Source organism: Mucilaginibacter psychrotolerans (genome assembly GCF_004519315.1).
Lineage (GTDB): Bacteria > Bacteroidota > Bacteroidia > Sphingobacteriales > Sphingobacteriaceae > Mucilaginibacter > Mucilaginibacter psychrotolerans.
Genome location: NZ_SOZE01000001.1, coordinates 1 through 57,351, shown reverse-complemented (window position 1 = coordinate 57,351; position 57,351 = coordinate 1). Strand labels below are relative to the sequence as shown.

The 57,351-nt window shown below is 45.6% G+C and carries 56 protein-coding genes (1 of these 56 only partly in view); 26 read left to right on the top strand and 30 right to left on the bottom strand.

Annotated features, from left to right (window positions below):
* From E2R66_RS00280 to acs, 7 genes are all read right to left on the bottom strand, one after another.
* A protein-coding gene (locus tag E2R66_RS00280) for a Txe/YoeB family addiction module toxin (RefSeq protein ID WP_317130755.1) crosses the window boundary here: on the bottom strand, positions 1–74 show its 5' portion. Its footprint begins 151 nt before the window's first position; the window shows 74 of its 225 coding nt (coding positions 1–74); it begins with the start codon at positions 72–74; the stop codon falls past the left edge of the window.
* Between the two features lie 62 nt (positions 75–136).
* On the bottom strand, positions 137–349 hold the full coding sequence (locus tag E2R66_RS00275; protein ID WP_133230230.1) for a type II toxin-antitoxin system Phd/YefM family antitoxin: 213 nt from the start codon (positions 347–349) through the stop codon (positions 137–139).
* A 67-nt stretch (positions 350–416) separates the two neighbouring features.
* Complete coding sequence (locus E2R66_RS00270; protein ID WP_133230228.1) at positions 417–962, bottom strand: alpha/beta fold hydrolase; 546 nt, start codon at positions 960–962, stop codon at positions 417–419.
* Positions 963–1,004: 42 nt separating this feature from the next.
* Entirely contained in the window at positions 1,005–1,358 is a 354-nt protein-coding gene (locus E2R66_RS00265) for an alpha/beta fold hydrolase (protein WP_133230226.1), read from the bottom strand.
* A 5-nt stretch (positions 1,359–1,363) separates the two neighbouring features.
* On the bottom strand, positions 1,364–1,636 hold the full coding sequence (locus E2R66_RS00260) for a type II toxin-antitoxin system RelE family toxin (protein ID WP_133230224.1): 273 nt from the start codon (positions 1,634–1,636) through the stop codon (positions 1,364–1,366).
* The gene (locus E2R66_RS00255) at positions 1,636–1,833 is read right to left on the bottom strand and encodes a hypothetical protein (RefSeq protein ID WP_133230218.1); all 198 of its coding nucleotides are present in this window, start codon (positions 1,831–1,833) and stop codon (positions 1,636–1,638) included. The genes E2R66_RS00260 and E2R66_RS00255 overlap by 1 nt, the downstream gene beginning before the upstream one ends.
* Before the next feature lie 91 nt (positions 1,834–1,924).
* Entirely contained in the window at positions 1,925–3,826 is a 1,902-nt protein-coding gene (gene acs / locus E2R66_RS00250) for an acetate--CoA ligase (RefSeq protein ID WP_133230216.1), read from the bottom strand.
* A gap of 451 nt (positions 3,827–4,277) precedes the next feature.
* Between acs and rpmB the strand changes: the two genes are divergently transcribed.
* From rpmB to E2R66_RS00205, 9 genes are all read left to right on the top strand, one after another.
* A complete protein-coding gene (rpmB, locus tag E2R66_RS00245; protein ID WP_067187494.1) occupies positions 4,278–4,511 on the top strand; it encodes a 50S ribosomal protein L28 in 234 nt (77 codons plus the stop codon).
* A gap of 105 nt (positions 4,512–4,616) precedes the next feature.
* Positions 4,617–4,799: a 50S ribosomal protein L33 gene (gene rpmG / locus E2R66_RS00240; protein ID WP_022830075.1), complete on the top strand. Its 183-nt coding sequence runs from the start codon at positions 4,617–4,619 to the stop codon at positions 4,797–4,799.
* 85 nt (positions 4,800–4,884) lie between these two features.
* The gene (locus E2R66_RS00235; protein ID WP_078348017.1) at positions 4,885–5,043 is read left to right on the top strand and encodes a DUF4295 domain-containing protein; all 159 of its coding nucleotides are present in this window, start codon (positions 4,885–4,887) and stop codon (positions 5,041–5,043) included.
* 182 nt (positions 5,044–5,225) lie between these two features.
* Positions 5,226–6,191: a signal recognition particle-docking protein FtsY gene (gene ftsY, locus E2R66_RS00230; RefSeq protein WP_133230214.1), complete on the top strand. Its 966-nt coding sequence runs from the start codon at positions 5,226–5,228 to the stop codon at positions 6,189–6,191.
* 135 nt (positions 6,192–6,326) lie between these two features.
* Positions 6,327–7,661 carry a 30S ribosomal protein S12 methylthiotransferase RimO gene (gene rimO, locus E2R66_RS00225; protein WP_133230212.1) on the top strand — a complete coding sequence of 445 codons (1,335 nt, stop codon included), beginning with the start codon at positions 6,327–6,329 and terminating at the stop codon, positions 7,659–7,661.
* Positions 7,662–7,881: 220 nt separating this feature from the next.
* On the top strand, positions 7,882–9,492 hold the full coding sequence (gene bshC, locus E2R66_RS00220; protein ID WP_133230210.1) for a bacillithiol biosynthesis cysteine-adding enzyme BshC: 1,611 nt from the start codon (positions 7,882–7,884) through the stop codon (positions 9,490–9,492).
* Between the two features lie 122 nt (positions 9,493–9,614).
* Entirely contained in the window at positions 9,615–10,382 is a 768-nt protein-coding gene (locus tag E2R66_RS00215) for a hypothetical protein (protein WP_134737895.1), read from the top strand.
* A gap of 43 nt (positions 10,383–10,425) precedes the next feature.
* Positions 10,426–10,698 carry a hypothetical protein gene (locus E2R66_RS00210; protein WP_133230208.1) on the top strand — a complete coding sequence of 91 codons (273 nt, stop codon included), beginning with the start codon at positions 10,426–10,428 and terminating at the stop codon, positions 10,696–10,698.
* 152 nt (positions 10,699–10,850) lie between these two features.
* Positions 10,851–11,849 (top strand): hypothetical protein, encoded by a 999-nt coding sequence (locus tag E2R66_RS00205; RefSeq protein ID WP_133230206.1) that lies wholly within the window; start codon positions 10,851–10,853, stop codon positions 11,847–11,849.
* A 188-nt stretch (positions 11,850–12,037) separates the two neighbouring features.
* On the opposite strand, the gene E2R66_RS00200 is transcribed toward E2R66_RS00205, so the two are convergent.
* Positions 12,038–13,018, bottom strand: coding sequence for a HEPN domain-containing protein (locus tag E2R66_RS00200; protein ID WP_133230204.1), 981 nt, complete (start codon positions 13,016–13,018; stop codon positions 12,038–12,040).
* Between the two features lie 58 nt (positions 13,019–13,076).
* Complete coding sequence (locus tag E2R66_RS00195) at positions 13,077–14,258, bottom strand: DmpA family aminopeptidase (protein ID WP_133230202.1); 1,182 nt, start codon at positions 14,256–14,258, stop codon at positions 13,077–13,079.
* 220 nt (positions 14,259–14,478) lie between these two features.
* Between E2R66_RS00195 and E2R66_RS00190 the strand changes: the two genes are divergently transcribed.
* Entirely contained in the window at positions 14,479–15,558 is a 1,080-nt protein-coding gene (locus E2R66_RS00190) for an Ldh family oxidoreductase (RefSeq protein ID WP_133230464.1), read from the top strand.
* Positions 15,559–15,712: 154 nt separating this feature from the next.
* Here the strand turns inward: E2R66_RS00190 and galB are convergent, their stop codons facing one another.
* Together galB and E2R66_RS00180 are read right to left on the bottom strand one after the other, a co-directional pair.
* Positions 15,713–18,151, bottom strand: coding sequence for a beta-galactosidase GalB (gene galB / locus E2R66_RS00185; RefSeq protein ID WP_192901931.1), 2,439 nt, complete (start codon positions 18,149–18,151; stop codon positions 15,713–15,715).
* 117 nt (positions 18,152–18,268) lie between these two features.
* A complete protein-coding gene (locus E2R66_RS00180) occupies positions 18,269–18,661 on the bottom strand; it encodes a winged helix-turn-helix transcriptional regulator (RefSeq protein ID WP_133230200.1) in 393 nt (130 codons plus the stop codon).
* 123 nt (positions 18,662–18,784) lie between these two features.
* Here E2R66_RS00180 and E2R66_RS00175 point away from each other — a divergent pair, with 123 nt between their 5' ends.
* Positions 18,785–19,423, top strand: coding sequence for a cupin domain-containing protein (locus E2R66_RS00175; RefSeq protein WP_133230198.1), 639 nt, complete (start codon positions 18,785–18,787; stop codon positions 19,421–19,423).
* 240 nt (positions 19,424–19,663) lie between these two features.
* Here the strand turns inward: E2R66_RS00175 and E2R66_RS00170 are convergent, their stop codons facing one another.
* Positions 19,664–22,486: an outer membrane beta-barrel protein gene (locus E2R66_RS00170; RefSeq protein WP_133230196.1), complete on the bottom strand. Its 2,823-nt coding sequence runs from the start codon at positions 22,484–22,486 to the stop codon at positions 19,664–19,666.
* Between the two features lie 258 nt (positions 22,487–22,744).
* Between E2R66_RS00170 and E2R66_RS00165 the strand changes: the two genes are divergently transcribed.
* Positions 22,745–23,818, top strand: coding sequence for a sensor histidine kinase (locus E2R66_RS00165; protein WP_133230194.1), 1,074 nt, complete (start codon positions 22,745–22,747; stop codon positions 23,816–23,818).
* A gap of 3 nt (positions 23,819–23,821) precedes the next feature.
* Entirely contained in the window at positions 23,822–24,595 is a 774-nt protein-coding gene (locus tag E2R66_RS00160) for a LytR/AlgR family response regulator transcription factor (protein ID WP_133230192.1), read from the top strand.
* 9 nt (positions 24,596–24,604) lie between these two features.
* On the opposite strand, the gene E2R66_RS00155 is transcribed toward E2R66_RS00160, so the two are convergent.
* Both E2R66_RS00155 and E2R66_RS00150 read right to left on the bottom strand, forming a co-directional pair.
* Positions 24,605–25,417, bottom strand: a complete 813-nt coding sequence (locus E2R66_RS00155; protein ID WP_133230190.1) for a hypothetical protein — start codon at positions 25,415–25,417, stop codon at positions 24,605–24,607.
* Positions 25,418–25,426: 9 nt separating this feature from the next.
* The gene (locus E2R66_RS00150) at positions 25,427–25,699 is read right to left on the bottom strand and encodes a hypothetical protein (RefSeq protein ID WP_133230188.1); all 273 of its coding nucleotides are present in this window, start codon (positions 25,697–25,699) and stop codon (positions 25,427–25,429) included.
* Positions 25,700–25,907: 208 nt separating this feature from the next.
* On the opposite strand from E2R66_RS00150, the gene E2R66_RS00145 reads away from it, so the two are divergent.
* Both E2R66_RS00145 and E2R66_RS00140 read left to right on the top strand, forming a co-directional pair.
* Positions 25,908–26,300 (top strand): hypothetical protein, encoded by a 393-nt coding sequence (locus tag E2R66_RS00145; RefSeq protein ID WP_133230186.1) that lies wholly within the window; start codon positions 25,908–25,910, stop codon positions 26,298–26,300.
* Positions 26,301–26,346: 46 nt separating this feature from the next.
* Positions 26,347–27,477 (top strand): tetratricopeptide repeat protein, encoded by a 1,131-nt coding sequence (locus E2R66_RS00140; protein ID WP_133230184.1) that lies wholly within the window; start codon positions 26,347–26,349, stop codon positions 27,475–27,477.
* 166 nt (positions 27,478–27,643) lie between these two features.
* Here E2R66_RS00140 and E2R66_RS00135 read toward each other — a convergent pair whose 3' ends face one another.
* From E2R66_RS00135 to E2R66_RS00120, 4 genes are all read right to left on the bottom strand, one after another.
* Positions 27,644–28,519, bottom strand: coding sequence for an alpha/beta fold hydrolase (locus E2R66_RS00135; protein ID WP_133230182.1), 876 nt, complete (start codon positions 28,517–28,519; stop codon positions 27,644–27,646).
* Between the two features lie 134 nt (positions 28,520–28,653).
* Entirely contained in the window at positions 28,654–29,406 is a 753-nt protein-coding gene (locus E2R66_RS00130; RefSeq protein ID WP_133230180.1) for a hypothetical protein, read from the bottom strand.
* Between the two features lie 350 nt (positions 29,407–29,756).
* Positions 29,757–30,335, bottom strand: coding sequence for a hypothetical protein (locus E2R66_RS00125; RefSeq protein WP_133230178.1), 579 nt, complete (start codon positions 30,333–30,335; stop codon positions 29,757–29,759).
* A gap of 42 nt (positions 30,336–30,377) precedes the next feature.
* Positions 30,378–30,581, bottom strand: coding sequence for a hypothetical protein (locus E2R66_RS00120; protein WP_192901930.1), 204 nt, complete (start codon positions 30,579–30,581; stop codon positions 30,378–30,380).
* Between the two features lie 731 nt (positions 30,582–31,312).
* Here E2R66_RS00120 and E2R66_RS00115 point away from each other — a divergent pair.
* The 4 genes from E2R66_RS00115 (at position 31,313) to E2R66_RS00100 (ending at position 35,978) form a co-directional block, all read left to right on the top strand.
* Positions 31,313–32,128, top strand: coding sequence for a 5'-nucleotidase, lipoprotein e(P4) family (locus E2R66_RS00115; protein WP_133230176.1), 816 nt, complete (start codon positions 31,313–31,315; stop codon positions 32,126–32,128).
* Positions 32,129–32,175: 47 nt separating this feature from the next.
* The gene (locus E2R66_RS00110; RefSeq protein WP_133230174.1) at positions 32,176–34,653 is read left to right on the top strand and encodes a bifunctional YncE family protein/alkaline phosphatase family protein; all 2,478 of its coding nucleotides are present in this window, start codon (positions 32,176–32,178) and stop codon (positions 34,651–34,653) included.
* Between the two features lie 37 nt (positions 34,654–34,690).
* On the top strand, positions 34,691–35,557 hold the full coding sequence (locus E2R66_RS00105) for an aldose 1-epimerase family protein (RefSeq protein WP_133230172.1): 867 nt from the start codon (positions 34,691–34,693) through the stop codon (positions 35,555–35,557).
* A gap of 82 nt (positions 35,558–35,639) precedes the next feature.
* Positions 35,640–35,978: a hypothetical protein gene (locus E2R66_RS00100; RefSeq protein WP_133230170.1), complete on the top strand. Its 339-nt coding sequence runs from the start codon at positions 35,640–35,642 to the stop codon at positions 35,976–35,978.
* Between the two features lie 94 nt (positions 35,979–36,072).
* Here the strand turns inward: E2R66_RS00100 and E2R66_RS00095 are convergent, their stop codons facing one another.
* From E2R66_RS00095 to E2R66_RS00060, 8 genes are all read right to left on the bottom strand, one after another.
* On the bottom strand, positions 36,073–37,245 hold the full coding sequence (locus tag E2R66_RS00095; protein WP_133230168.1) for an ATP-binding protein: 1,173 nt from the start codon (positions 37,243–37,245) through the stop codon (positions 36,073–36,075).
* A gap of 86 nt (positions 37,246–37,331) precedes the next feature.
* On the bottom strand, positions 37,332–38,084 hold the full coding sequence (locus E2R66_RS00090) for a hypothetical protein (protein ID WP_240049192.1): 753 nt from the start codon (positions 38,082–38,084) through the stop codon (positions 37,332–37,334).
* A 60-nt stretch (positions 38,085–38,144) separates the two neighbouring features.
* Entirely contained in the window at positions 38,145–39,980 is a 1,836-nt protein-coding gene (locus tag E2R66_RS00085) for a glycoside hydrolase family 35 protein (RefSeq protein ID WP_133230166.1), read from the bottom strand.
* Between the two features lie 12 nt (positions 39,981–39,992).
* Positions 39,993–42,791, bottom strand: a complete 2,799-nt coding sequence (locus E2R66_RS00080; RefSeq protein WP_133230164.1) for a DNA gyrase/topoisomerase IV subunit A — start codon at positions 42,789–42,791, stop codon at positions 39,993–39,995.
* A 38-nt stretch (positions 42,792–42,829) separates the two neighbouring features.
* Positions 42,830–43,207 carry a GxxExxY protein gene (locus E2R66_RS00075; protein WP_133230162.1) on the bottom strand — a complete coding sequence of 126 codons (378 nt, stop codon included), beginning with the start codon at positions 43,205–43,207 and terminating at the stop codon, positions 42,830–42,832.
* A gap of 113 nt (positions 43,208–43,320) precedes the next feature.
* Complete coding sequence (locus E2R66_RS00070; RefSeq protein WP_133230160.1) at positions 43,321–43,920, bottom strand: TlpA family protein disulfide reductase; 600 nt, start codon at positions 43,918–43,920, stop codon at positions 43,321–43,323.
* A 178-nt stretch (positions 43,921–44,098) separates the two neighbouring features.
* On the bottom strand, positions 44,099–45,451 hold the full coding sequence (locus tag E2R66_RS00065) for an NHL repeat-containing protein (protein ID WP_158288295.1): 1,353 nt from the start codon (positions 45,449–45,451) through the stop codon (positions 44,099–44,101).
* A 121-nt stretch (positions 45,452–45,572) separates the two neighbouring features.
* Positions 45,573–47,030, bottom strand: a complete 1,458-nt coding sequence (locus E2R66_RS00060) for an aminotransferase-like domain-containing protein (protein ID WP_133230143.1) — start codon at positions 47,028–47,030, stop codon at positions 45,573–45,575.
* Between the two features lie 92 nt (positions 47,031–47,122).
* Between E2R66_RS00060 and E2R66_RS00055 the strand changes: the two genes are divergently transcribed.
* The 3 genes from E2R66_RS00055 (at position 47,123) to E2R66_RS00045 (ending at position 49,624) form a co-directional block, all read left to right on the top strand.
* Positions 47,123–47,587, top strand: coding sequence for a GNAT family N-acetyltransferase (locus E2R66_RS00055; RefSeq protein ID WP_133230141.1), 465 nt, complete (start codon positions 47,123–47,125; stop codon positions 47,585–47,587).
* A gap of 14 nt (positions 47,588–47,601) precedes the next feature.
* Positions 47,602–48,810 (top strand): aminotransferase class V-fold PLP-dependent enzyme, encoded by a 1,209-nt coding sequence (locus E2R66_RS00050; protein ID WP_133230139.1) that lies wholly within the window; start codon positions 47,602–47,604, stop codon positions 48,808–48,810.
* A gap of 88 nt (positions 48,811–48,898) precedes the next feature.
* Positions 48,899–49,624, top strand: coding sequence for a RipA family octameric membrane protein (locus E2R66_RS00045; RefSeq protein ID WP_133230137.1), 726 nt, complete (start codon positions 48,899–48,901; stop codon positions 49,622–49,624).
* A gap of 51 nt (positions 49,625–49,675) precedes the next feature.
* Here E2R66_RS00045 and E2R66_RS00040 read toward each other — a convergent pair whose 3' ends face one another.
* Together E2R66_RS00040 and E2R66_RS00035 are read right to left on the bottom strand one after the other, a co-directional pair.
* A complete protein-coding gene (locus E2R66_RS00040; RefSeq protein WP_133230135.1) occupies positions 49,676–50,146 on the bottom strand; it encodes a GNAT family N-acetyltransferase in 471 nt (156 codons plus the stop codon).
* A gap of 2 nt (positions 50,147–50,148) precedes the next feature.
* Positions 50,149–51,036, bottom strand: coding sequence for a LysR family transcriptional regulator (locus E2R66_RS00035; protein ID WP_133230133.1), 888 nt, complete (start codon positions 51,034–51,036; stop codon positions 50,149–50,151).
* A gap of 124 nt (positions 51,037–51,160) precedes the next feature.
* Here E2R66_RS00035 and E2R66_RS00030 point away from each other — a divergent pair, with 124 nt between their 5' ends.
* The 4 genes from E2R66_RS00030 to E2R66_RS00015 all read left to right on the top strand — a co-directional run bounded on the left by E2R66_RS00030 (position 51,161) and on the right by E2R66_RS00015 (position 54,325).
* A complete protein-coding gene (locus tag E2R66_RS00030) occupies positions 51,161–51,550 on the top strand; it encodes a rhodanese-like domain-containing protein (RefSeq protein ID WP_133230131.1) in 390 nt (129 codons plus the stop codon).
* Between the two features lie 78 nt (positions 51,551–51,628).
* Positions 51,629–53,494: an LTA synthase family protein gene (locus E2R66_RS00025; RefSeq protein ID WP_133230129.1), complete on the top strand. Its 1,866-nt coding sequence runs from the start codon at positions 51,629–51,631 to the stop codon at positions 53,492–53,494.
* Between the two features lie 45 nt (positions 53,495–53,539).
* Entirely contained in the window at positions 53,540–53,872 is a 333-nt protein-coding gene (locus E2R66_RS00020; protein ID WP_133230127.1) for a type II toxin-antitoxin system HigB family toxin, read from the top strand.
* Positions 53,873–54,325, top strand: coding sequence for a helix-turn-helix domain-containing protein (locus tag E2R66_RS00015; protein WP_133230125.1), 453 nt, complete (start codon positions 53,873–53,875; stop codon positions 54,323–54,325). It abuts the gene before it with no gap.
* A 73-nt stretch (positions 54,326–54,398) separates the two neighbouring features.
* Here E2R66_RS00015 and E2R66_RS00010 read toward each other — a convergent pair whose 3' ends face one another.
* The gene (locus E2R66_RS00010) at positions 54,399–55,625 is read right to left on the bottom strand and encodes a glycoside hydrolase family 76 protein (protein WP_240049191.1); all 1,227 of its coding nucleotides are present in this window, start codon (positions 55,623–55,625) and stop codon (positions 54,399–54,401) included.
* Between the two features lie 17 nt (positions 55,626–55,642).
* The gene (locus E2R66_RS00005) at positions 55,643–57,055 is read right to left on the bottom strand and encodes a glycoside hydrolase family 125 protein (protein ID WP_133230123.1); all 1,413 of its coding nucleotides are present in this window, start codon (positions 57,053–57,055) and stop codon (positions 55,643–55,645) included.
* Positions 57,056–57,351 lie beyond the last annotated feature (296 nt).

Here is a 57,351-nt window from a genome sequence, read left to right as displayed (position 1 = left end):
AGTGGCTCTGGTTTACCAATACCTTCGAAAGGAGTAATTTGTATATCAGCCAGCAACAAGCTTATCTTTTCCATAATTTGCTTATTCCCACTCTTCTTCCAGTATTGCAAATGGGCTTGAGCTTTTGGCGAAAAAGTTACTTCCATAAATCTTCCAGAGAGATTTTCACCCCTTTTCCGGCTTCCAATTCCTGGATACTTTCATCAAGTTCTTTTTCGTTGGCTTTAGTCGACATCAAATATTCTGTCTCATCAAGTTCCTTTTCGTACACAACATCAAAAGCATCGAAAATAGTTTTCAAAGCCTTTTCCTGTTCTTCATTCTTGGGGCGGACGGTAAGTACTGACATATTTTCAAAAACTAACTATAACAAATTTAAGGTATTCTAACTGAAGATAAAAACGATAATTGCCTTGCTAAGCTCCCAAAATATCTTTTCTGACTATCCTTTCAAATTCCTCAAAGCACTCCGTATGTGGAAAATGCGCAGCATCCGGAAAGGTATAGTATTGCTTTTTGGGGGCATTCAGCTTTTCGAAGTAATCCTTTGCGCCCTGATAATACGTATGATGGTCATGCTCGCCGTGGAAGAAGTAAACCGGCATTTTATATTCGGTTACCACCTCATTGATATTGGTATTGATGATTGCATCCCACAGCTGGTTAAAACTAAGCGAGGAGCCTTTCATGTAGTTAAGCTTATCTTTAAAGGCATATTCTTTGCAGGTGAGCAGTTTCCAAATCGCAAATAAAAAGATATTCTTTTGCCGCATGCTGCCCCTATACCGCGCCACCTGCCAACGCTGAAAGTTAAAATACCTGAACCAGGCCTTTGCACCCGCATCCCGGGAGGGCACGGGCCACTTTTTCAATTTACGGAGTACGCTACTATCTTTGCGGATTGTGGCCTGCTGTTTCACGAAATCGTAAGATTCCAGTTCAGACAAGTATTGATTCGTCACCTGCCCTACGCTTAGGTAAGCATGGAAAAGTTCGGGATGCCGCTATACCAGTAACGAACCTAAAAAGGTACCCCATGATTGCCCGAGCACGTATATCTGTTTTTGCTTGAGCTTCCAAATGAGGAGTTCGGCAATCTCCTTAGCACTTGCAATCATCCGTTCTACCGTTATCGCGCTCTTATCCTCAGGCCGGGTGTAAGACCTGCCTGCGCCAGGCTGTTCCCAATAACAAATGGTAAATATCTTTTCCAGCGGTTTCAGCACATCTGCTGTAAAACAAAAATCCGGTGTGCCCGGCCCGCCATGCAGGTACAGCAACACCGGATTATCGCGTTGGTTCTCGCCGCGAATGGAAATATATTGCTTATTGTCGGTGGTGATAGGGGTATCGGTCATAAAGCTTAGGGGAACACTTTATAAACATCTTTTCGTGGCAGTACCCGAACCAACTCAACAACCTCGTTTTGGAAGAAAAAGCAAATACGATGGTCTTTAAGACGCATGCGATAAGCATTTACTGCTTTTTTGCCACCTTTTAATGATTTAACATTTGGAATATCCGACAACTTTTCTGCGCTGAGAATTACAGCGATTGCATCAGCAAGGCTTTCCTTCAGCGTATCCGACAGCTTTTTACTGTCCTTTGTAAAAGTTGCCCGGATATCTAATTGCATTATTTAGATTTCAGCGACGAAATAAAATCCAATTTTTCCTGCTCGTTCAAAAGCGGAGACTTTCGTCCCTCTTCCATTGCCGCTAAATAATATTTGTCATCTTCGGCAGGCTCCGATAATTCTATTTTAAGCGTTTTAGCTAACTCTGCAATTAGAGGCAAATGCTTTTTTTGAACGTTTTTCAACACAAGTTCCATAATCAAATTTAAGATATTCTTGTGTAAGAAAAAAGCCCCTAACAAACAGATTTGTCAAGGGCTTTTTCTCCAGCAAACTTTTTTATCTAAGCTACAATGCTCCCGCCTTTATCTCCTCCACTACAGCAGGATCCAACAAAGTCGATGTATCGCCCAGGTTACTGGTATCGCCTTCGGCAATCTTGCGCAATATCCTGCGCATGATTTTGCCCGAACGCGTTTTTGGCAAGCCGGGTACGAATTGAATTTTATCGGGTTTGGCAATAGCGCCAATAATGCGGGCTACGGTCATCATAATATCCTTGCGGGTAAGTTCCTGGTCGCCATGCTGATTAGGACATACCACAAAGGCGTACACGCCCTGCCCTTTTATATCGTGCGGATAGCCAACCACAGCACTCTCTACCACGGTGGCGTGCATGTTAATGGCATTCTCTACCTCGGCCGTACCAATACGGTGGCCCGATACGTTCAGCACATCATCTACGCGACCGGTTATACGGTAGTAACCGTCTTCATCGCGCAGGCAGCCATCGCCGGTAAAATACAGGTTTTCGTAAGTAGCAAAATAGGTGGTGCGGCAGCGCTCATGGTCGCCATAGGTAGTGCGCAGCATGCCCGGCCATGGGAATTTGATGCACAAGTTCCCGCTTACGCCGTTGCCATGTATTTCCTTGCCGTTCTCGTCGACCAGTATAGGCTGCACGCCCGGCAAAGGCAGGGTTGCATAACCCGGTTTTAGCGGGGTAACGTTGGCAATCGGCGATATCATGAAACCACCGGTTTCGGTTTGCCACCAGGTATCCACAATAGGGCATTTGCCCTGGCCAATCTTCTCGTCGAACCAGTGCCAGGCCTCCTCATTCAGCGGCTCGCCTACCGAACCCAGCTTTTTCAGCGAACTGAAATCGCGGCCCTTTACCACATCATCGCCAAAACTCATCAGCGAGCGGATGGCGGTTGGGGCCGTATATAAAATATTTACTTTGAATTTCTCTACGATATCCCAAAGCCTGCCCGCATCAGGCCAGGTAGGTACACCCTCAAACATTACCGACGTTGCCCCTTGCGTAAGCGGACCGTAAGCGATATAAGAGTGGCCGGTTATCCAGCCGATATCTGCGGTACAAAAATACACTTCACCCGGCTGGTACTGGAATGCGTTGCTAAAGGTATATCCCGTATAAACCATGTAGCCGCCACAAGTGTGTACAACGCCCTTCGGCTTGCCGGTAGAACCCGATGTGTAAAGGATAAACAACATATCCTCGGCATCCATTTCTTCGGCGGGGCAATCCGGGTTGCCCTGGGTTTCCACCTTTTTTATTTCATCTTCCCACCATACGTCGCGGCCTTTAATCATGGATACCGGCGTGCGGCTACGGGTTAATACGATCACTTTTTTAATCGATGGGCACTGCACCAGCGCATCGTCGATAATATTTTTCAAAGGCACTTCCTTGGTTCCGCGGAAACCACCATCGGCTGTGATCACGATATTGCATTCGGCATCTTTTATCCTATCGGCTATAGATTGCGCCGAGAAACCGCCGAACACTACCGAATGGATAGCACCTATACGGGCACAAGCTAAAACAGCAATAGCCAGCTCGGGCACCATGGGCATGTATATACAAATCCGGTCGCCTTTTTTAGCGCCGTTGTTTTTAAGCACGTTGGCAAACTGGCAAACTTTATCGTGCAGTTGTTTATAGGTAATAATGCGGTGGTCTTCTGTCGGGTCGTTTGGTTCCCAAATAATGGCTGTGGTATCGCCATTTTTTTCCAGGTGGCGGTCCAGGCAGTTCTCGGTAATGTTCAGCTTGGCACCCTCAAACCATTTTATTTTGGGTTCTTTAAAGTTCCAATCTAAAACCTTATCCCACTTCTTTTTCCATAAAAAATTATTGGCAATGCCTGCCCAGAATTGTTCAGGCTGTTCAACACTCAGGCTATAGGCCTGCTGGTATTCTTCAAACGACTTTACTTGCATAGCGATATATAAATGGTGGCGTAAATTAGTAATTTTTGTGTTAAGCGGATAATAAATTTAAGGCTTTTTAAAATATTTTAAAAAGTAAGGCTTGATTGGATTAACCGATTTAGCATCGAGGTGAATTTAACCGCAGAGGGCGCGGAGATTTGCGGTAGCTATCCGCAGAGAGGCGCGGAGCTTAGATAGTTTATATAGAGCGTTTTTCTCGCAAAGGCGGGAAGGTGCAAAGTTTTAATTTTGTCTCTGTGTTGCTCTGTGCCTTCTCTGCGCACTCTGTGGTAAAAAATAGTCAGCTAACGGTTTCAAAATCACCTACTATTAACCCCATCCCACACCCCTAAATTCTTTTTAAAATATTTTGCAAAACACTATTGCTTATGTGTTTGAAAAACCTGATATTTGCAAACTCTTTTTAGGAGAAGAGCGAGAATTAAAAAAAATATTTGTCATGTCAAGAATTTGTGATCTAACAGGAAAAGGCTACATGAACGGTAACAGCGTATCAAACTCGAACGCTAAAACCAAACGTAAGTTCTATCCAAACTTACAGTTGAAAAAGTTTTACATCCCTGAAGAAGATAAATGGATTACTTTAAAAGTATCTACTTCTGCTGTTAAAACTATCAGCAAACTCGGTATTACTGCTTGTATCAACAAGTTCGTAAAAAAAGGTTCTATTTAGTAGTTTGTACGTTTAACGGCATACGTTTAGCGCTTCCACTATAATAATCATCAAGCAATAATCAACGTAAAACGTACCACGTATTACGTTTAACAAGATAAGAAAATGGCTAAGAAAGGCAACAGGGTTCAGGTAATTTTAGAATGCACAGAGCATAAAACCAGCGGCATGCCGGGTATGTCTCGCTACATTACCACCAAAAACAAAAAGAACACAACCGAGCGTTTGGAATTGAAAAAATTCAACCCGGTTTTACGTAAAGTAACCGTTCACAAAGAGATTAAGTAATTGGTTGATTAAGTTGATTGGTTGATTAGGTTCAGGCGGTCGGCTCACTCATTCACTAATTTAATAATTCAATAATTAAAAAGACATGGCAAAGAAAGTAGTTGCAACACTGAAAGTAGCAGGTAAAGGCAAAGAATATTCAAAAGTTATTACAATGGTTAAGTCGCCACGCACTGGTGCTTACTCATTCAAAGAGCAAATTGTACCTAACGATAACGTTAAGGATGCAATTGCCGGTAAATAATACCCGGTAAAACTTTTGCTAAAATATTAAAAGCCGTCTTGTATATAACGAGAGGGCTTTTTTTGTTGATTGTCTGAATCAGAATTAACAGGATTGAAGAATTAACAGAATGCAAATTTCTTTTACCTTGTTATTCTGTGAAGCAAAAGAACATTCTGAAAATTCTAAAATTCTGATCATCTATGGGATTATTTGATTTTTTTAAGAAAAAGGAAAGCACGCAGCAGGAACAGCAGGCGCTTGATACCGGGCTGGAAAAAACCAAGGATAATTTCTTCTCCAAATTAACCAAGGTTGTTGCCGGTAAATCTACCGTTGATGATGACGTGCTGGATGATCTGGAAGAAGTGCTGGTAACCTCTGATGTTGGCGTAAGCACCACCCTCAAAATTATCGACCGCATACAAGCCCGTGTTGCCCGCGATAAATACGTTGGCACCAATGAGCTAAACGGCATATTGAAGGATGAGATACAAAAGCTCCTTGCCGAAAATAACAGCAACGATTTCCAAAATTTTGAATACGGCAACCATAAGCCCTATGTAATTATGGTGGTTGGCGTAAATGGCGTGGGTAAAACCACCACCATAGGCAAGCTGGCCCATAAACTAAAACAGGCCGGCAACCAGGTAGTACTTGGCGCTGCCGATACCTTCCGCGCGGCAGCAGTAGACCAGATAAAGCTTTGGGGCGAGCGTGTTGGGGTAAAGGTTGTAGCACAAGCCATGGGCAGCGATCCGGCTTCTGTAGCCTACGACACCCTCCGTTCGGCAGTAGCTAATGGCGACGATGTGGCCATAATTGATACCGCCGGCCGTTTACATAATAAGGTAGGCCTGATGAATGAGCTCACCAAGATCAAAAATGTAATGCAAAAGGTTATCCCCGGTGCGCCGCACGAGATATTGCTGGTGCTGGATGCATCGACCGGGCAAAATGCCATTGAGCAATGCAAGCAATTTACCGAGGCTACCAACGTAAACGCCCTGGCCCTAACCAAGTTGGACGGCACCGCAAAAGGCGGTGTAGTGATAGGGATATCCGATCAGTTTAAGATACCGGTAAAATATATAGGCGTAGGCGAGGGGGTTGAACATCTGCAGTTGTTTGACAGGACATCCTTTGTTAATAGCCTGTTTAAATCATAATGATAAGCTGCGTAGCAGCGCTAATAATAAAAAAAAACGTCATTGCGAGGAACGAAGCAATCTCTCGATTAGCATGTCCATTATGCATAGTTCAGAGATTGCTTCGTTCCTCGCAATGACGGGTTGGGAAATGCAATGAGGACGAAAACAATAAGCAAGCCGATACTAACCGCTAAACCCCGTGTAAACGTGGTTACCCTCGGCTGTTCAAAAAATATTTACGATAGCGAAGTACTGATGGGCCAGCTAAAGGGCAATGCCTATGATGTAGTGCACGAAGCCGAAAAGCTGCGTAGCAACGATATTATCGTTATCAATACCTGTGGCTTTATCGATAATGCCAAGCAGGAATCTATCGATACCATCCTGCAATACAGCGAATTGAAGGAACAAGGCAAGGTTGGCAAAGTAATCGTTACCGGTTGCCTTAGCGAACGCTACAAACCTGAGCTGGAAGCCGAGATCACCAACGTTGATGCCTACTTCGGCACCAACGATCTACAGAATATATTGACCAACATCGGTGCCGATTACCGCCACGAACTGATTGGCGAGCGCCTGTTGACCACCCCTTCGCATTTTGCCTATTTTAAAATTGCCGAAGGCTGTAACCGCCCATGTTCCTTCTGCGCCATCCCTTTGATGCGCGGCAAGCACGTGAGCACGCCGATAGACCAACTGGTAAAGAACGCCGAAAGCCTGGTAAAGAATGGCACCAAAGAATTGATACTGATTGCCCAGGACCTTACTTACTACGGCCTGGATATATACGGCAAACGCAACCTCGACGAACTGTTGCGCCGCTTGAGCGATGTGAACGGCGTGGAGTGGATACGCATGCAATATGCCTACCCGGCAGGCTTCCCGATGGAAGTTTTAGACGTAATGAACGAGCGCGACAATATCTGTAAATACCTGGATATGCCGCTGCAGCACATTACCGATAACATGCTAAAATCCATGCGTCGCGGTTTAACCAAACAGAAAACCATCGATGTGGTGAACGAGATTCGCGACCGTGTACCCAACATCGCCATGCGTACCACACTCATCACCGGTTACCCCGGCGAAACCGAGCGCGATTTTGAAGAAATGCAGCAATGGGTTGCCGAGACAAAGTTCGACCGCCTGGGTTGCTTCACCTATTCGCACGAAGAAAAAACACACGCGCATTCTTTGATAGACGATGTGCCCGAAGAAGTAAAACAGGAACGCGCCGATGCCATTATGGAAATTCAGCAGGGCATCAGCTGGGAAAAAAATCAGGAAAAAATTGGCAATACCTATAAAGTACTGATCGACAAGAAAGACGGCGGCTATTTCGTTGGCCGTACCGAATACGATTCGCCCGAGGTGGATAACGAGGTGCTGATAGATGCCAGCATTGATTATGCAGCCGTTGGCAGCTTTGTTAACGTAAAAATCAATACCGCTGAGGACTTTGACCTTTATGGACAAATTGTAAAATAAGACCATTTTTGCAGCACGATGTTTGAATTAGAATTTTAAAATCTAAATTCGACGACAATATATTTACGCTCAATTAGGTACATACCGAAGTTTTCGCGCAAAGACGCAAAGGCGCAAAGAAATTAAGCGGCTAACCTTTGCGATCTTAGCGCCTTTGCGAGACACCAATCTCCACAAGCGGTATCAAATCTAAAATCGTAAATCTAAAATCGTAAATCAAATGGACGCTGCCTGTATTGACTATAAAGAAACCGGATACTTTTCCCAAACCGTTATCGACTACCTCGACGATTTGCCGGAGTTAAGATCATTTTACAGTCACCGCCCCACGCTGAAAGGCTTCGCCGAACTATTCGAACACAAAAAAGTTATTGCCGACCGCCAGCTCTTGGTGGAAGTTTTAACCGAACAGTATTTTAAAAACGCCCAAAACGGCGCGCCTGAATTAGAAGCCGTAGAGATCGTGCGTAAAAAGATTGAATCGCTTGCTGCTCCTAACACTTATACCATCACCACCGGGCATCAGCTCAATATTTTTACCGGTCCGCTTTATTTTATTTATAAGATAGTAACCGCCATTAAGCTTTGCAGCGAACTGAAAGAAGCGCATCCCGATAAAGACTTCGTACCGGTTTACTGGATGGCATCAGAAGATCATGATTTTGCGGAGATCAACTACACCAATATTGGCGGCAAGAAAGTGCATTGGTGGTACGAGGCATCCGGCGCAACTGGCCGCATCAACCCCGATACCATGCGCCAGGCACTCAACCAATATAAAGGCGTATTGGGTATAGACGGGCATTCCGCAGAACTGGGCGAAATGGTAGAAACGGCCTATACGGCCTTCGATAAACTGGCCGATGCTACCCGTTATTTGGTAAACGCCCTGTTTGGCCGTTACGGGTTGGTTATCATCGATGCCGACGATCATCGCCTCAAACAATCTTTCGCCCCTGTCATCGAGCGGGATGTCATCGAACAGAATAGTTTTAAGAACATCAGCGCCGTAAACGAAAAGTTGCAGGCACTTGGCGTGCACATACAGGTAAACCCGCGCGAAATCAATTTCTTTTACCTGAAGGAGCAGCTGCGCGAACGCCTTGTATTTGAAGATGGGCTTTATAAGGTAAACAACACCGACATCAGCTTTACTGAAGAAGAACTAAAAAAGGAAATAGCCTCCGCGCCCGAACGCTTTAGCCCCAATGTGGTGATGCGCCCGCTTTACCAGGAGTGCATTTTGCCCAACATCGCCTACATTGGCGGTGGTGCCGAGGTAGTTTACTGGCTGGAACTGAAATCGAATTTTGATTATTACGGTGTCGATTTCCCCATCCTTATCCTCCGCAATTCGGCACTGGTTATCCCGAAGGACACCGCAACCAAAATAAAGAGCATGGAGCTTGCACCTGCCGAACTATTCAAAAGCACCGACGAGATAAAGAACGGCTGGGTAAAAAAGCACAGCAATCACGACCTTACCCTTACCGAAGAATGGCGCGAAATTGAACGCACCTTCGAAAAGATCAAACTCCGCTCGCACAAGATCGACCCTACCCTTGCCCCTTCTGCCGCCGCCGTACAGGCCCGGCTGAAACATGCGATGGATAGCTTCCAAAAGAAACTGGTAAAGGCCGAGAAACGCAACTACCAAACCCGGCTGGAACAGATAGAACACATCAAAATCGATCTCTTCCCCAAAAACAGTCTGCAGGAACGGCAGGAGAACTTCGGCTTATCCTACGTAAAATGGGGGCAGCTATTCATTGATGAACTCATCCGTAATTTTGAGCCGTTGGATTTTAAGTTTACGGTGTTGACGGAGTAGGATAATATTTTACAACAATTGTTCTTGAATAATTATAATGCGTGTTCTTTTGTAAAAGAATACCAATAATATTATATGATTTATTTGTAATTCTTCTGATATTTAGGTGTAACCTAATCACAATGAATAAAGAAGATAATCAGGATGATATAACTTCAAAAATTATAGGATTGCTGCCTTTAATCACAATAATAGTATTGGGTTCCGGTACGCTTAACATCTTCATTTATTATAGGCTTTTCGGGATTAATATACTGGCACATTTAGATATAGGTGAACTATTGCCTTTATCGCTTTCTGACACTATTGATGTTTTATTAGAATTGCTAATTATTCTCTTTATTATATTTATTCTTAAACTCACTCGGCCGAAACCGCGCGAGCGGAAGAAACCTTGTAAAATACTTAAGTACAAAGACCGTTTTTTTTATCATTCAACGCGAGAGTTAATTATTGGGTTTGTCATAATTTGTGTGTCTTTGACTATAATTTATTTTAGCTCTTTCGATTTAATTTATTTCATGAATTATTATTTCTCGGCAATAGTTTGTGTAATGTCGGTGTTTATTTGCCTTATTGTTTCATGGCTAATTAAGACGATTTACCCGACCATTTCAGATAAGTTTAGAGTGCTATTTTTTGTCTCAACTATTTTATTCTTCAATAATGGATATATGGGATTGAAGAAAAACGTTGATGTTAGATTTGGCGACGCATATACTGGCACGTATGTAGCTACAGCTTCAGATACTATCAAGTCGACACAGAGTTATTACTATATAGGCAGAACTAAAAGTGATATCCTATTTTATAATAATTCAAAAAAAAGAAGTTCGGTAGATTTTTATAGCATAGAATCATTAAAGAAAATATCAATAACTAATTGGTAATCAAATAATAGAGGAAGAATTAACCCCGCATCCGGCAGCGCGTATGTCATCTATACCCGATAGGAGTTTTTGGATGTATTGGGCCTTGTGCCTGGCCCTCTACATTTATAACTACTTCGCACCTCAACACCATGCCGGCAAACTTGGGGCCGCAACAGTAGGCGCAGGTATAGTGACGGGCGTTTTTTGCGCACTGTTCCTGTTGCTTATCGGGCAGTTTATTACAGGTGTACGAATGGGTAAGATATTCACCAGGTTCTGCTACCTGTTTCAGGCGATTACTTTGTTGGGGATTATTTACGGTGTGTTTTTTTGAAATAAACGCCCCACTCCTCTTCATGTACGGGCTCTCATCCTTTCGCGTCCCCCCCCCCAAATAATGGAGCAGGTTGGGATGTTCAGAGATTAATTCATCCGTAACTTTGAGCCGTTGGAGTTTAAGTTTACTGTATTGACGGAAGAAGAAATATGACATATACGAGAGAGGAACTTTTAAAAGCACATAGCTTACCAAAGGGAAGATTCCAGGAAATAACCCAAACGCTTATCAATAAACTTGTTGCAAAAGAAGTTTTGACACTAGCCGAATCCAAATTTATTTGCTTGGGGCTTAGAGGCTTGCACGCTTATGATCCAAATGCCCCCAAATTGACTGCTGAGGGTTTTGATCAATGTTCTGACTTTTTATTTTGGCAAAAATATTTGCTTTATTGGCAGGATCACGACGGTTGGGGTGTAATCCGGGAAGCGAACACTATAATACCACCCTCCCAAAAACGCATCGATTCCGATTTTTTACATACACATTTTGAGCAATGGTTAAATATAATAGAAGGGCAAAAATTTGCTTCCGAAATTTTACAAACAATCTCAAGCGAAACAAACCGACTGATTAAAGAACTTGTAAAATATTCAAGAGATTCAGGCGAAGGTTCAAATAGACATAAATACATTAAAAAAGCACTCGTTTTACATAGTAAATATCTTTATCTCCAAATTAAAGAATATTACGAGGAGGGCAACGCTTTAGAAGAAAGGTTAAATCTTTGTGGTAATTTGGTTGTAATCGACAGCTTCGTTTACATACACACCCTCTTCGGACATTTTGCAGAATCTGTTAAATTCAACCGCCCCGGAAAAACATACCATAGAAACACGGCCGTTGATTTTAGAAACATTCCAAAGGAAGTTTTCTTTATTCTTGAAACTTATTCAAAATCGATTGATTGTCAATATTTTAATAAACAATTTATCTTTTTAAACTTAAAGGGAATCGACTACGCAATTTGGTTTCGCTCATTAAATAAATCGCTAAAAGGCGGCGGAGTGCAAAACTACTTAAGAGTGCAAACATATTATCCAGTTGAACTTTTGGATGATCGCTCAAAAATAAATACGTTGATTTTAACAAAAGTAAATGACGAGTTGGGGTTTTACACAGCGCCAAGTTCCCAAACTTCGGTATAGCACTCTTCCCGATTTTAACCTATGGCTAGCATCATTACCATCCCAAATCTTGCTTCACCACTCAATACTTCTTCAACAACCTCTTCACCGCATCGTGCGGCAAGGCATATGAGGTATTGCCGTAGATGCCTTCCATGGTGTCGGCAGCAACCATGGCGAATTTACTCTCAAAAATCACAATAAGCCTATCAGGAAAAAATCAACTCCTCAAAATATGGTTCCAAATCTTTTCTTAAAAAAACTGATGAATCTTCAATGATTATCTTTGTTAAAACAATCCTTGTAAGATTGTCAAGCCGCTGCAAAAGGTCTGGAGTGCTCGTAAATGTTGTCTTCTTTTCAAGTTCTTTACCATGAAAGTATCTCGACCTAATTTTATACGCGTCTTTAATTAGGCGAAAAGTAAGCAGTCTCTCCGATTTATCCTTAGTGTAATAACAAGCGACTCTTTCAGCCATCTTATGTACTATCTCCGTAGCATCTGTGGTGAATAAACACTCATAAATATTCATATACAATGAAATCTTCATGAGAATGAAGCTTGAGCTTCTCGCCGACTTCAGAAATAAAAACGCGCGTTCGATTCTGTTTCTCAGGTTGTAGTCCACCTGATTCATTATGCCCAAATGAATTCCATTTTTTGGTATACTTACTATTGCATCTGTATAGATTGACTTATTGAATGTATCATTTTCTGCAATGTTCAGTAATTTTTGAACTATTTCGACTGTCCTGTTTAGTTCTTCGTCAGTAAACTTTGTTTCTACGTGGGAACCTATACAAGTGGTATATAAAGAATGTGAATTAAGGAAGCTATACACTCCGCTTTCTAGCACGTAGGAAAACAAATTCGGTGCATTGCAGCTATTGTCTTTTACAAACCATAAGCAAGTTAAAAATATGTCAATTTTATCAAAAGCCGGAATTGATAAGAGCATCGGGTTTTCGCAAATTTCATCTGGGCATCCAATCGCTGCATAAAAACAGATTGAATCGACTAAAATATTAAACTCGTGAAGTCCCAAATATTTAACCAGTATGGGAAATCCGAATTCTCGTTGTAAGAATACAGGATTTTTGATTATATCGAAATCATTAAATGTAAACGGTTGGGTTAATTCATCGATATTAAATCCATTCAACGGAATAGCTGTTCGTATTATTTTCATTTTGGCCTATATCATTTAAAGGGCTAGTTTTTCCACGTACAATCCTCTCACTATTTTTTTACTTCACCGCTCCATACTTCTTCAACAACCGCATCACCGCATCATGCGGCAGTGCGTAGGATGTATTCCCATTAATGCCTTCCATGGTATCGGCGGCAACCATGGCGTTCAGTACGGCCTCCTGTACGGCTTCAACGGTGGCCTCATATAAAGGGTTTATCTGATCGTTAGATAACATCTCTACTTGTGCATTCCCCTCACGCTTAAAAGCCGCTGGGTTGGCGGTAGAAAACGCCAGGAAGATATCGCCCGAGCTGTTTTCGCCACGGCCGCCAACAATGCCCACGCCCAATGCTACGCGCTCCGCTATCCGTTTCAGCTGGTGCGGCAACAAAGGCGCATCGGTAGCTACCACAACGATGATAGAGCCCTGCCCCTCCTGGTATTTAAAATCGGGCGATGCCATGAATTTAGCTTTCAGCGTATCCTTCAGTTCGCGGCCTACGGGTACACCGGCAATGGTGAGATTTTTGCGCGCGCCAAAATTACTTTGCACCAACACGCCCAAAGTATATTTCTGCTTGCCGATAGTGAATACGCGCGATGAAGTTCCCGTGCCGCCTTTAAAGCCCAGGCACATCATGCCCGTACCGCCGCCAACGTTTCCTTCCTGCAAAGGCCCGCTTTTCGCGGTATTTAATGCCTCAAAAGCGTTGCTTTCTTTAACATGGAAACCGTATATATCGTTCAAAAAGCCGTCGTAGGTTTCAGCCACTACGGGATAGGTGTACCAAAAATCGTCGTGGTACCAGCCGGTTTGCACAAACCATTTCAGCACCGCATCGCGCACCACGCCTACGCTGTTGGTATTGGTAATCATGATGGGTGTCTCCAAAAAACCCGACTCGGTAACCCAGGTGGTGCCCGTCATTTCACCGTTGCCGTTAAGGCTGTACCAGTTGGCAAACACCGGGCTGTTGTTGCGGCCCCGCGGCAGTATGGCCGTAACACCCGTACGCACCGGCCCCTTGCCCCTAATGTTTTTTCCGCTTCCGCTGATAATGGTAGAGTAACCCACCTCCACGCCCTTTACATCCGTAATAGCGTTAAACGGCCCGGGCATGCCTTCAAAGGGAATGCCGATATCACGGGCGCGAGGCTTTTGGGCATAGGTGGAAACATTTAATAGTGAAGAAGCCGCTATAATGGCGTAGACGATAAGGGAGTTGCGCGATTTCATTGGGTATCACTTTGATGTACTGCAATATAGGCATATAATAGTTAGTAAAGCACTACCTTTACTGCTATCGGCGGGTAGCCCCGTCCTCCGCTTATACTGCGCAGGCCTTAACCACAATGGCCAGTATTCGCTGCTACCGGGTGTAGTTTACGCGGGGCAACAAAATAATAAAGTCTCCCCTGCCGGGGGAGATTTAGAGGGGGCCGCTTATCTTTGCCCCATGCTCATCTCCGAACCCCAACTCCGCCTCTTCACCCAAAATATCTTCCTCGCCATGGGCTGCAGCGAAGTACACGCCTCACTGGCTGCGGACGTATTGCTTAAATCCGACCTGAGGGGAATAGATTCCCACGGCGTAGCCCGCCTTAGCGGCTATATACGCCTTTGGGAGAAGCAACGCATCAACCCCACGCCCAACATCCGCATTATCCATGAAACGGCCACCACAGCCACAATTGATGGCGACGCCGGGCTTGGTCTGGTGATTGCCCCATTTGCCATGCAGGTGGCTATAGACAAAGCAAAAGTTTATGGTTCGGGCTGGGTTTCGGTGCGCAATTCCAACCATTTCGGTATTGCGGGTTATCATGCCTTGATGGCCGTGGAGCAGGATATGATCGGCTTCGCCATGACCAATGCCAGTCCGCTGGTTGCACCCACCTTTTCGGGCGAGCGGTTGCTGGGCACCAACCCCATGTGTTACGCCTTCCCGGCAGGCAAATACCCGCCGGTAATCGTAGATATGGCCACCTCTGCTGCGGCCAATGGCAAGTTGGAAATAGCCCAGCGCAGCGGCAAGCAGGTACCCGAAGGATGGATACAGGACCAACAGGGCAACCCTACTACCGACCCGCACGCCCTTAAAGCAGGCGGTGCGCTGCTCCCCCTCGGCAGCGACCGCGAACACGGAAGCCACAAAGGCTTCGGACTGAGCGCTACGGTGGATATTTTGTCGGGCGTGTTATCTGGCGCAGGCTTCGGGCCGTGGGTACCACCCTTTGTATCGTTCCTGGAGTCGCCGGTAAACCCGCCCGGCCAGGGCATAGGACATTTTTTGGGTGCAATGCGGGTTGACGGTTTCCGGCCTGCGGATGCGTTCAAGTCCGATATGGATATCTGGATCGAACGCTTTAAATCAGCCTCCACTATAGACCCCAACCAAAAGGTCATCATCCCCGGCGAACCCGAACTGGAAGCCGAACTGGACCGAATGCAAAACGGCATCCCACTGGTGGATGCCGTTGCCAAAGATTTAAATGAGCTGGCGGTAAAGATGGGGTTGAAACCGCTGACTGAGTAGGAAAAAGAACATTGTCATTCCGAGTAAGCGATAAGGAGGGAGAAATCTTGTTAATCATGCAAAGTTCGTGACCTTGCTCGTGATGTAGAGCCTGCTACCTTTCGCTCTAACAAGATTTCTCCCTCGTTCCTCGGTTCGAAATGACAAGGTTGTATTATTTCGCTTTTATCACCACCGTTGCCGGTGCCAACCCTGCCGATGTTGCCGTTAAGGTTATCGTACCTCTCAACTCTTTGCCCTGCACTATCGCCAATGCCAACCCGTGGAAGGCTTTGCGGTAATGGGCTTTAAATGGGTCGTGGCTTACCGGGTCGCCGTTATCAACGCTGGCTATAGTGCCCACACCTGTTAGTTTAAAGTTTACCAGGTTATCGGCATCGGGTACTACGTTGCCGTCTTTATCCAATATCCTTACGGTAACAAACGATAAGTCTTTGCCATCAGCTTTGATATTGCTCCTGTCGGCAGTCAGCTCAATTTTTGCGGGGGTGCCTGCTGTATGTATTTCTTTGGTTAAAACTACCTTGCCGTTCTTACGCGATACTGCCTTTAGCGTACCCGGCTCGTATTTCAGCCGCCACATTACGTGCAGGTCGTCGCCGGTTTTCTTTTTGATGCCTACCGATTTGCCATTGAGGTAAAGCTCTACCTCATCGGCATTGTTGTAATAGGCCCAAACATCAACGGTTTTGCCTGCTTCCCAGTTCCAATGCGGGAAGATGTGCAGCACCGTTTTATTGGTCCACTCGCTTTGGTACATGTAGTAAATATCCTTAGGAAAGCCCGCCAGATCTACAATACCAAAATACGAACTGCGCGATGGCCAGCTGTACGGCGTTGGTTCGCCCAGGTAATCAAAGCCGGTCCACACGAACATGCCCGATAGCATATCGTACTTTTTCATCACCTTCCAGGTAGCTTCGTGGGTAGAGCCCCATGGTGGTCGCACGTTATCATAAGCCGAAACGTTGTTGCCTTCGCGTACAAACGGCTTATCCCATTGTGAGGGCCATATCCGGATGCTGTCTGACGGCATATCGTAGTAGCCCCGTGTTTCAAGGCCCGAGGTAGTTTCTGTAGCGATGAACTTTTTACCGGGATAGCGTTTATGGAAACCGGCATACTCGTTTTCGTGATAGTTATAACCAATCAGATCCAGCGCACCGGAAGCAATGATATTACTGGTTACGCTCGGGTCGTTATTGGCAGAGGTAATAGGCCGGGTTTTATCCAGCGACCTAACTATACCGGCCAGTTCGCGGGCTATTACACGGCCAACGGTATCGGTTTTGCTGTATTGCTCGCCAATTTCATTACCGATGCTCCAGATGAATACCGATGGGTGGTTGCGGTCGCGCAGGATCTGGTCTTCCAGATCTTTTCTATGCCATTCGTCCCAAAAGAGGTGATAATCGTATTTGGTTTTTTCCTGCTTCCACATATCGAAGGCCTCGTCCATCACAATGAAGCCCATCTTGTCGCAAAGGTCCAGCAGTTCAGGCGCAGGCGGGTTATGCGAGGTACGGATACCGTTTACGCCCATGCCTTTCAGTATCTGCAATTGCCTTTCGAGAGCGCGGGTATTGATGGCGGAGCCGAGGCTACCGAGGTCGTGATGATCGCAAACGCCTAATATTTTCATGGGTTTGCCATTTAATATAAAGCCTTTATCCGCATCAAATTCGAAGGTTCGGATGCCTAGCGGGGTGGTGTAGGTGTCTATATAAGCTAAAGGCTCGTTCGCAAGCATACTTATACGGTATAATTTCGAAACCGCTTTATAGAGGTACGGCGTAGTAACCGACCATAATTTAGGATTTGCTATCAGCAACTTTTGATTGACAGAAACTGTGCTGTCCTTCGTAAACTTAACATCGGCCGAGGCTGTTTTTACCGGCTTTCCCTGTGCATCATATAAAGTGGTAATCAATTTATAGTAGCGGGGGTCGGGTTCGCCCTTAACTTTTATATCGATATTAACCACTGCACTTTTAGTGCTCACATTCGGCGTAGTTACATAAGTACCCCAATGGTCAATTGCTACCGGGTTCGTGGTTACCAGCCAAACATTGCGGTATATCCCACTGCCCGAATACCAGCGCGAGTTGGGTTGCTGCGAATTATCTACCTTTACGGCAATAACGTTTACGCCGCCGTAGTTAAGGTATTTGGTCAGCTCGTACCAGAAAGAAATATACCCGTTGGGCCTGAAACCCAGGTGATGTCCGTTTACCCAAACATCGCTATGCTGATAAACACCGTCGAAATCGATATAAACTTGTTTACCTTTCGATGCCAGCGGAACCGTAAAAGTTTTACGGTACCAGCCTATGCCGCCTGGCAGTGCGCCACCCTCGGGCGTTGCCGGGTTATCTTTGTTGAAAGTGCCCTCTATGCTCCAATCGTGCGGCAGGTTCAGGCTGCGCCAATCTTTATCGGCGGCTGAAGCCTGATCGGCGTCCTTTACATCCCCTAAATGGAATTTCCATCCTTTATCAAAATCGGCCACAGTACGGGCAGATTGTGCCTGCGCATAACCCATGGCGGCAACAAAAAATAAGAGCAGGGCAAGGCCCTTCTGGTGAGGTTTCATGAAAGTGGCGTTTAGATATTTAGTGTCAAATATACAATTATACCGCAGGCTGAAAAGCAAAGAGGCCTTTATAATTTTTGCGGTATGCCACCAACAGAAAAAGGCCGGGCATAATGTTCAGGCATTATTTATGGCTTCAAGTTCGGTGATAATACTAACCGGAGTTGAACGCATCGAACGGTTCGCCTTCTCCTCCTGCAAATGAGAATATCCCCATTGAATAATATTTTGTATCACCGGGATAAGGGTTAAGCCTTGCGATGTCAACCGGTATTCTACCTTGGGCGGAATACAGGTATAAACTTCTTTTTCGATAATACCGCTTGCTTCAAAAAATCGCAATTCTTGTGTCAATACCTTTTCACTTATCCCCGGCAAAATGTTTTTCAATTCCACAAACCTCGACGGTTGCTTTTTCAAATACCAAAGGATGGGAATTTGCCATTTTCCGCTTATATATTTTCGGGCATGCTGTACAGGGCAACCGGTGTAAAGATCTTTTTGAGACATGCTATTTTTTTTATTACCTAAAGGTAAGCTAATTACCTTCAGGTAACGCCCTTGTTTGCTGTTTTTGTTAACTGTATTTTTATTTTCTGATTAACGCAACAAGCACCTAAATGATCAAAAAAAATGAAAAGTAATTCTACTATTTCGCGGCGTACCCTCGTTCAGAATCTGGCATTGGCCACAGTGGGTATTGGGTTGTCGCAGTTGGCATCCGGCAAGGAAAATGAACATAAGGTGATGAAACCGCTTTTACCTTTTTACGTTCCGCCGCAAAAACCTTTGCAACCCGGGCCAGGCGGAATTGATATCCGTACCCTGGTAAGAAGTTCTAAAACCAACCTGCAATTTTCCTGTGTTGAAACTGCAGTTGCAGCCCGTACAATGGGGCCCGCACCACATTTACACAAAAACCTCGATGAACTTATGTTGGTGCTGGAAGGGACGGCTACAGTGATGGTAGATGGCAAGGTAGAGGAAATTGAAGCAGGCGGCTGGCATTTCAGACCTAGAAAACTTGAGCATACTTTTTGGAATAATTCTGAAAAGCCACTCCGGTTTATCGACATGTACTTTAATCAAAACTTTGAAGATTTCCTGGAAGAACTCTTCCATCAGATTTTCCCGGATATGATGAAGAACCAGCTGACGCCGAAAGACCCACAAATTGCTCAGCGGCTGAAAAGCCTTGATAAGCGCTTTGGAGTAACCACCTTCCCTGAAAAAAGGCAGCCAATAATTGACAAATATGGGTTAAAAGGATAGCATTTTTGGCCGGTAATAATCTCGGGAGCCATGGCCCCTTACCTGGCTTGACACAGTTTATTTTACAGATCCTATCTTTTCAAACTGAGACGAATTTCACGAACTAAAAAAGAGCCACGTCGCTAGGCATTCGTGACATTCGTCTCCATTCGAATAATTCGTGTTAAATGCGAAAGGCACCCCTCACAGGTGCCTCCTCGAATTTTTGAATATAGAAACAGATCAGTAAAAAGCTTTAGATTAAAACGGTGGCGGGCCGCCCATGCCTGGTCCACCCATACCCGGGCCGCCAGGGCCACCCGGACCAGATGGTTTGGCACCGGCGAATTTCTGCAGCCTAAGCGTAAACGTCATCAGGAAATAACGGCCCAATTTATTGGAATTGGTTTGCGTAATGTTACTACCGCTGCTGGTGGTGCTGTAGCCGGTGTTCTGGTTAAACACATCGTTTACCGCAAAGCGCAGGGTACCTACGTTGCCTTTTAAAAAGCGGCGTTCTACATAAGTATTCAGGATATTGGGGTTGGTTGAGCCCGTGTAGCCGTAATATATCTGCTTGCTGAAATCGTAGCTCAGTGTCCAATCCTTAAAGAAGTAGTTCTTGCCGTTCAATCCCAGTGTAAGGGTACTGAATTTGGTGTTCACGTTGGCCGCGCTTAGTGTGTTAGTGGTGCGGTTAACAGCGTAGGTGGTATTGGCTTCCGCATCAATAATATCCGTAACGTTCACCCTAAACCTTACCCCTTGTGATAGTACAAGGTTTTTGGCGATGTTCTTTTCCAGCGATAAACCATCGGAACCGAAACCGCCTATGTACGATATATTGTTGTTGTAGTTGGCATTACCCTGAAAAAACAGGTTGTACTTGCGTTTGGCCCATGGCTTGGCAAACACATAGAACGCGTTGCCGGCGTAGTAACCATCAGCATTTTGGTAGGTGGTTAAGATAGTACCTGCCAGGTTAGGATCTGATGCGTTTACCGGGTAGTTGATGGTGGTAGATACAATTTTGTTGTTACTCTGCGTAAAGCTCAGGTTACTGAAAAACACGTTGCCAGAGGCAAAATCGAACTTATTATACCGTATCGAAAGCACGTTGTTAAACTCCGGCTTCAGATCGGGGTTACCCTTCACGGGGTATGATGCCGTAGAATAATCGGTAACGGGTTGTAGCTGCGTGTAAGAAGGTTGCTGACTGCTGCCGTTATAGTTGATACTAACCGATTGGCTGCGCGAGAAATTGTAGATGAACCTGCCGGTTGGTGCTACGTTGAACTCCTCCTTACGGTTTACCGCATAGCCCGGCGAATTGCCCTGCAGCACCGATGGCTGCGCTACCACACCTAAAGTGTAGTTGTACTTTTTATCTACAAAGCGAAAGTTAAGCCCAAAGCGGTTGGTGGTAAAATTATACTCGTAGTTATTGGTAAGCAGCGCATAGTTGTTGCGCACACCGGCATCGGTAAGGGTATCGGTGTTCCTGTCGGCAGTGGTGTTTTGGTATTTATAACCGTAGGTAAACTCCAGGTACGACTTTTTGGCCAATGGCTCCAGGTACGATACGTTTACGCCCACGCTATCGGTGCGGCTTTCGGTATTGATCAACTGGTTGGCCGGCGCATTGCGTCTACCAGCAATGTAGGTGTAAACAGGGTTTTGGTACTGATCGATATTGTAGGAGCCTGCCCCCAAATTCAGGCTAAAGTTACGCCCCTTTTTGGCGAACCGGTGGTTGTACAGCACATTAGCGCCGTAGTTTGGCGCGGTAGAATGCAGGTACGAACTGAAGGTATAATCGGATATGGTTTGCGTGGCATTGATCAGCTGGTTGGCCGCAGTTTGATCGGTAGTGATACCGGCAAAGGCAAAGCTGGGCGATATCTTCAGGTAGTTAACCGTATCGGGCTTGTACTCTATGTTAAAGTTGAAACGGTGGTTAAGGTTGCTGGTTTCCTGTACGCTGCTTTGATTGTTGGTGCTTGGGTTATTAATAGATATGTTGTTCTGTATGGTAGTGCTGGTAGTATTCACCGTGTTGTTGGCAAAACTATAGCTGCCGTATGCGGTTGTTTTTTTGCTCCAGCTATCGCGATAATTGAAACCTATGCTGCGCGCGGTGGTGATACCATTGCCGCTACTGGCATTGCCGCCCGGAGGGCCTCCGCCACGCGCGCCGCCACCACCTCCGGGAGCCCCCCCGAAACTGAACAGGTTGGTATTGGTATTGTTAAGGTTACCCAAAACGGCCAGTTGCCTGTCGCCATCAAACCTGAAGAGATTGCCCGATGCTACATAGCGGCCTTTCTCATCTGCATTGGGTAACATATCCTGCCCGCCGCCAACGCTGGCCTGGCCAAAGTAGCCATAGTTTTTACTGGGTTTAATGTTAATGTTCAATACCTTATCCGGCTCGCCGGTTTTTACGCCGGTAATGTTGGCCTGGTCGCCGTAGTCATCAATCACCTGTATGCTTTGTATGATATCTGCGGGTAGGTTGCGCGTGGCGGTTTTCACGTCGCCCCCAAAAAAATCCTTGCCATTTACGCGTACTTTGGTAACGCTTTTGCCTTGTGCGGTTACGTTACCGTCTTTATCCACATCCAGGCCAGGCATTTTTTTGATCATATCCTCTACCGGCGCACCGTCGCGTACCTTATAGGCGGCGGCGTTGTATTCAACCGTATCCTCTTTAAGTTTTACGGCGTTAACATCGGTAACGGTTACTACACCCAGCATGCGCGTGTCTGATTTCAATATGATGGGCAGCAGCGTAAAAGGGGTTGTTTTATCATCGAGCGTAAAACGGCGTTTTACAGGCTGATAGCCCAAAGACAGCACTACCAGGCTAAACTCCTTCACGGTAACGTTATGGAAAACAAAGGTGCCGTTAGCATCGGTAATGATAGCGCTGCTATCTTTGCCCGTTAACATTTTGATGGTGGTACCGGGCAAGGTAACACCGGCGGTATCTTTCACCACCCCCTTTACATCCCTGCCTGCCTGGGCAAATACCTTTACATTGAGCAGTAAGAAAAGGACTACGAATAAGTATTTTTGTTTCATATATTTTTTGATGATACACAAAACAATAGTTTTGGATGCGGCTGAAAAAACGGGATAGACCGATAAGGGCAATGTGTAGACGGATAACCCATTTTAACCGATAAAAAGCCCGCAATAGCCAAAAGGCATATAAGCGGACTTTCGGCGGTTTGTTTTACGTGTTCATCGGTAAAAACGCCCTCCCCGCAGATTGTGGTTGGGGATATGGACCGGGGATATGTAATATTGTAACATCCTGTTTACAAACCTGTTAATTAAATGATACTTCAACGGTTTAAAAGTTCTTTTGGCAGCATCCTTATCCAGGCGCTGATATGGATAGTGTTGGGTAACATACTGCTGTTTTACCAGCCCTTTTTGCGCGATATAGAGGTGCCCTACCAGTTTTGGGTAAAGCAAACCTTTATATTTGCTTTGCTCATCGGCGCGTACTATTTAAACGCGCACGTTTTGGTACCTATGTTTTTGCTGAAAAAGCGCAACGGTATTTACTTTCTGCTGCTTGCGGCCATTATTATAGCCATTGTGTATTTAACCGGATTTGCCGACAAGTTTTTTAACATCCGCGAATTGCTGGAAGAAGCTTTTCATAAACGCGGCCCTATCAGGCGCGGCTTTGGCAAGCACGGCAACTTCGATACGTTTACCATCACTATTACTTCCCTTGTGCTGGGTATCAGTACCAGCGTGGCTACTATACAAAGCTGGCAAAAGAATAAAGAACTGCAGCAGCAGATGGAGGCCGATAAAATAAGCTCCGAACTTTCCTTTTTAAAAGCGCAGATAAACCCGCATTTCTTCTTCAATACACTCAATAACATATACGCACTTACTTTGGTAAACGTAGAAACCTCGCGCACAGCGCTGCACCAGCTTTCGCGCATGATGCGGTATGTGTTGTACGATACCCAAAACAGCACCGCCCTGCTAAGCCAGGAAATTGCCTTCATCAAAGACTATATCAGCCTGATGCAGCTGCGCCTTACCGATAAGGTAACGGTAAACTACACCTCGCCGGGCGCGCTAAAAGAGTACCCTGTAGCACCTATGCTGTTTTTGCCCTTTGTGGAGAATGCCTTTAAGCATGGCGTAAGCGATACCCTACCCAGCACCATAGCAGTGCGTATTACCCAGGACGAAAACCAGGTAAAGCTGCACGTGCAGAACACCAATTACAAAAAACAGGGTGCGGATCTGGAGGACAACAAAGGCATCGGACTGGCCAATACCATCCGCCGGTTAGATTTGCTGTACCCCGGCAAGCATATACTGGAGGTAGATAACAATTTGGAAACGAATGTTTATACCGTTAACTTAACGCTTTCATTATAAACCATGACCATAAACTGCATTGCTGTTGACGATGAGCCGCTGGCCCTTGGGCTGGTATGCGCCTTTATTGAACAAACCCCCTTCCTTACCCTGGTGGGCAAATACGGCAGCGCGGTAGAGGCCTTGGGTGGCTTGCAGCAGCACAAGGTAGACCTCATTTTTTTGGATATACAGATGCCCAACCTCAACGGCATCGAACTGGCCCGGGTGCTGGATGCCCGCGGACCAAGCAAACCCCGCATCATCTTCACCACCGCCTATAACCAGTTTGCGCTGGAAGGCTACCGCGTAGATGCGCTGGATTACCTGCTGAAACCATTCAATTACGAAGAGTTCCTGCACGCGGCCAACAAGGCCCTGGCCTACGCCGAACTGCTCCACAAATCCAACAATCCCGCAACCACAGTTGCAGTGGCAGCAGCAGAGGCAGCGCCGCCTGTTTCAGAACGGGTGGAAGACGATTACCTCTTCGTAAAGGTAGAGTACCAATTGGTGCGCATTGCGCTGAGCGATATCCTGTACCTCGAGAGCCTGAAAGACTACGTCAAGATTTTCCTGAAGAACACCGATAAAGCCATCCTCACCCTCAGCAGCCTGAAGGCCCTGGAAGAAAAACTACCCGCCAAACGCTTCATGCGCGTGCACCGCTCCTACATCGTATCGCTGGATAAAATCAACTCCATCACCCGCAACGCCATGCAAATCGGCAAAATCAACATTACGGTTGGGGATCAGTATAAGGATGCTTTCGGGGCGTTTTTGAGTAGGTGGGTGTAGGGGGGAGATTCAATTTATTGATTCCACCTTCCAAATACCCGCAGCATGAGTTCGGTTCTTCTCCCCTGGAGGCGTAATTGCCAAACACGTTGTTGTAATCTTTATACTGTTTGAAAAAAAATGTTTATCCTCGTTCCTTATTTTATATTCTTCCTGAAACCTTTTCAATCCCCATGTCCCCGTTGGCATTGATTGATTAATTGTAAACTCGATTGTTTTACTTTCTCCAATCTTAAAACCAAACCAATCTTTATACAGTCCATCTGGTTTCCATGGGTCATCAAGTATCTGTTGAGCTAAATTTTCTTGCTTTGCCTTTCTACGAACCGGCACAATGTTTTTACCAGCTTCATTTTTCATTACCCTTTCCTGCCCGACAAAATAAGTTTTAAACTCCTCGTATCTACCGCACATCAAAAAATAACACTCCTTCTTACCCCATTTATTATAATATCCTAGCCTCACTACATCGTCGAATATCCGTTGATGCTCATCGCTTTGCTCTTTAGCCATGTCGCTTTTTGCAAGTTTAAACTCATATACCTCCTTTAATTTTGTGTCATCATTTTCCGTTGCAGGTTCATCAACGGTTTCATCAAATATAACTAAGTCTATTTTTTTACTTTTAAATAAAGGATGAAGTTTTTCAAGAATTATTCGGTTAACTGATATTCCCTTAGCTGTAATTGTATCAGCTATCGGATACCTAAGACTTGCTTCGTGTATTAATTGCTCACGCCCTATCTTAAATTGATATCCTAACCAATAACCTACTGCGTCTATTATTGAGGTGTACTTATCCTCTACTACTCTGTTTGACATGCCGTGCTGTTATTGCTTGACTAATTTGTGCGTATCAAGATCAAAGCTTGCTTGTCTCATATCATTGATATCGCTCATAACAACTCGCATCCATGGGTTATCCAAATTTGCATCAATTAGCTCATGATATCCGTTGCTTTCAACATACTCTCTGACTGCGTAATCCAATACTTTTGCTGGATCGCCGTCGCCCGAAAAAATGAATACAGCAATTGTTCCTTTCTTGTTATCAGCCAAATCGTAGTGTGATTCATTGATTGTTAGTCCCGGAATTGTTTTCATTGTTGTTTTTTAAATTTGCCTTAACGAAGTTCTAAGTTAACAAAATATCGCCGCCACCGCAAGCGGCATTGCTTACCTTAACCCAAATGCTAAACCCACATGCTTGGACGCTTGCCAAATTTTTTCGTCAAGTGCGGACACTTGCCGAGGCGGGGATTTTTTTTGCTACTTTGGTTTAAACTTAAACCCTCAACCTCATCAACAAAATATGAGCCTTAAATACAAATTATATTTAATTGGATGCTTCACTATTGGTGCATTTGATGCTTTAACAGCAATAGCTTCCCGTCAGCTTAATTTTAACTCCGCCTATTTCGCGGTGGGTTCATTCATCATCTATTGCTTCTTCGGTTTTTGGGCTACAAAAAAAATAAACCTCAAAGCGGGGGTACTAACCGCAGCAGTTATTGGATTTTTCGACTCGACAGTCGGCTGGAAAATCTCGATGTTATTAAAAGCGAATACAGGGCACATTAAGAACGACCCAACCGTGGTTGCCTGGATATTAACGATAATAATAGTGACCGCATTTGCCGCTCTATGCGGTTTAATTGGTGCCGCAATCGCAAAGTATTCAACAAGAAAAAAGGTTGGCGGTTAATAATTTAACCAGCTTACAAACCATCTAAAATCTTTAATTTAGGGTCATGAAACATCTTTTAGCAACTATCATCCTGTTTCTTTTTAGCCTGTCCATTTTTGCTCAGGACAATGTGACAGCCGAACTAAAAGCATTGACCGACAGCAACAAATACGACAAAATAATTGAGCGGTATGGATCTAAGGCTAACAACTATTCAGCAAAATCCTTGTACTACATTGGGATGGCCTATTACATGAAGGAAGACGATGCCAATTGCCTTAAGCTGATGAACCTCTCCTTAGCAAAAGACGCAACAGACCCGGCACCCTACTACATCAAGGCATCTACCTTAAATTATATGCAGAAGTACCCGGAAGCCGTTACAAATTTCCGGCTGGCCATTAAGTTAAAAACAACTGATGCCGTATTCTATAGCGGGCTTGGCGACTCGTACTACAACCTGGAAAAACCAGATTCGGCCTTGCTGGCGTATAAAACGGCAACAGGGCTTACGCCTTGCCCCGATAGGCCCTATTCAATGATTGCGCAAATTTATTCGGATCAAAAAAAAGTCGACAAAGCTTTAGAAGCTTTTTATATCGCTAAGCAAAAAATAAATAAACGCAGCAGCTCCTACACCAATGCACTATTTAATATCGGGCTCTTTGAAGCGCAAAACGGCAATTATGATAAAGCGGAACCTGCCTACCTGGAGTTGCTGACCTTAGACCCCAATGATTACCATAGCTATGCAAAGCTCATTCAGATTTACTATCATCAAAAAGATTATGCCAAGGCAAAGCCTTACCGTGATAAATTGTACGAGGCCCATAAAAACGGACTTTTAAAAGATAACATGAAAGATATGTTCTGTTTCGACCAATTTAAATGGAACGGTAAATTAATCCAGGCATTTGAACGATACGAGGATACATCGACCGATGTCTTCAACAAACACCTTTTTTATGTGGTGGGCGAGGGTAATAACATAGAAGATAGGGTACAAACAGAGTATTCGCCTATATCGGTTGAACTGGGCAGCACCAAATATTTATTATGCCGCACTAAGGGAGATACCCATTTTACTTATAATATCGGCTTTAACGACAATTTTAAATACGAGGACCTAAAGAAAAGCGTATTAGACATCCTCGATGGAAAAGTTAAACCCGGTGCAAGTTCGACGCGAAATTAGGGGAAGCTTCGTTATCCCATGACCGCCCCCCGCTGCCGCAAGTATCCTCACTTGTGGCCACCTGGCAGAGCAGCATCGCTTTTCAACCCTGCCAATTACATAATGGCTACCTTGCATACGGGCCACAAGCCGGGAGGCTTGCGGCAGCGGCGATAGTAATGATGCTTTACTTCAAAAACCCATCCAAATAACCCAATATCATCTTCGTCTGCATCATGAGGCTGACGTGGCCCTGCGATGGTACAATGGCCAGGTGCGATTTGGGCATCGGTACCATATCGGCAACTACACCGCCGCCCAGTAACTGGTAGGTTTTCATCAGCTCCACTTTATCCAGGCCGTCATTGTCGCCCGAGATGAGCAATACCGGCGCGGTGATTTTGGCGATGTTACTGTCGCCTACGTCGAAGGATTCGCCGGAAAAAATAATCATCTGTTCCACAAATTTCCGCCATTTTGTTTTATCGGGTGCTACCGCATCGTAGCCGGTGTGCAGTGGGGTATTATCAAAAAATTCAGGCTTAAAACCTTCAAACGCCTTGTTTATTACCGGCAACCAGCCACTGCTTTTATAGGTAGAAGAAATGATGATCAATTTATTTAACTTTTTGGGGAATTGCACGGCAAACTGGTAAGCTATAGAGCCACCCATGCTATATCCGGCAACATCGGCACTGTCAACCTTTAAATAATCCATCACACCCGCCACATCGCTTGCCAGGGAAACGATGTCTAATTTCCTATCCGAGTATGGTGAGTGCCCGTGGCCCTGCATTTCGAGGGCAATTACTTTCCGTGTTTTGGATAGTTCGGGAATCAGCTCCGCCCAGTTCATCTCAATGGTATAAAAAGCACCATGCAGCAAAACGATGGGCTTGCCCTGGCCGTAAACCTCGTAATAAACCTTAATGCCATTAACCGGCGCATAGCCGCTGGCGGCAGGTTTCAACTTTTGCCCTGCGGACTGAAATATGGTAAAAAACAGCATAGCAATTACTAATATGGGTTTGAGGGCTGTAGATGCTTTAAAGACCTTTTTCATGATGTGTGCGTTAATTTGTGCTGAGTGTGTTGACCATACGAATATAGGCAGCTGATATAGATTTCGCGCTGTGTAAAACCGACTTAAGAGGGGTATTATGCGACATTTATCTTACCCCGCTGCCGCAGGAGCAGCTACCTATTCATCATTCTTTGCATTTCATCGGTTTTGTTTTTCACCCATTCATTTACCGTCTGCGGCCGCTTGTCAAAAGCAAGATTAGCGGTTAAAATATCATATTGTTCTTGCGTTAAGAACATCATATATTCATTTTCATTGGTCATTAAATATAGCCTTTCAGAAGAATGCTGATCTTGTAATTCGAAGTTTACCATTTCAACAAATTGAGCCATAGTTTCGCCCCACATTAACAAGCTGCCTTTGGCCATAACATATGTTCTGCCATTTATCTTAATGCTATGAAAATCATTAATGTAATTGTCATCTGAGTAATGTAGTTTGACTCGATTTTTATCAAAAAACGGTTGCATTTCTTTTAATAAATCAATCACCCCTCCTTCTTCATACAACTCTTCACCATCTCCACAATCATAAAACCTTAGATCATAAGATTTAAACGGAGGTTTGCTATTAAACTCCGTTATGAATACTTTATCGGTTTCAAAATGTTTGATTATAGAATCCTGAACAAATGCTAATTTGTCGTTGTCTGTGTATTTGAAATATCCTGCCTTTTCAAGGTTGTACACCAATTCTTTACCCGTCATTTTATGATTGATTGTTTTTGGGGTTGTATCGGGGAGCTGTGTAGGCGCTGTTTTTTTTAAGTTATTGTTACAAGAGCTGATAAATAATACAAGAAAGAGGAGCAGCATTTGGCTATTACAGTTAGGCCTAAAACAGTTTTTAACAATGCCATTATTCATTCTTTAATATTACAAAAAACAAGGCATTTTTAATACAGTAAAAGACCCGTACTCCGCTGCCGCATGCCCACTTGCGGCTATCTGGCAGAGCAGCGTCGCTTTTCAACCCTAACAATCCCCGCCGCACCATGTGTCCGCACTTGGTGCAATAACGTCGGTAAGCGTCCACGCTTACGTTTGCCCAAACGCTAAACCCGCAGGCGCGTTGCATAGCGTTTTTTCGTCAAATTCAGCTACTTGCCGAAGCAGAGCTATAGCCACAACAACCTGGTAAAACCCGGGAGTGGCGCGGTGAAAACACCGGCCACAGGCTAAATTTTTCCCGGGTAATATGCCGTCTGAAAGGAATACTAATTCATATCACCTTTTATTTTTCTTGCTGTTGAACTACCCGGAAGATATATCTGTAAACCGAACGAAAAATTCAGATTGCTCTGATAAGCCTGGCTGCCAAAGCCAACAAGTCCGTTGTATTTCAATAGTGCTTCCAGGCCTATATTGGGCGTTATAAAGTAGGCAAAACCTGGCCCAGCACTAAGGTTTAGTCCGTTAGTGTTTCCGCCACCATTACTTACATTAACACCGCCGATACCTACCGTAGCTTCGGCAAAAATGCGCCCGTGTTTCAGTACCGAAACATCCGAACCGGTATAATATCTGCCCAAAGCGCCGGCACCGTAACTGGTGGTGGTGTTAGAACCTTTGGCCGTTTGGATGCCTAAATTTACATATCCGCCTAATGCAACATTATCCTGAATAAACCAGGCGGCTTTGGGGGTAATGTCAAGGCTAAATATTTTCGGATCGTTGAGGCCGAGATTAATATTGGCGAAATTGCCGCCAACCATTACATTACCTTTTTGAATTTGTGCACTTGCTAAAAGGCCCGTGCTTAGGATAGTCACTAAAGTGATGAAGATTTTTTTCATTTTAAATAGATTGTAGATGTGAATTATTTGTGTGGATATTTATTAATGCCGCTCGGCATCATTTGCCGGCGTCATCGGTGTAATTTGTGATGTGATACCATTAACCGTAGTGCCGGCTTGAGAAAGATTGATGGTATTACCAAGGAAATCGTAGGGGAAATTGAGCGTTGGTTTTGAGATCTCATCCAGACGCTTGATGGCATGAAGACCCGAACGACCGAGCGTTACAAATGAATTTAGTGGCATGTTATTTCTGTTTTATAGATAACTAATGATCGCTTGTTTTAAGATTTGACTGCCGCCGTGAATGCTTCCTGCTATAAAGATTTAAGCACGCGGAATTATTCTGCTATGGAGACTACAATCTCATCGATGCAAAACTGCCTACTTTTAACAGATGGGGTATTATGTAATTCTTTGCATTAATTACATCATTCACACATCAAAAGGATAAAATAATGCGTGATAAAAGCTGTAAACGGGTTTGTGCATTGACCGCGGAACCACAATGGCCAATTTTACAGTTAGTTAGCGTCAGCTTGTTGTGGTTATATAAGTGGCCTTTGGGCAAGTGCACAGGGCACGATATCTTTCAGGGTCGAAAGAGTACAGGAAATTGTTCGATATAAATACCAGACAATTGCGGCAATTGCTCAAGCGGGGTGTTCCAAAGTGTTCCACATAAAACACAAATAATTGATAATCAGCATAAATTAAAAAGAGTAATGTTCCACATTCAAAGCGGAACACCATGAGAAATATGGGTTTAAGGGCTGCAAACGCTAATATATCTTCTCATCATGTGTGCGTCAACTTGTGCTTAGACGTTAAAACACCACTATAAAGTGCGTTTTGATAAGGAAAAACAGGCAAAAAAAGGCAGATTATCGGGCAGAAAACAACAAAAATGATGCGGTTTACTAAAAAAACGGAAAGAATTTCGCGGCGCTCACACCGGCATAATCGTATATTGCGGTATGAAAAAAGCCCTCGCCACATTGCTGGCAGGCGCTATGCTAATAGCTGCCTGTTCTGTTCCAAAGAAAACGCAACCCCTTTCTATGGCCAATGGCGGCAAGGTATGGAGTTCGCTATGGCAGCAACGCTCGGCAGAGTATAAAGCGTTGTGTTTCCAGGCGTATAACCTGGCCAAACTGCGCCTCAACGAGGCTATACGCACAGCGGGAAATAAACCCTTTGCCGTAGTTACGGATATTGACGAAACCCTGCTGGATAACAGCCCCTACGATACCATGCGGGCGGATTCGAACCTGGAATATAGCAAAGAAACCTGGAAAGCCTGGACCGACAAAGCCATTGCCGATACCGTGCCCGGCGCACCGGCCTTCTTCAAATACGCGGCCTCTAAAGGCGTAGCGGTATTCTACATCACCAACCGCGGCGAAGACGAAAAAGCCGCCACCATCAAAAACCTGCAACTCTACGGCCTCCCAAATACCGACGACGAGCATGTGCTGATGAAACAAGGCAAGCTATCGAGCAAAGAGGGCCGCCGCCAAAGCGTACTATCCACCTATAATATCGTGCTGCTTTGCGGTGATAACCTGCCCGATTTTGATGCCCTGTACGATAATACCGAAGATAAACCCCAAACAGAGCAAACCCGTGCCGCTGTTACCGATAGGTTGAAAAAGGAGTTCGGCAACAGGTATATCATTATCCCTAATCCGGCTTATGGCGATTGGGAGAGTGTATTGTTCGATAATAAAAAGCTAAAGAACCAGCAGCGCGATTCAACCATGCGGGCCAAACTGAAGGTGAGCAAGCCATAACACGTGTCTATTAAGTTTTTGTTAAGAAGAGCACATCCATCAATACAATGTGTAGTTTTGGGCATACTGCTCATCTCATGAAACAAAAACTGATCATCTGTATTGCCGCAACTATTGCCTTTGCCTATTCTGCTTCGGCGCAAACGCCAGGTAAAATAGCCAAAACCGGGCAGGTACTGCTGCCCAATGGCTGGAAGCTGAGTCCCGCCGGTCGGTCGCTGCCCCTGGGCGATTTGCCGCTGAATATGCAATTATCCTCTTCGGGCAAATACCTGGCGGTAACCAACAATGGCCAAAGCACCCAATCGCTGCAATTGATTGACCCGCGCAGCGAGAAACTATTGGATGAGCAAGTGCTGGGGAAATCCTGGTACGGCATCGCTTTCAGCCGCGACGAGAAAAAGCTATACGCCTCTGGCGGCAACGACAACGTCATCCTCACCTTCTCTATCACTAATAACAAACTCGGCAATCCCGACACCATCAAGCTGGGCGCACCCTGGCCAAAAAACAAGATATGCCCCACCGGCATCGCCGTAAACAAAGCCAATACCCGCCTCTATACGGTTACCAAAGAGGATAGTACGCTGTACGTCATTAACCCTGTACAGGGTAACATCCTCAGTAAAGTAAAGTTAAGTGCAGAGGCCTACAGCTGCATCCTCTCGCCTGATGAAAAGACGCTTTACATATCCCTCTGGGGCGGCGACAGGCTGGCATTTTATGATATCGCTACCCAAAAACTAAGCACTACCCCGGCAGGCAGCCACCCCAACGAATTGTTGCTGAACAAAAAAGGCAGCCTGCTTTTCGTGGCGAACGCCAACGATAACTCGGTATCCATCATCAACACAGCTACCCATAAAACCATCGAAACGGTATCAACCGCTTTATATCCTACCAAGCTAACCGGCTCTACAACCAATGGCTTTGCGCTATCGGCCAACGAAAAAACGCTTTACATTGCCAACGCCGATAACAACTGCCTTGCCGTTTTCGATGTATCTAAGCCGGGCAGCAGCCAAAGCCGCGGCTTTATCCCCGTAGGCTGGTATCCTACCAACGTAAAAATGCTGGGCAATAAAATATTGGTGAGCAATGGCAAGGGCTTTACTTCTATGGCTAACCCTAACGGGCCCCAACCGGTAAAAAAGGTGGATAATAGCGGCTATCAAAAGGGAGCCACCAACACCAAAGACCAATATATCGGCGGCTTGTTTAAAGGCACCTTATCATTTATCGACGTACCTAACGAACTTAAAATGAAGGCTTACACCAAACAGGTTTATGCCAACACGCCTTTTACCGATAAAATAGCCGCGACGGCCAAGGGCCAGGCAGGCAACCCCATCCCCCGCAAACCCGGCGATAAATCGCCAATAAAATATGTGTTCTACATCATCAAAGAAAACCGCACTTACGACCAGGTGCTGGGCGATATGCCCGCCGGCAACGGTGATACATCGCTGTGCATCTTCGGCCAAAAAATAACACCTAACCTGCATGCCATAGCCAGTCAGTATGCCCTGATGGATAATTTTTACGTGGATGCCGAAGTGAGCGCCGATGGGCACAACTGGAGCACAGCCGCCTACGGTACCGATTTTGTGGAGAAAACCTGGCCCACCAGCTACGGCGGCCGCGGCGGCAACTACGATTTTGAAGGATCTCGCAAAGCCGCCTACCCGCGTGATGGATTTATATGGGATTACTGCAAACGTGCTGGCGTTAGCTACCGCACCTATGGCGAATTTGCCGAGGGCGGCGACAAGCCAAAGGCTAACCTCAAAGCACTGGAGGGCCATTTCTGCCTGAAGTTTCCCGATTTCGACCTGAGCATACAAGATGTTACCCGTGAAGTGATATGGGAGCACGATTTCGACTCCTTGCTTACGATTAATAAGGTACCGCAATTTAATAGCGTAAGATTTGGCAACGACCATACCAGCGGGCAACGCAAGGGTGCCTACAGTCCGCTTGCTGCAGTTGCTGATAATGACCAGGCCGTCGGTCGCTTTCTGGAGCATCTGTCGCAAAGCGCTATCTGGAAAGAATCGGTAGTGTTTATTTTGGAGGATGATGCGCAAAACGGGCCCGACCATATTGATGCGCACCGTTCACCAGTGTTTATGGTAAGCCCCTACGCAAAGCGGAACGCCGTAATACACAATATGTACTCCACTTCGGGCGTGTTGCGTACTATGGAGCTTATTCTGGGCCTGCCGCCGATGAGCCAGTACGATGCCGCCGCCATGCCATTATACGAATGCTTTACCGCCACGCCCGATTTACGGCCCTACACCAACCAAACCGCGTTAATAGATATTGACCAGCGCAACGTGGCTATAAACCAAAGCAGCATACGCTCAGAATCATTTAACCTGGCCGAAGAAGATGCCGCTCCCGATCTGGACCTCAACGAGGTTATCTGGAAATTCGTGAAGGGCGAAACCGCTACCATGCCCGCGCCAAAACGCAGTGCTTTTGTAATTATGCAGAAGAAAAAGAAACTGGATGATGATTGATTTGTTGATATATTTACCTTAGAAACATCGCAGCAACATGACAATCCTCGAAAACGAATTCCTTAAAGTAGCCATCGATACCAAGGGCGCACAGCTCAGTTCTTTCCGCAACAAAGCAACCGGCGTTGAACATATGTGGCAGGCCGATGCAGCAGTATGGCCCTGGCACGCGCCCAACCTGTTCCCTATTGTTGGGCAGTTAATGAATGATGAATTGCTGGTAGACGGTGAGAAATACCCGATGAAAAGGCACGGCTTTGCACGCCAATCGGAATTTATCACACTGGAGCATAGCGACATATCGGCAGCATTCTCGTTGCCCAATAGCGAAAACACCCTTGCTGTTTACCCCTACAAATTCGATTTCCAGGTGTTATACACACTGATAGATAACGCTCTGCGGATAACCTATAAGGTAATTAACCGCGATAAAAAACCAGTTTATTTTTCGGTAGGCGGCCATCCGGCCTTCAACGTACCCTTCGGCCCTGGCGAAAACTATGAGGACTATTACGTGGAGTTTGAATCATTAGAAGAGCCGGACACACATCTGCTGTCGGCAGCAGGCCTGTTCAACGGCCAAACAGAGCCGGTAGCCATCGAGGAAAAAAAGCTATACCTTACCCGAGACTTGTTCGCCAAAGATGCCCTGGTTTTCAAGAACCTCAAATCACGCATGGTAACTATTAAAAGCGATAAGCACGAGCATAGCCTTTCGGTAGAGTACCCGCATTTCAATTATCTTGGCCTGTGGGCAAAACCCGGTGCCGATTTCCTGTGCATAGAACCCTGGTTGGGCTGCGCAGATTCTGAAGGCGAACCGAAAGACATCAAAACCAAAGAAGCCATACAAAAGGTAGCCGTTGGGCACGTTTTTGAAGCCTCTTTTTACGTGAGCGTATAATAAATTAAAGTTTTTTTTAAATTAATAAAACATTAAAATCGTTTTTGCGCTTATCAATAAAAAACACTCAAATTTAAACGATATGAAAAAGAAAGTTTATTTAATCGCAGTTACTATGTTACTTATGGTAGCATCATTCAATTCAAATGCCGCAACCTTCACCGACGACAAGAAAGCGTTCAAAGAAGCAGCATCACGCATGACTGACGACCAGAAACACGCTCGTATAGAAGAAATCAAGTCGCGCGTACAGGAAATTAAAGCGATGGATAAATCGAACCTGAACAAAGCCGACAAACAAGAATTGAAAGCCGAGCTGAAAAGCCTTAAGCACGAAGCACAGGCTATGGGTGGCGGTGGCGTTTACCTTTCTGTAGGTGCTATCATTATCATCGTCCTGGTATTGATTCTGATTCTGTAATTACAGGCCAGAAGATATCTAGCATACGAAAAATGCCCCTCAGTGAGGGGCATTTTTCGTATGCATACTGTTTGTTTAAAAGTTATTGGGCGGATCAGGCTGATAGCAATTCCATCATCAACTCGTGCAGTGGTATCGCAGTAACCTGGTTATTCATCGGGAATTTATCTTTACCGGCATAAACAACGAAACTTTTGTCGGGTTTAATATCTTCACAAGCCAAGTAAAACCCTTTAGAAAGCACGGGGACCGAACTGCGTTTTATTTCGATAGCCCACTTTGCTTTGCCCGAAAACTCTAATATTAAATCAATTTCGGCACCATTAGAAGTCCTATAAAAATACGGGATTACCTCCGAGGGTGCTACGGATAAGATATTTTCAATCACAAAACCTTCCCAGCTACCGCCTGCTACGGGGTGCCCAAGTAAGTCGTTAAAACTGCCAATATTGAGCAAGGCATGCGTAATCCCGCTATCCCTCAGGTAAACCTTCGGAGCTTTAACAAGCCGCTTACCCACGTTTTGTGTCCAGGGTTGTAAACGGCGGATTAATAGCAGATCAGTCATCAAATCCAGATACCTCGAAATTGTAGTTGAATTTACGTCAAGGCCTTTAGCCAACTGCGATACATTAACCATCCCGCTTTGAATGTGCGCCAACATAGTCCAAAAACGTTCAAGGGTAACTGCGGGTATTCTTGGCCCTAATTGCGGGATATCTCTTTCCAGGTAAGTACGGATAAAATCGCGACGCCATGCCAAACTATTCTTATCATTCGCTGCAAGTAAGCTCTCGGGAAAGCCGCCACGTAACCAAAGTTGATTTATCTTTTCGGGTGTATCGGCATCAAATTCCAGTACATCTATACCGCCAAGTTCCAGGTAAGCAATACGACCGGCTAATGATTCGCTTGATTGTTGCAATAGGGCTATGGCAGCAGAACCCAAAAATAAAAACTGACCGTACTTATGGCCCCTCCTACGTTCCTTGTCTATTATTCCGCGTAAGGATGCAAATATTTCCGGCACCCGCTGCACTTCATCCATAATAATGAGCCGGTCCTGGTTTGCCGAATGGAAAGCAATTATATCAGCGATTTTACTCCGATCAAGTTGATCTTCCAAATCAAGGTAAACCGCATCAGTTGCATCGCCAATGGCTAATGCAGTTGTAGTTTTACCTACCTGCCGCGGACCCACTAAAGCTACGGAAGCAATGCGCTGCAAAGCTTCTCGTATCTTTTCTTCTATTCTCCTCTTAATCATCCATGCAAATTTAGCATTTAATAACAAATTTACATGGATAAATTGTATATTGGCGTTTAGGAGCAAGCACTCCTGCCTCACAAAAACTATTGATACACTTTTTTCAACTCTTCTTTAGCTTTTGCAAACCATTGGCGGTTGCTCTTCTTTTCTACGGCGCTCAGGTGGGGTTGTTCTTCAAGCATATCGGTAAATAGCTGTTCGGCATCTTCTATCCTATCCTGCCGGATCAGGAACAGGCCGTATTGGTAACGCTGCTCAAAATAAGCGTAGCGGCCTTTCATACCTTTGAATTCGGCTTCGGCTGCATCTATCTGCCCAACCTGCTCAAGCGCCATGGCGTAAACAATATGGGCCTTGGAGCGGGCAAATTGCGGTATCTTATAAATCTGGCGGGCTATGGGCAATACTTCGGCATAGCGGCCCTGCGTGTAATAAGCCTGCATCAGTTGCGCCAGGGCGTGTTCGTTCTCCGCAAAGGCTCCTGTGAGGCTTGCCTTGTACAAATCTATGGCCTTATCGGTAAGCCCGGCATCCAGGTAGGCATCGGCCAGTTTAATACGGTTATTGAAAGTATCGGTAAACTTTAGCTCATCTTCCAGCTTTTTTAGCTTGCTGCCGGGGTTGATGATGCCTTTTACATCTATAGCCGAAGTATTAATGCGGCGGTTGCCCCAAACTTCGGTATAAAGGTATATCAGGCTGCCGATATAGGGCAGGAATACGATTATCCACATCCATTTTTGCTGCGTGCCGCGCTTAAAGCTGTGAAACAGGCAAAAGCCCTGTAACGCAAACGATACGTAATAGTAGTTTAAGTTTAGGAATGAGGGCATCATGACACGCGCGATTAGGTTACCGAAAATAAAAAAAAAGCCGCATTTAGCGGCATTTTTTCGTTATTCTTTTACCAGCTCACTAAGCACGGGGTGGTTAAGTGTAGATAACTCTTTGTGGCCGCCTTTCAGCTCATCAAACACCACCACTTCGTTAACACCTTTCTTTAACCAAACAGCAGGCACGTATAATGTTTGCTGTGGACCTATGTTCCAGTATTTACCTAAATTATGCCCGTTGAGGAACACGAATCCCTTGCCGAAACCGTGCATGTCCAAATACGTATCACCAATTCCACGCAATGAGAATGTGCCGCGATATAGAGCAGGCTGCTCAACATCATCGCCTGCCGGCGCATATTTTAGCCCGGCAAGGGTAGTAAACGGAAACTTATACATCTTCCAGCCAAGCAATTCCTGTCCGTTAAGGGTTACTTTTTCGGTAATGCCCTGGCGGTTGTCGGTTAAGTACGTGCCATAATTGATGCGACCGTTGTTCTCCACCAAAATATCCAGAACAGCATTAGCAGTCGGGCTGGTCAACTGCAGCGAATCCTGCTTAAGCCGCCTGTCTAAAACGCTGATGCGTTTGCCATTGAGGTACACCGTGGCAAAATCACGCATTTCTTTTATCTTCAACAAGCCGCTCGCGGCATCTTTCAAAGTGGTTCGGTACATTACAAAGCCATAGCCCTGGTCTATATCCTCAAAGCTCAGCGGCTTTTCAGATTCTACGGGTGTACCTAAATTACTGAACAAGCTTGCTTTACCTGTTAGTTTGATTACGTTCAGTGCAAATGTCATTCGCTTTTTACCGGGCACATCGGGCAATACCTCGCCGGGTGGCAGGTGTTTGGCAATTACCTCGCGGAATTTGTAATACTTCGCGGTGGGATTGCCTGCTTCGTCCAGCGGCGCATCATAATCGTAGCTGGAGGTTTGCGGCGAATAAGCCTCAGTACGGCTCATATTGGCGCCGTTCATAAAATCGCGCGTGGTACCACCATGGAACATATACATATTGATAGATATACCAGCGCCAAGTACCTCATCCAGTTTTTTTGCATCGGCATCGGCGTTGCTGCCGCTATGGGGCTTACCCCAGCTATCAAACCAACCCGGATACCACTCGGCCACATAATAGGGCCCTTTGCCGCCGTGATGTTTATTGATGAGTTCTTTTACTTTCTTAGGGTCATCTTCGCCGTTCACCGCAGGTAAAAAACCGGGCAGGTAGCCCGCAGGCATTTGAGAGGGACCATCGCATGTAAACAAAACGCCATCAAAGCCCGCCTCGCGGAATATCTTTTCGTTTTGGGCAAGGTATTGCTTATCGTTACTGTACGAGCCGTATTCGTTCTCTATCTGCACCATAATGATATTGCCGCCATGGGTAACCAATAAAGGCGTAAGCTGCTTACCCAATTGCAGCACATAGTTACGGTAGGCATCCATAAACTTAGGGTCCAGGCTGCGCACCTTCAAGGTTTTATCTTTCAATAACCACCAGGGGTAGCCGCCAAACTCCCATTCGGCACAGGCGTAGGGGCTTGGGCGCATTACCACCCACATGCCTTCCTCTTTGGCTATCTGCGCAAATTGTGCAATATTTTTGTTCCCGCTAAAATCGTATTGCCCCTGCACCATTTCGTGTGCGTTCCAAAACACATACATACCAATGGTATTTAGGCCCATGGCTTTTGCCAGTCTGATGCGCTCGCGCCACATATCCTCTGGGATGCGGGTATAATGCATCTCGCCCGAGATAATCTGCAGGGGCTTACCATCCAACATAAAGGTGCTATCGCCCAGGGCGAAAGTATGACTATCTGTTTGAGCCTGGCTTAATAACGCGCCGTTAAGTAACAGCGTGCAGCAAAGTAAAATCTTCTTTAACATTTTTATCACAAATTAAAATAAACCCAGTTGGCCGGTATCGTCTATGTCGATATCGTTGGGATTGGTTATCTCTAAATCTATTTTCTTCTTTGGTAATTCCACCGATTTGGCGAGTGATTCCACCGATTTTTCGTCAACCGATTTCACCGATTCTGTCGGTTTCGATGCGCCGTCTGCTTTAACAGGGGTTCCGGGCGATTGTTGTTCTTCGGGCACATCATCTGCCGGGTTGCCGCCATTTGTCGGGGTATTATCCGGATCCTCCGGACCATCGGGTTGGCTAGTAGCATCCTCGTCGGTATCATCCTCTTCGTCGGTAATGATCGGCTCAATTGATTTTACCTGGTGAATAGATACACGGTTGCCCATGGCTTTCATGCCTTTTACATCTATCAGTTCGGTGAGGTTCAGTTCGGCGGTTTCGGGCACCAGTGCTTTGCCTTTCAGCAATTCAACCTTAATCATAGGCTGTTTAGCACCGCTGATGAGGGTTAGCTTAGAGCCAGGCTCGTCGCTGATTACACTGGTTTGCTTGCCTATCACTGTATTCTCGAAGGTGAAACGTTTCACCAGGTAGTTCTTCGATTTACCATCGTAATGCACAACCGCAAACACTTTCGCAGGGTTGTATTTTTCAATGATGATCATCTTATCGTCGAAGTGGTTATTCAGATCGAAGCTGGTGAGCTCGTAACTACCGTTGCCGAAGAAATTAAGGATGCGGTCATCACCATCAAATTCGCCAAGGTATTTACCACGACCATCGGCATTGAGGCGTTTCAATATCTCGTCGTACCAAATCTTACGCCCGGCCAGGGTGGATACACCCTTACTTTTGAGCACGACTTTCTTCACCGGGTACTTGGTTACCATATTACCCATCGATCCACGCCCCTTAATGGCCAGTTGCGCAAAATCCTCATCGAAGTTTAGCTTCTTGAGCTTGGCATGCGGTTTAAGCTGCACATTTACAATCTCGGCCTCGCCGTTGGGGTTAGCGGTAAAATACAGCACCTTGCTGCCCTTGGTGCCTTTGGTAAGGTCGTACTCTTTATCGCGCGTAATGCCCGTTACCGAGAACCGCTTGATATAACTTACGCCGCTTTGCCCGTCTTTATAAATCATGTTGTAAACGGTGCGCTCGTCGTTTTTCTTGAACACCGCCACATGCAATATATCTTTGCCCACGAAAACTTTATCCTGCACACGGTTCACCACGAATTTCCCGTCCTCGCGAAACACTATAATGTCGTCGATATCCGAGCATTCGCCAACCAATTCTACGTTATCATCCTTTTTAAGGCCCGAGCCAATGAAGCCATCTACGCGGTTTACAAATAGTTTGATATTGGCCAGAGCCACCTGTGCGGCTTCTACCTTATCAAATGTGCGCAGCTCCGTTTTGCGCTCGCGGCCTTTACCGTATTTGTCTCTCAGCTTCTCAAACCAGGCGATAGTATAATCGGTAAGGTGTTTCAGGTGGTGTTTTACCTGTTTAATTTCATTTTCGAGGTTTTTTATCTGCTCGTCGGTCTTTTTGAAATCGAAGCGGGTGATACTACTCATCGGCTTATCAATCAGCTTCTTGTAATCCTCGGGCAATATCTCGCGGTAAAACAAGGGGAAGAAGGGCGTGAACAAACGGGTCAGCGTCTCTACCACCAGTTCGAAGGTTGACGAGCCCTCGTAATCCGGGTGTTTGTACATCCCTTCCTGTATGAATATTTTGAGCAGCGAGCTGAAGAATATCTTTTCCATCAGTTCCTTAAGCCTGATATCCAGTTCCATCTTCAGCAACTCGCGGGTGTAATTAGTACTCTCTACCAGCATATCGTTCACGCTCATGAAGCGTGGCTTATCATCCTGTATTACGCAGGTATTGGGCGATACGGATACCTCGCAATCGGTGAAGGCATATAGCGCATCTATAGTTACATCGGGCGATATGCCAGGTGCCAGGTGCACAATAATTTCTACGTTTTGCGAGGTGTGGTCGTCTATTTTCTTTATTTTGATCTTGCCCTTATCATTGGCAGATATAATGCTTTCAATTAGGCTGACGGTGGTGGTAGAGAACGGCACCTCGGTTATAACCAGGGTTTTCTTATCCCGCTCTTCAATTTTTGCACGTACGCGCACCCTTCCGCCACGCTGCCCTTCGTTATAGGCAGATGCATCGGCCATACCGCCGGTAGGGAAATCGGGCAGCAGATTTGGGCGGATGCCTTTAAGTGATGCGATGGAAGCATCCAGCAGTTCAATAAAATTATGCGGCAATACCTTGGTGGCCAAACCCACAGCAATACCTTCTGCGCCTTGGGCCAGCAGCAATGGGAATTTTACCGGCAACGTAATGGGCTCGCGGTTACGGCCATCGTAACTGGCCTGCCAAACGGTGGTATCGGGGTTGAATACCACATCCAGCGCAAATTTGCTCAGGCGCGCCTCGATATAACGCGGGGCAGCAGCCGAATCTCCGGTAACCGGGCGGCCCCAGTTACCCTGGGTATCTATCAGCAGTTCCTTTTGGCCAATCTGTACCATGGCATCGCCTATGGAGGCATCGCCATGCGGATGGTACTTCATGGTGTTACCTATCACGTTGGCGCCTTTATTGAAACGACCGTCGTCCATTTCCTTCAGCGAGTGTAGTATGCGGCGCTGTACAGGTTTCAAACCGTCGTTAATGTGCGGTACCGCACGATCGAGGATTACATAAGATGCATAATCGAGGAACCAGTTTTCGTAGAGCCCGTCGAGGGTGGTGATGTTATGAAGCTTGTCTTCGTTATTTGCAGGAGTTTCTGACATTTTTTTAACACAGAGATACTAAGAAGGCACAGAGTGCACTAAGTTTTTATAATTCGACGAATGCCGTCTTTTAACAATAAAACGTTAAAGTTTATTAACAGCCCGAGTTTGCAACCCGATACCTTTAAATAAGTTAAAACCTGGGCCACATGCACCTCGTTTAAGGCTTCAATAGCTTTTAGTTCGACTATTAGTTTATTTTCAACAAGCAAATCTAATCTATATCCGCATTCTAACTTAATTTCTTCGTAAATAAGCGGCAAAGGCTTTTCTTTTTCAACATAGATACCTTTTTTTGCTATTTCATAAAACAGGCACTCCTTGTAAGCAGATTCTAATAACCCAGGACCAAGTGTTTTGTGGACATTAATTGCTGCACCTATAACCTCAGTAGCCAGGTAGTTTTCAAATTGCATACGCTGTTAACTCTGTGCCTACTTTGCGCACTCCGTGTTTAAATTGTTTAAAACACTAAGATAAATTATTGAAAGAAATTCAGGTAATGCTATTTATAAACATTTTCTGTCTATTATTTCGCCATCGCCAATTTCTGCAAAAAGCCTCTCACCTTATCGGTATCATAGTTAGCCATGCCCTCGTGCCTAAACACCATGGTTCCTTCCTTATCAAATATCACGGTAGTGGGCAGGTTGCCGCCATAAACGCTTTCCGGCACATCGCTCATTACCTGGTACAACGGCAAATGATAATCATACTTCGCCATAAATTGAGCGGCTTCTTTCAACTTGCTATCGGCATCTACCGCAATGAAAACAATATTGGTATCAGCCTTAAGTTTTTGGTGCAGGCTATTGAGAGAGGGCATTTCGGCACGGCAAGGCGGGCACCAGGTAGCCCAAAAGTTAAGCAGCACCACTTTGCCCTTTATTTGTTTTAAGCTGATGTCTTTGCCCGATGCATCGCGGAACGAGATATTGATAGTGCTTTTAACAGGTACCGTTGCAGCCGCACTTACATCGGCCCTGAAAAGCCCCACGCCCATTAAGCCGCGCATCAGCATTGCCTTAGCCGCTGGTACGAAAACCATTACCGCCAGAGCGATGATGATTAACCCGTTGATGAGGTTAGCTTTTGTAAATAATTTATTTGCGGTGGCTTTATCTTGCATAAGCTGTTTGTGTTTGCTGGGCTTTAAAGATAAGCGCGGATACCGCTACCCGCAAATGCACTGCTAAATATAAACCGGTTTTATGATGCTGTACCTTACCAGCAGCCTTTGCACCGCCAAATAAAAAAGCCCAAACAGCCTACCGACTGTTTGGGCTAAAATATGTTTCTCGATTTTTTTAGTTTATCTTACGGATAACGTTGTTGCCAAAATCGGCTACGTAAATGTTGCCGCCTGTACCTACCGCAATACCCGTAGGGCCATTAAATAAGGCTGCCGTACCCGCGCCATCGGTATATCCGGAGCCACCTGATGCGCCGGCCATAACGATAAGCTTTTTATCCGTACCAATTTTGATGATGCGCCTGTTGCCATCGCATATCCAGAAATTACCCGAACCATCTATACTCAGCGAATTTGGCGCGCCTAACAATGCCGTTATAGTAGTACCACTTGTTGAGCCGCCCGCGAAAGTAGTTACCAGCATATCGGCATCAATTTTACGGATGGCATTATTAAGTGGCTCGGCCACGTAGATATTGCCTGTAGCATCAAGCGTTATGCCGGTTGGTTTGTTAAAGTTGGCATCGGTGCCCGTGCCATTTGCGTAACCGGTTGTGCGACTACCCGCTATGGTAGTAACCACGCCAGCCGCTGTAATTTTGCGAATGAGGTTGTTGCCATAATCGGCCACGTAAACGTTGCCATTTGCATCAACAGCAACACCGCGTGGCGTGTTGAATGTTGCTGCTGAGCCGGTACCATCGGCATAGCCTGCATCTCCGCTGCCGGCAAGGGTGGTTACTGTACCAGTTGGGGTTACCTTGCGAATGGCATTGTTCCCGAGGTCGGCCACGTAAACATTGCCCGCTGCATCAACCGCCAGGCCCGATGGCGAATAGAATTTTGCTGTTTCTGCGGTACCGTCAATAAAACCCAGGCTGCCGTTACCGGCCAGCGTTGTCACATGCCCGTCTGTAGTTATTTTGCGAATTGCGGAGTTAAACGAATCGGCTACGTAAACAGTGCCCGCCGCATCGGTAGCAATACCCATTGGGTTCTGAAACAAGGCTGCGGTGCCTATCCCGTCTAAAAAGCCTCCGGCTATTGCGCCGGCAAACGTGCTTACCTGGCCGGTTGTGGTGCTTTGATCGCTACCAGTGTTAAACTGTACTACGGCCCCATAGGCGGTGGTACCCAGGTAGGTGGCATAAGCCCGTAAGTAATAAGTAGTATTTGGCGTAAGATCGGTAATGCTGCTGGCGTAAGTGCCATAGTTAACGGTTTCGGAAGTTTTGGTATCTGAAACCGTGGGTACCTGGTTACTGCTGCTATAGCAAACACCATAAGCCGTAGCAGTGCCACTTGTGATAAAGCCGCCACTAAAAGCACCGGTACCGGCAGCGTTTACAATTACGGGGCTGGTAACTATAGTAGGTGCCGTATCCGTATCGCTGCTTTTAAGGCAAGCACTCAACATGGTGATAAGGATAATAGAAAAAATAGAGGGGAGGGTAAATTTGCTTTTCATGAGTTGCAGTAATGTGCGTTTTAAGTGGTAAATAAAACACATTACGGTTGCTTACTTCATTATGTAACGGCCAATCCATGTTTTGTATCGATTAACTGGCCATATACCACAGGCTCAGCGTCTAAATCTCAGCACAAAATTGAAGCGCCTTTATCAACCCACCCAACACCATAAAACTCTTATCCACCAGGTCATCATACGGCATACCGAAACTGATGCGGATAAAGTTGGTGAAACGCCCGTCTGTACTAAATATCTGCCCCGGCGCAATGCTGATGTTGTGTTGCATGGCCGCCTTGTATAGTTCGAATGCGTTGATACTCTTATCCAATTCTATCCATAAAGCATAACCACCCTGAGGGCGACTTACTTTGGCATCGGGCGGAAAATGCGCGGCAATGCCCTGCATATACCGCAGGCATTGGGTGTATAACGCACGGCGCAGGTTGCGCATGTGCAGATCATATCTACCCGCCTCAAAAAAGTGCGCTATGGCTGCCTGCGTAGGTGTGGCCGAACTGATGGTGTGCATCATTTTGACATTGAGGATTTGCTCCTTAAACCTACCGGGAATGCACCAGCCCACCCGGTAACCCGGTGCCAGCGATTTGGAAACCGAGGAGCACAACATCACCCATCCTTCCCTATCGAAGCTTTTGCAGGTATGCGGCCTGGTTTTGCCAAAGTATATCTCCCCGTAAATATCATCCTCTATCAATGGCACCTGCTTTTGGGTAAGCAAGGTGACTAATTGCTTTTTGCGTTCATCGGGCAGGCAACTACCCACGGGATTGCTAAAATTGGTAACAAAAAGGCAGGCTTTAACATCCACTTTGTCCATCGCCTGCTCAAGATAGTCAATATCTAAACCTATCTCTGGTGATACGGGTATTTCCAACACTTTCAAATCGAGGCTGAGCATTACATTGAATATACCAAAGTAGGTAGGGCTTTCAATGGCAATGGTATCGCCAGGTTTGGTAACTGCCCGCAGGCAAAAAACCAGGGCCTCCATGCAGCCCTGTGTGGTTACCACATCATCGCCGGTTATATTTCCGCCCCAATTAAAAGCGTTTTTAGCTATTTGGTTACGTAGCGAGATGTTGCCTTGCAGATGCTCGTAATTACTGTTTCCGCTGGGGCTCTTGCGGATTGCTTCTATCATGGATTTATTGAGCTTGGCCAGTGGGATCAGCTCCATAGCCGGTGAAGCCCGCGAGAGTTTCAGCACGCTTTCTTCGGGCATGTGCTGGTACACGGTAGCTATCATTTCGGCAATGGTCGTTTGGCCGGTGCTTGTCAGCGGTGGCTTTACAGCAGGCGATTTGCTGAACCGCGATGGCGAAAACTTAACATAATAACCCGATTTTGGTCGCGCTTCGATGATACCCATATTCTCCAGTTCCACATAGGCTTTATAAGCTGTACTGATGCTGATGCCCTGCTCGCGGCTAAGTGCCCGAACGGATAGCAGCTTGTCGCCGGGCTTTAGCAAACCTTCCTTAACCTGCCGCTCAAAACGCGCTGCTATCTGTTCATACAAAAAATCGTCATCGTGGATAGTTGCAACGGCTTTCATTTCAAAATCTGTTATGCTCAAAATTAATAAATCTGCATCTGTTTTATCAAATATAGATGGCGTTATTTTGTGGTGTAATCTTTATTTAAACAATGGAACTGGAATTGATCAATTACCGGCCCGGGTATCAGCCTTACTTCGAAAAATTCAATAAGGCATGGCTCGAGGAATATTTTACGGTAGAAGAGTTGGATAAATGGGTGCTGGAGCACCCCGAAGAAGCCATTATTGACCCTGGAGGCGCGGTCTATTTTGCCGCAGTTGGCGAAACAATCGTGGGCACGGTGGCGTTGCGGGTTATTGAAGATGGTGTTCTAGAGATGACCAAGATGGCGGTAGATAAAACTTACCGTGGAGGTGGCGCAGGGCACTTCCTGTGCAAGTCTGCCATTGAAAAGGCACGGGAGCTGGGTGCGAAGAAACTTATCCTGTACTCGAACCGGATACTGGAGAATGCCATACACATTTACCGCAAGGCAAACTTTGTGGAGATACCTGTTGTACCCGGCACCTATCAACGATCAGACATTATGATGGAAATCAATTTCAAAGGTTAATTTTAAGCAAATACATGACAACAACAATATTGAGCCCTGCCGAGATACAGCAACACCGCGCCGAGACAAACGGCACGGCCAAAGTGATACACTTTAATAATGCAGGCTCGTCCCTGCCGCCTGATGTGGTAACCAATACCGTTATAGCCTACCTACAGGAGGAAGCCACTTACGGCGGTTACGAAACCGAAGCCAAATACCAGCGGCAACTGGATAATACCTACGATTTAATTGCCCGCCTGATAAACGCTCATCGCGATGAGGTGGCCATTGTAGAAAGTGCCAGCGTGGGATGGGGACTGGTGTTTAACGGCATCGATTTTAAGCCGGGCGATGAAATCATTACCTCGGAAATGGAGTACGTTACCAACCTGATGGGGTTTTTAAATGCCAAAAAGAACCACGACGTAATATTTAAAGTGGTACCGAATGACGACGAAGGTAACTTTTCGATGCAAGGGCTGGAGGATGCCATTACGCCAAAAACCAAACTGATTGCCATTACGCAGGTCCCATCAACCGCCGGGGGGATGATACCCGTAGCAGAAATTGGCAAGGTAGCCCGGGCGCATGGGATACTCTATCTGGTTGATGCCTGCCAAAGCGCAGGGCAATTACCGGTAGACGTGGAGGAGATTGGCTGCGATATGCTATCGGTAACCGGGCGTAAATACCTGCGTGCGCCACGTGGCACCGGCTTTTTGTATGTACGCAAAACCGTGCAGGATCAGCTAAAACTGATATTGATAGATAGCCATAGCGCCGATTGGGTAAGCGAAACCGAATTTAAGCCACGCAACGATGCCCGCCGCTTTGAGCTATACGAGAAAAACCGCGGCTTGACTTTAGGCCTGGGTAAGGCTATAGAATACGCGCTGAATATCGGCATCGACCGGATATGGAAACGCATCCAATACCTGGCCGATACCATGCGCAACAGTCTTCGCCAAATAGGAGGCGTGAACGTGCACGATTTTGGGCCTGAGCAATGCGGAATAGTCACTTTTTCTGTAGCAGAATTAGATGGCGCAGCCGTGAAAAGCAAACTGAAAGAACAGGGCATCAACGTATCCTTAGCCAAGGCCATCTCCACCCTTATTTACATGAACAAGAACCATCTGGAAGGCATCGTGCGTGCATCAGTACATTATTACAATACCGAGGAGGAAATTGAGGCGATGTGCGAGGTGTTGCGGAGCATGCTATCGGCATTAACAGACTGATTATTTTCAATCTTTACCCCCTTCGAAATACTAATTGTTGTATTATCTTTAAAAAAGCAAGTACACAACATTTAATCCGAGAAAATTCATGAAAATTAATTGGGCCAAAGATTTCTTTATAAAAATCTTTGGCACGTTTTATCTAAAGCAAATAGACTACACACCGCTGTCAGATGCTGAATATTACAAGAGGTTTGGAATTAAAATTGAGGATGTTGGAAAGCCTGTTGAAAATGAGAAATTATTAGAAAGAGCTTATTTGAAAGCATGGGAAAATAGAGATTTTGAAATAAATAAACTTTGGACACGGGCCGCTTATTTCTGGGGATTTATTGTGCTGATATTTGGAGCTTATTTTTCGCTTTTAACCAGTGCACATCCAGAAAAAGCGATTAAGCTACATTTAGATTTATATCTGTTGTTGTTGGGTTTATTGTTTTCCATTACATGGTATTTAGTTTTACTAGGCAGCAAGGTGTGGCAGCAAAATTGGGAGGCTCATGTTGACAGGCTCGAAAATTATATTTCCGGCCCTATCTATAAAACAGTCTATTATTCGGGAAGAAGATTTTATTCAGTTTCTAAACTAAATGAGGTAATTGCGCTAACGGTTACCGGTGTTTGGATAGCGCTATTGATACAATATGCGCAAAATTATGAATTAATTAAATCAAGAGAAGGCTTCAGTCAGATAGATTGGTATGTAAGTATTTCTTCTTTAATTGCTTTTGTTATTGCAATAGTACTTAGATTTGGATACAGTTCGGGTGACTACAGGGTGAGTGGCAAGGGCTTCTTTGATAGATGGGAGTAGTTATCAGTTAAAACGTTATTTTTTTAAACAAGCCTTCATCTTAACTGTTTTTTAGCCGATTATTGTTTTAGATTCTCCAAGGTTCAGCGTGAACCTTACCTTATTCAATCCTTTAGCCATATTCCTTTTGTAAAAACGAATCGCCGGTTCGTTAAAATCGGGGGTTTGCCATTGTATATTGATGCAGCCGCGTGCTGTGGCAATATCTTTTAGCAGGTTGATGATTTGCTCGCCTATTTTTTGCCCCCTGGCTTCCTCTACCAGGAAAAGGCAATCGAGGTACATAAACTCGGCAGCATCCCAGGTAGCATAATCATAGGTGTAGGTGGCGTAGCCGATAAGCTCGCCGCCTTGCTTAACGACCAAGCCATGCAGGCGTTTGCTTACGAACAGGGCTTCGGCCAGCCGTTCGGCTTTCCCATCCGGCTTAAAAGCAGCCTTTTCATACTCGGCATGGGCGGCTATCAAAGGCATCAGTTGGGGTATGTCCGTAGGTTGTGCTTCGCGTATTTTGTATTCCATGATTACTTTATCAATTCCTGTTTCACGTTATCTATAAACTCGAGTATATGTTTTTTGTGGCTGTCCTCGTGCCGTATGGCGGCATAATGGGTGCGGATAAGCCCCTTGCTGCCGATGCGCACCAAATTGAAAGCATCAGATGTGGCAAAGGGCTTCAACGCCCAAACGGGCATGGTCATGATACCCATGCCGGCCTTTACCATTTCCAGGGCAACTTCGGTTAGCGGGATAGCCATGATTTCACCGGGCTGCACTTTTGCCTCCTTTAAAAAATGCTGATACACGGTAACCGTTTCCAGCGGGTAGGAATGGATGATCAAAACTTCTTTGGCTATGTCTTCCGCAGTAAGGTGTTTTTTTGAACTTAAAGTATGCCCGGCGGGCACAACCGCCATTACCTCGTCTTTAAACAGTTCGATATAGCGAATACTCTTATCGTTGAGCGGGTCGGAAGTGATGCCTACGTCCAGCTCGTTATCCAGCAGTTTTTGCAAGGGCCGGTGCGTGGCCTCCATTACAATCTTTACGTTAAGCCGTGGATAAAGTAGTTTCATCTTCACCATAAAAGCGGGCAGCCAATGGTAGCTGGTGTAGCATTCTGTGCTGATGCGGATATCGCCGGTGTGGCCCATGCGCAGGTCGTTCAGTTTGGCGTTGGCTTGTTCTATCTCGTCTAAAACACGCGTGGCGGTATCGTACAAAATCCTACCCTCATCAGTCAGTATCCATTGATTTTTGGTACGATAAAATATTTTTACCCCCATGCGCTCCTCTATATCCTTAAGCTGGTGGCTCACCGCCGACTGCGTAAGGAATAATTTTGGCAAGGATTTGCTGATGCCCTTTTCATCGGCAATGGTTTTTATCAGTTTAAGATGCCTCACGTCCATAGAGTAAAGTTACCCATTTGCGGGGCATATCAAACATGCGGATTGCTCATGTGCACTTGCGCCAATCCTCATACAAATACATCGCCGCGCCGCACTACTTTTGAATCATCAAAACAAAGGAAACATGACAGCAATTGACCACTATCAAAACAAATTAGCTTACGAGATGGACCCATCAGACCTTTTCGATGCCCTGGAGGTCGGGCAGCCAGTCGTCGTAATCGATGCCCGCAAAAGCTTCGCCTACGAGCGCGAACGCATCCCCGGAGCCATCAACCTGCCACACCGCGAAATGAGTGCAGACACCACCGAAGGCTTCGATAAAACAAAATTATATATCACTTATTGCGACGGCATCGGTTGCAATGCATCTACGCGTGGAGCGTTGAACCTGGCGAAGCTGGGATTCAACGTAAGAGAGTTGGTTGGCGGTATAGAGTGGTGGAAGTTCGACGGTTACGAAACCGAGGGCACGCAGGCAAGTGCCGGCCTGGCCATTAAATGTGCCTGCTGAAGAATCAGGTGCGATTTGACCTGGCGTTAACTTAACGGTTTTTTAACATCCGCTTTAAATAACTATTTTTGAGGCCCGATGTTAAAAACCGTTTTTAGTTTCTGCCGATTCCTGATTTTTTGGATTGTATTCGCCTTTATTACCCGGGCGGTATTCGAGGTTTACTTCCATGAGAAATTTGAGGGCAGCACGGCATGGGATATCATCCAGACTTTCATTTACGGTGCCCGCATGGATGCCTCTATGGCCGGGTATATCGCGTTGATCCCCCTATTGGTGTTCGGGTTTAACTGGTTTACCAAATACCACATCAAACCCATTTGGCTCTGCGGATACGTTTACTTCATGCTTTTTTTGGTCTGCTTCATCGCTATCCTCAACTTCAACATCTTCCGCGAATGGGGCACCAAGGTGAACTTCAGGGTTTTTGCAAACGTGTATAATTCTCCGTCGGAGGCCATGGCATCTACCGGCTCCTCGCCTATCGGCATCAGCTTGTCCATTGGCGCGGTGCTACTTACCGTTGGCATCCTGCTCTCTCATTTTATTATCGACTATAATTTCAGGAAACCAAAGGTGCCCCTATGGACCAAACCACTTATCTTCCTGTTGTTGTTCGGCGTAAACTTTGTAATCGTGCGCAGTGGCCTGCAATTAGTGCCCATGAGCCAAAGCACGGTTTACTTTTCCGACAGGCCCATCCTTAACCAGGGGGCATTGAATACCGAGTGGAACCTGATGCAAAACACTTTCGAGAGCGTAAAAACGCAGGATAATCCCTATCTTTTTATGCCCGCTGCCCGCGCTACCGCCCTGGTAGATAGCATGTATGCGGTGAATAAGGATACCACGATCAATATCCTGACTACTCCGCGCCCCAACGTGGTGATTATACAACTGGAAAGCTTTACTGCAGATGTTATCCAATCACTCGGCGGCGAAAAAGGCGATGCACCAAACTTTGAAGACTTCATCAAAAACGGCGTATTGTTCGATAGCATTTATGCTGCCAGCGACCGCACCGATAAGGGCATTGTGGCTATTTTAAGCGCCTTCCCTTCGCAGGCCTCGCGCACCATGGTTATCGACAACTCCAAGCAGGAACACCTTCCGGCGATCAGCAACTCACTGATCAACCATGGCTATCACACCTCCTATTTTTACGGTGGAGATGCCAATTTCATGAATTTTAAAGCCTATCTGCTGAGCCATAATATCGATGGCATGATTGATAAATTCAGCTTTGACGAAAAGGAGATGAACTCCAAATGGGGTGCGCATGACGATATCGTACTGAAACGCAATGTAATATACCTCAGCCAACAAAAAGAGCCATTCTTTAGCTATATACAAACGCTTAGCAACCACGAACCTTTTGAAGTGCCTACCCAACCGCACTTCCCCGGCGAGGATCTGCCCAACAAATTCCGCAGCACGGCTTATTATACCGATGCTAGTTTGAAAGAATATTTTGATGAAGCAAAGAAACAGCCCTGGTATAAAAACACCCTGTTCATTTTGGTTGCCGACCATGGCCACCGCCTGCCCCTAAACCATTCTGAACCTTACGAGCCGCGCAAATACCACATCCCCTTACTATTTTTTGGCGATGCTATAAAACCCGAATACCGTGGCAAGCATATTACCAAACTGGGTAACCAGGTGGATATTGCAACTACCCTGCTAACCCAAATGGGCCTGCCGCACAAAGAGTTCAAATGGTCTAAAAACCTGCTGAACCCTTACAGCAAGGAGTTTGCATTTTTCGACTGGGATAACGGTATGGGCTTTATGACGCCCAATCAAGCCGTATCTTACGACAACGCGGGCCAACGCGTAAATTACATCAAAAACCCCGCGGCACCTAAAGCGGAGACGGATGAAACATTGCTTTTAGGGAAGGCCTTTTTACAGGAAGTGTTTACAGAGTATATGAAGTTTTAAAAGGTTCTCTTTTTGTGAACCTTTCTGATTATATTTGTTTAAGGAATGAAAGTCCACCTTATCAAAAAACAAACGTTAGAAAATTTCGCGGCCCAGCATCCGAGAAGTAGAACTTCTTTGGAGGATTGGCTTGAGAAACTAAAGTTTGCCGATTGGGAAGAGCCGGGCGATATAAAATACACATTCAACACCGCTGATATTTTAGGCAAAAGCAGCAGCCGGATTGTTTTTGATATTGGTGGGAACAATTACAGGATGATTTGTAAATTTATTTTCGGGGCAAAACAAGTTCATCTTTTTGTTTGCTGGATAGGAACACACGCTGAATACGATAAGGTTTGTAAACTAGGAAATCAGTACACGATTAATCTCTACTAAATGGAAGCGGCAATAAAATACACTATTATTAAAAACGAGAGCCAGTACAAGGATTATTGCGATCAACTGGAAGTTCTATTGACGCAGGAGAAAGTAGAAACGCTCCAGGATGAAGTGGATTTGTTAACATTATTAATAGAAAAGTACGATGAAGAGCATAACTCATTTGCGGAAACCGACCCAATTAAATTGCTACGCTCATTAATGGACGACCACCAGTTAATACCTCAGGATATGGTTATGATATTAGGCATTAGCAAGGGTTATGTATCGGATATCCTGCATTATAAAAAAGGACTCTCAAAAGAAGTTATCCGAAAATTGGCTGATTATTTTAAAGTAAAGCAGGAAGCTTTTAACCGCCCCTATAAACTGATATCCCCCGTTAATGCTCATTTGCGTAATGCCAGCGTGATGAATACTACCAAAAAGCTGGAAGCCGTTAAAAGTTAAGGTCCAAATATCTTTAAAAAATGCCCCGGCCATTCAACCAGGGCATTACAACCATTCAACAAGTAATTTTCTCCTACTTTAACACTGCTAGCCTTGCATAAGTCTCCAGCATAGCCGATTGGTCTATCAGGCTTTTTATCTTTTGCTTGCCCAACAAGTTTTGCGTGTCTTTTTCGTTATTCCAAACGTGTTCTGCATCGGCGATAATGAAGTTCAGCCGCGCTTTATTTTTCTCCACTTTGTACAGTTCGATATAGCCTCTTACCAACACGGCGTTGAACCAATAGTTGCCGGGTAATTTGCCATTGCGGAAGAAAACCTTCTCGGCACCGTTGGCTACGTTCACTGCATCGGTCAGGTATTTTTTTTCGTGGGTGATGTTGTACAGGATAACGCCCGACTGCAGCATCGTGCCGGCATTGTAGGTATAAAGCGCAGAATCAATTTTGAGCGAAGGCAGCCTGATGTTATCATAATAAACACCCTTTGGCGATAACAGGTTCTTCTTCGTCCAATTGTAAACGGATATGGCGGTATCTAAATAAGCCTTGTCCTTAGTGGCCTGGTAAAGGCGTAGGGCTACCAACACGCCCGGACCATTGGAGCAGGTATTCTTTCCTTTTAAATTCCCTTCCTCCCAATAAAAGCCACCACCGGCAACCTGGTCGCGCCCGGTAAGTAGGAAACGGTAAATCAGTTTAGAGGTCTCCAAATATTCCTTTTTATGGGTGCGTGCATAAGCATCCATCAGCGCAATAGCTATCCATTCGTTATCATCGTAAAAGCGGGCATCTACCTTTTCCTTTACCACCATGGCCTGGTATGCGGGAGATGGTGCTCTGTCGGAGTAATATTGCTGTATCGCTTTCATTACCGGGGCAATGTATTCTTTGCCCGGTTCCAGTGCCTCCAGCTCGTTAGCGGCTTGCAACAACGCAGTTAAGGGCCACAGAAAAGAGTGGTTTCCTTTGTTGGCTTCGACATTATTGGTTTCGAGATACAGGTTTGCGCCTTTATCGTAAAAAGTTTGATAGATGTTTTTATGGATAAAGCTGATGCGCTCGCGGTAGTTGGGAGCCTGCGCTATTCGACTCACCCCCCGCCCCCTCTCTCCTGCGGAAAGAGGGGGAGACATGGTGGTTGTAGTGCTCCTAACCCTCTTTACCGTAGGTAGAGAGGGTCGGGCAGCGTAGCGTACCCGGGGTGAGTCAACTCGCGACGCAGCCCTAAATGATGATAAGGCTACCGCACTAAAGGCCATGGCGCAGCCAAGTACCATTAATAATGATATTTTTTTCATAGGTATGTTTCTAATTGTTAAGCCAATAACTGGGGCTTGGTTGTGTAAGTTTCCCAAAGCAGCTCACCAAATAAGGTGTTGGCCCAGGCAAACCATTTACGGGTGAATTTCTTTGCGTCGTCTTTATTAAATGATTCGTGCATAAAGCCCGTGCCGCCGTGCGTTTTGCGCAATTGCTCTATAGCTGCTTTTATCTCGGCATCATCGCTGCTGGTTAATGCCAGTACGGTAATGCTTATCGGCCATATCATATCCTTGCCGGCGTGCGGGCCGCCAATACCTTCGCCTGCTGCGCCTTTGAAGAAGAACGGATTATTGAGCGACCAGAGCATTTTGCGGGTATTGATATAAACCGGGTCGGTATTCTCTATCGCGTTTAAATAAGGCATAGCCAACAGACTCGGCACATTAGCATCGTCCATCAGGTTAAAGCTGCCGAAACCGTTTACCTCGTAAGCGTAAACTTTACCGTATTGCGGGGTATCTATTACGGCATGCACCTTTAGGGCTGCATCCACTTCGTTTGCCAGGGCCAGTAATTCAGCCGAAAGTGCTTCGTCTTTCAATATGGTCTTCACCATTTCTGAAGACTGCTTCAGGCTAACCACTGCAAAAAAGTTCGACGGAATAAGGTAAGAATAAACCGTAGCATCATCGCTTGGGCGGAAGGAAGAGCAGATAAGCCCAACAGGCTTTACGGGGTAGCCGTAACCATTCATCGGCACGCCATCTGTAGCCCAGGAAGTGTTACGCTGGAACGAATAGGGTCCATCGTTATCCTTGCGTTGCTGTTCTTTAAAAGTCTTCAGCGTGTTTTGGATGGCTAGCTTCCAGTTGGCATCGAATGGAGAGGTATCGCCGGTAAGTTTCCAGTATTTATACGCTAAACGGATAGGGTAACAAAGCGAATCAATCTCCCATTTACGTTCGTGCAGACCGGGTTTCATTTTGGTTACGTCATCTTTCCATTCGCCTACCTTGTTGGGGTCGTCGTAAAAAGCGTTGGCGTATGGGTCGCGCAGTATACAGGTAGTCTGGCGGTTGATAACGCCTGCTACCAGGCTTTTCAGCTCGGCATCCTTGTTAATAAAAGCAATATAGGGCCAAACCTGAGCGCTGCTATCGCGCAGCCACATGGCATCAATGTCGCCTGTTATTACGTAGGTATCGGGCCTTCCGCTAATGGTTTTATAGGTTACTGTAGTATCCAGCGTATTGGGGAAACAGTTCTCGAACAGCCAGCCCAGCTCGGGGTTCTTCACTTTTGCCTTAAATTCCTTTATCGCCGCTTCTACCGCCTTGCTGGTAAATTTGCGTTGCGCTGCAGGTACCCGCACTACGGGGTAAGCCTCGGCCGCAAAGGATAGCTTGTTCATGAATACGCCTGCTCCCAGCAAAGCCGTGCTGCCTAAAAATTGCCTTCTTTTCATATGTTGTGTAACGGTAATAATCGTTGTGCAAAGTAATTAAAACCACCGTAAGAAATGCGCTATGTTTTACCCTCACATTCATTTTTTTTGACACAAGAGCAAGGTTTCGCTATCGCGAGATTAGCGATAGCGTATCTCATAGCTCATAGCTTCTTTGACTCCCCTCTTGAGAGGCATAGCCGTCAACTTAAGGGTAATGGGTTAAAAATCTTTTTAATTTTTGTAAATTAAACAGGGCGTAGTTTGCCATAAAGGCAAACTATGTATTTTTGCGCTCATATTTTTTTCTTTTTTGA

What these genes read in the sequence shown, in the direction of transcription:
- E2R66_RS00120 (WP_192901930.1), bottom strand. Translation starts at nt 30,581, where the DNA reads ATGCCACTAAATTCATTTGTAACGCTCGGTCGTTCGGGTCTTCATGCC.
- E2R66_RS00025 (WP_133230129.1), top strand. Translation starts at nt 51,629, where the DNA reads ATGTTAAAAACCGTTTTTAGTTTCTGCCGATTCCTGATTTTTTGGATT.
- E2R66_RS00090 (WP_240049192.1), bottom strand. Translation starts at nt 38,084, where the DNA reads ATGATGCCCTCATTCCTAAACTTAAACTACTATTACGTATCGTTTGCG.
- E2R66_RS00145 (WP_133230186.1), top strand. Translation starts at nt 25,908, where the DNA reads ATGAGCCTTAAATACAAATTATATTTAATTGGATGCTTCACTATTGGT.
- E2R66_RS00195 (WP_133230202.1), bottom strand. Translation starts at nt 14,258, where the DNA reads ATGAAATCGCGCAACTCCCTTATCGTCTACGCCATTATAGCGGCTTCT.
- E2R66_RS00055 (WP_133230141.1), top strand. Translation starts at nt 47,123, where the DNA reads ATGGAACTGGAATTGATCAATTACCGGCCCGGGTATCAGCCTTACTTC.
- E2R66_RS00155 (WP_133230190.1), bottom strand. Translation starts at nt 25,417, where the DNA reads ATGTCAAACAGAGTAGTAGAGGATAAGTACACCTCAATAATAGACGCA.
- E2R66_RS00110 (WP_133230174.1), top strand. Translation starts at nt 32,176, where the DNA reads ATGTGTAGTTTTGGGCATACTGCTCATCTCATGAAACAAAAACTGATC.
- E2R66_RS00235 (WP_078348017.1), top strand. Translation starts at nt 4,885, where the DNA reads ATGGCAAAGAAAGTAGTTGCAACACTGAAAGTAGCAGGTAAAGGCAAA.
- E2R66_RS00010 (WP_240049191.1), bottom strand. Translation starts at nt 55,625, where the DNA reads ATGAAAAAAATATCATTATTAATGGTACTTGGCTGCGCCATGGCCTTT.
- E2R66_RS00200 (WP_133230204.1), bottom strand. Translation starts at nt 13,018, where the DNA reads ATGAAAATAATACGAACAGCTATTCCGTTGAATGGATTTAATATCGAT.
- E2R66_RS00080 (WP_133230164.1), bottom strand. Translation starts at nt 42,791, where the DNA reads ATGTCAGAAACTCCTGCAAATAACGAAGACAAGCTTCATAACATCACC.
- E2R66_RS00180 (WP_133230200.1), bottom strand. Translation starts at nt 18,661, where the DNA reads ATGTCTCAAAAAGATCTTTACACCGGTTGCCCTGTACAGCATGCCCGA.
- E2R66_RS00160 (WP_133230192.1), top strand. Translation starts at nt 23,822, where the DNA reads ATGACCATAAACTGCATTGCTGTTGACGATGAGCCGCTGGCCCTTGGG.
- E2R66_RS00045 (WP_133230137.1), top strand. Translation starts at nt 48,899, where the DNA reads ATGAAAATTAATTGGGCCAAAGATTTCTTTATAAAAATCTTTGGCACG.
- rimO (WP_133230212.1), top strand. Translation starts at nt 6,327, where the DNA reads ATGAGGACGAAAACAATAAGCAAGCCGATACTAACCGCTAAACCCCGT.
- E2R66_RS00135 (WP_133230182.1), bottom strand. Translation starts at nt 28,519, where the DNA reads ATGAAAAAGGTCTTTAAAGCATCTACAGCCCTCAAACCCATATTAGTA.
- E2R66_RS00215 (WP_134737895.1), top strand. Translation starts at nt 9,615, where the DNA reads ATGAATAAAGAAGATAATCAGGATGATATAACTTCAAAAATTATAGGA.
- E2R66_RS00085 (WP_133230166.1), bottom strand. Translation starts at nt 39,980, where the DNA reads ATGTTAAAGAAGATTTTACTTTGCTGCACGCTGTTACTTAACGGCGCG.
- E2R66_RS00275 (WP_133230230.1), bottom strand. Translation starts at nt 349, where the DNA reads ATGTCAGTACTTACCGTCCGCCCCAAGAATGAAGAACAGGAAAAGGCT.
- E2R66_RS00255 (WP_133230218.1), bottom strand. Translation starts at nt 1,833, where the DNA reads ATGGAACTTGTGTTGAAAAACGTTCAAAAAAAGCATTTGCCTCTAATT.
- E2R66_RS00205 (WP_133230206.1), top strand. Translation starts at nt 10,851, where the DNA reads ATGACATATACGAGAGAGGAACTTTTAAAAGCACATAGCTTACCAAAG.
- E2R66_RS00105 (WP_133230172.1), top strand. Translation starts at nt 34,691, where the DNA reads ATGACAATCCTCGAAAACGAATTCCTTAAAGTAGCCATCGATACCAAG.
- rpmB (WP_067187494.1), top strand. Translation starts at nt 4,278, where the DNA reads ATGTCAAGAATTTGTGATCTAACAGGAAAAGGCTACATGAACGGTAAC.
- E2R66_RS00020 (WP_133230127.1), top strand. Translation starts at nt 53,540, where the DNA reads ATGAAAGTCCACCTTATCAAAAAACAAACGTTAGAAAATTTCGCGGCC.
- E2R66_RS00115 (WP_133230176.1), top strand. Translation starts at nt 31,313, where the DNA reads ATGAAAAAAGCCCTCGCCACATTGCTGGCAGGCGCTATGCTAATAGCT.
- E2R66_RS00035 (WP_133230133.1), bottom strand. Translation starts at nt 51,036, where the DNA reads ATGGACGTGAGGCATCTTAAACTGATAAAAACCATTGCCGATGAAAAG.
- E2R66_RS00260 (WP_133230224.1), bottom strand. Translation starts at nt 1,636, where the DNA reads ATGCAATTAGATATCCGGGCAACTTTTACAAAGGACAGTAAAAAGCTG.
- E2R66_RS00070 (WP_133230160.1), bottom strand. Translation starts at nt 43,920, where the DNA reads ATGCAAGATAAAGCCACCGCAAATAAATTATTTACAAAAGCTAACCTC.
- E2R66_RS00060 (WP_133230143.1), bottom strand. Translation starts at nt 47,030, where the DNA reads ATGAAAGCCGTTGCAACTATCCACGATGACGATTTTTTGTATGAACAG.
- E2R66_RS00005 (WP_133230123.1), bottom strand. Translation starts at nt 57,055, where the DNA reads ATGAAAAGAAGGCAATTTTTAGGCAGCACGGCTTTGCTGGGAGCAGGC.
- E2R66_RS00040 (WP_133230135.1), bottom strand. Translation starts at nt 50,146, where the DNA reads ATGGAATACAAAATACGCGAAGCACAACCTACGGACATACCCCAACTG.
- E2R66_RS00095 (WP_133230168.1), bottom strand. Translation starts at nt 37,245, where the DNA reads ATGATTAAGAGGAGAATAGAAGAAAAGATACGAGAAGCTTTGCAGCGC.
- E2R66_RS00175 (WP_133230198.1), top strand. Translation starts at nt 18,785, where the DNA reads ATGAAAAGTAATTCTACTATTTCGCGGCGTACCCTCGTTCAGAATCTG.
- bshC (WP_133230210.1), top strand. Translation starts at nt 7,882, where the DNA reads ATGGACGCTGCCTGTATTGACTATAAAGAAACCGGATACTTTTCCCAA.
- E2R66_RS00165 (WP_133230194.1), top strand. Translation starts at nt 22,745, where the DNA reads ATGATACTTCAACGGTTTAAAAGTTCTTTTGGCAGCATCCTTATCCAG.
- E2R66_RS00170 (WP_133230196.1), bottom strand. Translation starts at nt 22,486, where the DNA reads ATGAAACAAAAATACTTATTCGTAGTCCTTTTCTTACTGCTCAATGTA.
- E2R66_RS00050 (WP_133230139.1), top strand. Translation starts at nt 47,602, where the DNA reads ATGACAACAACAATATTGAGCCCTGCCGAGATACAGCAACACCGCGCC.
- E2R66_RS00265 (WP_133230226.1), bottom strand. Translation starts at nt 1,358, where the DNA reads ATGACCGATACCCCTATCACCACCGACAATAAGCAATATATTTCCATT.
- E2R66_RS00075 (WP_133230162.1), bottom strand. Translation starts at nt 43,207, where the DNA reads ATGCAATTTGAAAACTACCTGGCTACTGAGGTTATAGGTGCAGCAATT.
- E2R66_RS00210 (WP_133230208.1), top strand. Translation starts at nt 10,426, where the DNA reads ATGTCATCTATACCCGATAGGAGTTTTTGGATGTATTGGGCCTTGTGC.
- E2R66_RS00030 (WP_133230131.1), top strand. Translation starts at nt 51,161, where the DNA reads ATGACAGCAATTGACCACTATCAAAACAAATTAGCTTACGAGATGGAC.
- E2R66_RS00130 (WP_133230180.1), bottom strand. Translation starts at nt 29,406, where the DNA reads ATGAATAATGGCATTGTTAAAAACTGTTTTAGGCCTAACTGTAATAGC.
- E2R66_RS00100 (WP_133230170.1), top strand. Translation starts at nt 35,640, where the DNA reads ATGAAAAAGAAAGTTTATTTAATCGCAGTTACTATGTTACTTATGGTA.
- E2R66_RS00125 (WP_133230178.1), bottom strand. Translation starts at nt 30,335, where the DNA reads ATGAAAAAAATCTTCATCACTTTAGTGACTATCCTAAGCACGGGCCTT.
- E2R66_RS00065 (WP_158288295.1), bottom strand. Translation starts at nt 45,451, where the DNA reads ATGAAAAGCAAATTTACCCTCCCCTCTATTTTTTCTATTATCCTTATC.
- E2R66_RS00150 (WP_133230188.1), bottom strand. Translation starts at nt 25,699, where the DNA reads ATGAAAACAATTCCGGGACTAACAATCAATGAATCACACTACGATTTG.
- acs (WP_133230216.1), bottom strand. Translation starts at nt 3,826, where the DNA reads ATGCAAGTAAAGTCGTTTGAAGAATACCAGCAGGCCTATAGCCTGAGT.
- E2R66_RS00190 (WP_133230464.1), top strand. Translation starts at nt 14,479, where the DNA reads ATGCTCATCTCCGAACCCCAACTCCGCCTCTTCACCCAAAATATCTTC.
- ftsY (WP_133230214.1), top strand. Translation starts at nt 5,226, where the DNA reads ATGGGATTATTTGATTTTTTTAAGAAAAAGGAAAGCACGCAGCAGGAA.
- rpmG (WP_022830075.1), top strand. Translation starts at nt 4,617, where the DNA reads ATGGCTAAGAAAGGCAACAGGGTTCAGGTAATTTTAGAATGCACAGAG.
- galB (WP_192901931.1), bottom strand. Translation starts at nt 18,151, where the DNA reads ATGAAACCTCACCAGAAGGGCCTTGCCCTGCTCTTATTTTTTGTTGCC.
- E2R66_RS00140 (WP_133230184.1), top strand. Translation starts at nt 26,347, where the DNA reads ATGAAACATCTTTTAGCAACTATCATCCTGTTTCTTTTTAGCCTGTCC.
- E2R66_RS00015 (WP_133230125.1), top strand. Translation starts at nt 53,873, where the DNA reads ATGGAAGCGGCAATAAAATACACTATTATTAAAAACGAGAGCCAGTAC.